Source organism: Streptomyces sp. NPDC001100 (genome assembly GCF_053598575.1).
Window position 1 is genome coordinate 56037 of record NZ_JBSFKO010000001.1, and the last position, 56884, is coordinate 112920.

General features: G+C 70.9%; 50 protein-coding genes and 1 pseudogene (2 of these 51 only partly in view). 27 read left to right on the forward strand and 24 right to left on the reverse strand.

What is annotated here, in order from left to right; all coding sequences use genetic code 11:
* Positions 1-377 carry the 3' end of an MFS transporter gene (locus ACWDEW_RS00255; RefSeq protein WP_450508105.1) on the forward strand. It extends 931 nt beyond the left edge of the window, so the window shows 377 of its 1308 coding nt (coding positions 932-1308); the start codon falls outside the window, past its left edge; its stop codon occupies positions 375-377.
* A 109-nt stretch (positions 378-486) separates the two neighbouring features.
* Here the strand turns inward: ACWDEW_RS00255 and ACWDEW_RS00260 are convergent, their stop codons facing one another.
* The 11 genes from ACWDEW_RS00260 to ACWDEW_RS00310 form a co-directional block, all read right to left on the reverse strand.
* Positions 487-1293, reverse strand: a complete 807-nt coding sequence (locus ACWDEW_RS00260; RefSeq protein ID WP_450508107.1) for an ABC transporter permease — start codon at positions 1291-1293, stop codon at positions 487-489.
* Positions 1293-2096, reverse strand: a complete 804-nt coding sequence (locus tag ACWDEW_RS00265) for an ABC transporter permease (protein WP_450508109.1) — start codon at positions 2094-2096, stop codon at positions 1293-1295. The genes ACWDEW_RS00260 and ACWDEW_RS00265 overlap by 1 nt, the downstream gene beginning before the upstream one ends.
* Before the next feature lies 1 nt (position 2097).
* A complete protein-coding gene (locus ACWDEW_RS00270) occupies positions 2098-3108 on the reverse strand; it encodes an ABC transporter ATP-binding protein (protein WP_450508111.1) in 1011 nt (336 codons plus the stop codon).
* Positions 3109-3142: 34 nt separating this feature from the next.
* Positions 3143-4315: an MFS transporter gene (locus ACWDEW_RS00275; protein WP_450508113.1), complete on the reverse strand. Its 1173-nt coding sequence runs from the start codon at positions 4313-4315 to the stop codon at positions 3143-3145.
* The gene (locus ACWDEW_RS00280) at positions 4312-7188 is read right to left on the reverse strand and encodes a glycoside hydrolase family 2 TIM barrel-domain containing protein (RefSeq protein WP_450508115.1); all 2877 of its coding nucleotides are present in this window, start codon (positions 7186-7188) and stop codon (positions 4312-4314) included. Before ACWDEW_RS00280 ends, ACWDEW_RS00275 begins: the two co-directional genes overlap by 4 nt.
* A gap of 27 nt (positions 7189-7215) precedes the next feature.
* On the reverse strand, positions 7216-8085 hold the full coding sequence (locus ACWDEW_RS00285; RefSeq protein WP_450508117.1) for a carbohydrate ABC transporter permease: 870 nt from the start codon (positions 8083-8085) through the stop codon (positions 7216-7218).
* A complete protein-coding gene (locus ACWDEW_RS00290; RefSeq protein ID WP_450508119.1) occupies positions 8082-9050 on the reverse strand; it encodes a carbohydrate ABC transporter permease in 969 nt (322 codons plus the stop codon). Before ACWDEW_RS00290 ends, ACWDEW_RS00285 begins: the two co-directional genes overlap by 4 nt.
* Before the next feature lie 20 nt (positions 9051-9070).
* On the reverse strand, positions 9071-10336 hold the full coding sequence (locus ACWDEW_RS00295; RefSeq protein WP_450508121.1) for an ABC transporter substrate-binding protein: 1266 nt from the start codon (positions 10334-10336) through the stop codon (positions 9071-9073).
* Positions 10337-10549: 213 nt separating this feature from the next.
* The gene (locus ACWDEW_RS00300; protein WP_450508122.1) at positions 10550-12406 is read right to left on the reverse strand and encodes a glycoside hydrolase; all 1857 of its coding nucleotides are present in this window, start codon (positions 12404-12406) and stop codon (positions 10550-10552) included.
* A gap of 11 nt (positions 12407-12417) precedes the next feature.
* Positions 12418-13665, reverse strand: a complete 1248-nt coding sequence (locus ACWDEW_RS00305; RefSeq protein WP_450508124.1) for an ROK family transcriptional regulator — start codon at positions 13663-13665, stop codon at positions 12418-12420.
* Between the two features lie 161 nt (positions 13666-13826).
* The gene (locus ACWDEW_RS00310) at positions 13827-15071 is read right to left on the reverse strand and encodes an FAD-binding protein (protein WP_450508126.1); all 1245 of its coding nucleotides are present in this window, start codon (positions 15069-15071) and stop codon (positions 13827-13829) included.
* A 148-nt stretch (positions 15072-15219) separates the two neighbouring features.
* Here ACWDEW_RS00310 and ACWDEW_RS00315 point away from each other — a divergent pair, with 148 nt between their 5' ends.
* The 9 genes from ACWDEW_RS00315 (at position 15220) to ACWDEW_RS00355 (ending at position 23949) form a co-directional block, all read left to right on the forward strand.
* Positions 15220-15879, forward strand: coding sequence for a pyridoxamine 5'-phosphate oxidase family protein (locus ACWDEW_RS00315; protein WP_450508127.1), 660 nt, complete (start codon positions 15220-15222; stop codon positions 15877-15879).
* A 303-nt stretch (positions 15880-16182) separates the two neighbouring features.
* Complete coding sequence (locus tag ACWDEW_RS00320) at positions 16183-17502, forward strand: radical SAM protein (protein ID WP_450508129.1); 1320 nt, start codon at positions 16183-16185, stop codon at positions 17500-17502.
* 214 nt (positions 17503-17716) lie between these two features.
* Complete coding sequence (locus tag ACWDEW_RS00325; RefSeq protein ID WP_450508131.1) at positions 17717-19213, forward strand: cellulose binding domain-containing protein; 1497 nt, start codon at positions 17717-17719, stop codon at positions 19211-19213.
* A gap of 86 nt (positions 19214-19299) precedes the next feature.
* A complete protein-coding gene (locus ACWDEW_RS00330) occupies positions 19300-19743 on the forward strand; it encodes a MarR family winged helix-turn-helix transcriptional regulator (RefSeq protein ID WP_450508133.1) in 444 nt (147 codons plus the stop codon).
* Between the two features lie 28 nt (positions 19744-19771).
* Positions 19772-21661 carry an MFS transporter gene (locus ACWDEW_RS00335; protein WP_450508135.1) on the forward strand — a complete coding sequence of 630 codons (1890 nt, stop codon included), beginning with the start codon at positions 19772-19774 and terminating at the stop codon, positions 21659-21661.
* Positions 21652-21774 carry a hypothetical protein gene (locus tag ACWDEW_RS00340; RefSeq protein WP_450508136.1) on the forward strand — a complete coding sequence of 41 codons (123 nt, stop codon included), beginning with the start codon at positions 21652-21654 and terminating at the stop codon, positions 21772-21774. Before ACWDEW_RS00335 ends, ACWDEW_RS00340 begins: the two co-directional genes overlap by 10 nt.
* Positions 21771-22343 (forward strand): YbhB/YbcL family Raf kinase inhibitor-like protein, encoded by a 573-nt coding sequence (locus ACWDEW_RS00345; RefSeq protein WP_450508138.1) that lies wholly within the window; start codon positions 21771-21773, stop codon positions 22341-22343. Before ACWDEW_RS00340 ends, ACWDEW_RS00345 begins: the two co-directional genes overlap by 4 nt.
* Before the next feature lie 139 nt (positions 22344-22482).
* Complete coding sequence (locus ACWDEW_RS00350; RefSeq protein ID WP_450508140.1) at positions 22483-23469, forward strand: L,D-transpeptidase; 987 nt, start codon at positions 22483-22485, stop codon at positions 23467-23469.
* 51 nt (positions 23470-23520) lie between these two features.
* Positions 23521-23949, forward strand: a complete 429-nt coding sequence (locus tag ACWDEW_RS00355; RefSeq protein WP_450508142.1) for a hydrolase — start codon at positions 23521-23523, stop codon at positions 23947-23949.
* A 6-nt stretch (positions 23950-23955) separates the two neighbouring features.
* Here ACWDEW_RS00355 and ACWDEW_RS00360 read toward each other — a convergent pair whose 3' ends face one another.
* Positions 23956-24684: a hypothetical protein gene (locus ACWDEW_RS00360; RefSeq protein ID WP_450508144.1), complete on the reverse strand. Its 729-nt coding sequence runs from the start codon at positions 24682-24684 to the stop codon at positions 23956-23958.
* Positions 24685-25013: 329 nt separating this feature from the next.
* Between ACWDEW_RS00360 and rsgA the strand changes: the two genes are divergently transcribed.
* From rsgA to ACWDEW_RS00375, 3 genes are all read left to right on the forward strand, one after another.
* Positions 25014-26138: a ribosome small subunit-dependent GTPase A gene (rsgA, locus tag ACWDEW_RS00365; RefSeq protein WP_450508146.1), complete on the forward strand. Its 1125-nt coding sequence runs from the start codon at positions 25014-25016 to the stop codon at positions 26136-26138.
* A gap of 85 nt (positions 26139-26223) precedes the next feature.
* Positions 26224-27681 carry a bifunctional transcriptional activator/DNA repair enzyme AdaA gene (locus ACWDEW_RS00370; protein WP_450508721.1) on the forward strand — a complete coding sequence of 486 codons (1458 nt, stop codon included), beginning with the start codon at positions 26224-26226 and terminating at the stop codon, positions 27679-27681.
* A complete protein-coding gene (locus ACWDEW_RS00375; protein ID WP_450508148.1) occupies positions 27678-28163 on the forward strand; it encodes a methylated-DNA--[protein]-cysteine S-methyltransferase in 486 nt (161 codons plus the stop codon). The genes ACWDEW_RS00370 and ACWDEW_RS00375 overlap by 4 nt, the downstream gene beginning before the upstream one ends.
* Here the strand turns inward: ACWDEW_RS00375 and ACWDEW_RS00380 are convergent.
* Positions 28160-28531: a PPOX class F420-dependent oxidoreductase gene (locus ACWDEW_RS00380; protein ID WP_359606307.1), complete on the reverse strand. Its 372-nt coding sequence runs from the start codon at positions 28529-28531 to the stop codon at positions 28160-28162. The genes ACWDEW_RS00375 and ACWDEW_RS00380 overlap by 4 nt on opposite strands.
* A gap of 172 nt (positions 28532-28703) precedes the next feature.
* Between ACWDEW_RS00380 and ACWDEW_RS00385 the strand changes: the two genes are divergently transcribed.
* Entirely contained in the window at positions 28704-29939 is a 1236-nt protein-coding gene (locus tag ACWDEW_RS00385) for an SGNH/GDSL hydrolase family protein (RefSeq protein ID WP_450508149.1), read from the forward strand.
* A gap of 19 nt (positions 29940-29958) precedes the next feature.
* On the opposite strand, the gene ACWDEW_RS00390 is transcribed toward ACWDEW_RS00385, so the two are convergent.
* Positions 29959-30441 carry a DUF456 domain-containing protein gene (locus tag ACWDEW_RS00390; RefSeq protein ID WP_450508151.1) on the reverse strand — a complete coding sequence of 161 codons (483 nt, stop codon included), beginning with the start codon at positions 30439-30441 and terminating at the stop codon, positions 29959-29961.
* 36 nt (positions 30442-30477) lie between these two features.
* Positions 30478-31458: a helix-turn-helix transcriptional regulator gene (locus ACWDEW_RS00395; protein ID WP_450508153.1), complete on the reverse strand. Its 981-nt coding sequence runs from the start codon at positions 31456-31458 to the stop codon at positions 30478-30480.
* A 487-nt stretch (positions 31459-31945) separates the two neighbouring features.
* Here ACWDEW_RS00395 and ACWDEW_RS00400 point away from each other — a divergent pair, with 487 nt between their 5' ends.
* Entirely contained in the window at positions 31946-33598 is a 1653-nt protein-coding gene (locus tag ACWDEW_RS00400; protein ID WP_450508155.1) for a protein phosphatase 2C domain-containing protein, read from the forward strand.
* Positions 33599-33671: 73 nt separating this feature from the next.
* Positions 33672-35414 (forward strand): pyruvate dehydrogenase, encoded by a 1743-nt coding sequence (locus tag ACWDEW_RS00405; RefSeq protein ID WP_450508157.1) that lies wholly within the window; start codon positions 33672-33674, stop codon positions 35412-35414.
* Here ACWDEW_RS00405 and ACWDEW_RS00410 read toward each other — a convergent pair.
* Positions 35411-36508, reverse strand: a complete 1098-nt coding sequence (locus tag ACWDEW_RS00410; RefSeq protein WP_450508158.1) for a helix-turn-helix domain-containing protein — start codon at positions 36506-36508, stop codon at positions 35411-35413. The genes ACWDEW_RS00405 and ACWDEW_RS00410 overlap by 4 nt on opposite strands.
* A gap of 182 nt (positions 36509-36690) precedes the next feature.
* Here ACWDEW_RS00410 and ACWDEW_RS00415 point away from each other — a divergent pair, with 182 nt between their 5' ends.
* Both ACWDEW_RS00415 and ACWDEW_RS00420 read left to right on the forward strand, forming a co-directional pair.
* Positions 36691-37161, forward strand: a complete 471-nt coding sequence (locus tag ACWDEW_RS00415) for a hypothetical protein (protein WP_450508160.1) — start codon at positions 36691-36693, stop codon at positions 37159-37161.
* 456 nt (positions 37162-37617) lie between these two features.
* On the forward strand, positions 37618-38070 hold the full coding sequence (locus ACWDEW_RS00420; protein WP_450508162.1) for an ATP-binding protein: 453 nt from the start codon (positions 37618-37620) through the stop codon (positions 38068-38070).
* 81 nt (positions 38071-38151) lie between these two features.
* Here ACWDEW_RS00420 and ACWDEW_RS00425 read toward each other — a convergent pair whose 3' ends face one another.
* Both ACWDEW_RS00425 and ACWDEW_RS00430 read right to left on the reverse strand, forming a co-directional pair.
* Entirely contained in the window at positions 38152-39183 is a 1032-nt protein-coding gene (locus tag ACWDEW_RS00425; protein WP_450508164.1) for a DUF2637 domain-containing protein, read from the reverse strand.
* 302 nt (positions 39184-39485) lie between these two features.
* Entirely contained in the window at positions 39486-40334 is an 849-nt protein-coding gene (locus ACWDEW_RS00430) for a (2Fe-2S)-binding protein (RefSeq protein WP_450508166.1), read from the reverse strand.
* A gap of 157 nt (positions 40335-40491) precedes the next feature.
* On the opposite strand from ACWDEW_RS00430, the gene ACWDEW_RS00435 reads away from it, so the two are divergent.
* The gene (locus ACWDEW_RS00435; RefSeq protein WP_450508168.1) at positions 40492-41304 is read left to right on the forward strand and encodes a GntR family transcriptional regulator; all 813 of its coding nucleotides are present in this window, start codon (positions 40492-40494) and stop codon (positions 41302-41304) included.
* A gap of 561 nt (positions 41305-41865) precedes the next feature.
* Here the strand turns inward: ACWDEW_RS00435 and ACWDEW_RS00440 are convergent.
* From ACWDEW_RS00440 to ACWDEW_RS00450, 3 genes are all read right to left on the reverse strand, one after another.
* On the reverse strand, positions 41866-42372 hold the full coding sequence (locus ACWDEW_RS00440) for a DUF2231 domain-containing protein (protein WP_450508170.1): 507 nt from the start codon (positions 42370-42372) through the stop codon (positions 41866-41868).
* Positions 42373-42444: 72 nt separating this feature from the next.
* Entirely contained in the window at positions 42445-43212 is a 768-nt protein-coding gene (locus tag ACWDEW_RS00445) for a hypothetical protein (RefSeq protein WP_359606562.1), read from the reverse strand.
* A gap of 317 nt (positions 43213-43529) precedes the next feature.
* Positions 43530-45203, reverse strand: a complete 1674-nt coding sequence (locus ACWDEW_RS00450; protein WP_450508172.1) for a PucR family transcriptional regulator — start codon at positions 45201-45203, stop codon at positions 43530-43532.
* A 311-nt stretch (positions 45204-45514) separates the two neighbouring features.
* On the opposite strand from ACWDEW_RS00450, the gene ACWDEW_RS00455 reads away from it, so the two are divergent.
* The 5 genes from ACWDEW_RS00455 (at position 45515) to ACWDEW_RS00475 (ending at position 52151) form a co-directional block, all read left to right on the forward strand.
* Positions 45515-46405, forward strand: coding sequence for an FAD binding domain-containing protein (locus ACWDEW_RS00455; RefSeq protein ID WP_450508173.1), 891 nt, complete (start codon positions 45515-45517; stop codon positions 46403-46405).
* The gene (locus ACWDEW_RS00460) at positions 46405-46989 is read left to right on the forward strand and encodes a (2Fe-2S)-binding protein (protein ID WP_450508175.1); all 585 of its coding nucleotides are present in this window, start codon (positions 46405-46407) and stop codon (positions 46987-46989) included. The genes ACWDEW_RS00455 and ACWDEW_RS00460 overlap by 1 nt, the downstream gene beginning before the upstream one ends.
* 2 nt (positions 46990-46991) lie before the next feature.
* Positions 46992-49376: a xanthine dehydrogenase family protein molybdopterin-binding subunit gene (locus ACWDEW_RS00465; protein ID WP_450508176.1), complete on the forward strand. Its 2385-nt coding sequence runs from the start codon at positions 46992-46994 to the stop codon at positions 49374-49376.
* A gap of 116 nt (positions 49377-49492) precedes the next feature.
* The gene (locus ACWDEW_RS00470) at positions 49493-50953 is read left to right on the forward strand and encodes an NCS2 family permease (protein WP_450508178.1); all 1461 of its coding nucleotides are present in this window, start codon (positions 49493-49495) and stop codon (positions 50951-50953) included.
* 46 nt (positions 50954-50999) lie between these two features.
* Positions 51000-52151 (forward strand): XdhC family protein, encoded by a 1152-nt coding sequence (locus ACWDEW_RS00475; protein WP_450508180.1) that lies wholly within the window; start codon positions 51000-51002, stop codon positions 52149-52151.
* A gap of 247 nt (positions 52152-52398) precedes the next feature.
* Here the strand turns inward: ACWDEW_RS00475 and ACWDEW_RS00480 are convergent.
* Positions 52399-52703, reverse strand: a pseudogene (locus tag ACWDEW_RS00480) (serine/threonine protein kinase); the annotation flags it as partial.
* A 146-nt stretch (positions 52704-52849) separates the two neighbouring features.
* On the opposite strand from ACWDEW_RS00480, the gene ACWDEW_RS00485 reads away from it, so the two are divergent.
* Positions 52850-53491: a LysE family translocator gene (locus ACWDEW_RS00485; protein WP_450508182.1), complete on the forward strand. Its 642-nt coding sequence runs from the start codon at positions 52850-52852 to the stop codon at positions 53489-53491.
* Positions 53492-53541: 50 nt separating this feature from the next.
* Here the strand turns inward: ACWDEW_RS00485 and ACWDEW_RS00490 are convergent, their stop codons facing one another.
* Positions 53542-53982 (reverse strand): SRPBCC family protein, encoded by a 441-nt coding sequence (locus ACWDEW_RS00490; RefSeq protein WP_450508184.1) that lies wholly within the window; start codon positions 53980-53982, stop codon positions 53542-53544.
* Between the two features lie 114 nt (positions 53983-54096).
* Between ACWDEW_RS00490 and ACWDEW_RS00495 the strand changes: the two genes are divergently transcribed.
* Positions 54097-55110 carry a DUF2278 family protein gene (locus ACWDEW_RS00495; protein WP_450508186.1) on the forward strand — a complete coding sequence of 338 codons (1014 nt, stop codon included), beginning with the start codon at positions 54097-54099 and terminating at the stop codon, positions 55108-55110.
* A gap of 87 nt (positions 55111-55197) precedes the next feature.
* Positions 55198-56412: a cytochrome P450 gene (locus ACWDEW_RS00500; RefSeq protein ID WP_450508188.1), complete on the forward strand. Its 1215-nt coding sequence runs from the start codon at positions 55198-55200 to the stop codon at positions 56410-56412.
* 21 nt (positions 56413-56433) lie between these two features.
* Here the strand turns inward: ACWDEW_RS00500 and ACWDEW_RS00505 are convergent, their stop codons facing one another.
* Positions 56434-56884, reverse strand: partial view of a polysaccharide deacetylase family protein gene (locus ACWDEW_RS00505; RefSeq protein ID WP_450508723.1) — the 3' portion only. 284 nt of this gene lie beyond the right edge of the window; only the last 451 of its 735 coding nucleotides appear in the window; the start codon falls outside the window, past its right edge — the gene reads right to left on this strand; it ends in the stop codon at positions 56434-56436.

Consider the following 56884-nt stretch of genomic DNA (forward strand, 5'->3'; position numbering starts at 1 on the left):
CCCTCATCGCGGCGGCGACCGGCCCGACCTGGGCCCGCCTCGGCACCCTGGGCGCGGCCGAGTTCCTCTCCGCCTTCGGCGTCATGCTCTTCGACGTCAACCTCAACTCGCTCCAGACATCGGTCGTTCCGGACGGGTTGCGGAGCCGGGTGGCCGGGGCGTACAGCACGGTCAACTACGGGGTACGGCCGCTCGGCGCCCTGGTGGGAGGCGGGCTGGCCACGCTGGTCGGCCTCAGGGCGACCCTCGTCGTCGCGGCCGTCGGCGGGGCGCTGTGCGTGCTGTGGCTGCTGCCCTCGCCGATACCGGGGACACGGGTGCTGCGGGAGAGCCCGGACGCCGACGCCGAGATCACGCGTGAGGAATATCGTCGCTGAGTCGTCGCGGGGATGCGCGCCGTCCAACCGCCGTGCGGGGAACCGGGGACGACGAAGACCGGGCCGACCGCGGTCCGCGCCCGTGAGCCGGACGCGGCCGCTGTCGCGGTCACCCGTTCACCCCCGTGTAGTTGCTGAGGCTCCACCGCCACAGCAGCCGCGCTCCGAGATACGTCAGCAGGCCCACGAGGGGTGAGCCCGCCGCCAGCCAGTACGGCACCCCGATGCCGTGGCCGTGCCCGGTCAGTACGGCGGCCGGGAGGAAGGCGACGAACGCGAGCGGAAGGCCGTAGGTGAGGAAGCCGCCCACCGCGCGGGGCAGGACGTTGAGCGGGTAGTTGCCGAAGGTGCCGAGGAGGTCCTCGACCCAGCGGCTCCAGTAGTCCGCGGACGGGAAGCGGAGGGAGGCGGAGGCCACCGTCGTGAAGAGGGCCGCTTCCAGGAGCATGCCGCCGATGAGCGCGGCGATCAGATACGCGACGCGGCCCGCATTCCAGTCCAGGTGGCTGCGGCTGAGCGCGCCCACCATGAGGCCGCCCGCCACCGTGAGGTCGCCGATCGCGTTCGTGGGGAAGTACTCCAGCTGCGCCTGGCGGTGGACCGGCATCGGCCGCACCAGATAGATGTCGATACGGCCCTCCTGGATGTAGCGGCCGAGGCCGTGCATCCGGCCCAGGAACAGCACCATCAGGCCGTGCGCCATCATCCGGGTCGCCGGGATCAGCAGCACGTCCGAGCTGTCCCAGCCGCCCATTCCGGCGAACCGGGTGAGCAGCACCGTCGCGAACACGATCACCGACACCTGCCAGATCGCGCCGATCGCGATCATCAGCAGGAACTCGGTACGGTATTCCAGCTGGGCACGGAAGTTGAGGCGCGTGATGCGCCATGCGATCCGGACGGCTTTCACCCGCATCAACCTCCTTGGGCCACGACTCGGCGGGCGGCACGCCGCCACAGGAACCGGGTGAACAGGGACAGGACCGCCACCCAGGCGGCCTGCAGGGCGAGTTGGGCCCCCGCGTCGGACAGCGGGATCCGGCCCACGTAGATCGACAACGGCACGCTGAGCGTCGCCTGGAACGGCAGGAAGCGGCTCATCGTGATGAACCAGTCCGGGAAGAACCACAGCGGCGCGTACACACCGGACAGCAGGTTCTGCGCGAAGATCAGGATGAGCATCGCGGCCCCGTTGCGGAGCGTCCAGAAGCACAACTGGTCGATGAGGAGCATCACGTAGTGGAGGACGAGCTGGCCCAGCAGCATGCTCAGCGCGAACACCCCCGCCACGGCAGGTGACTTGGGCGGCGCCACCACTCCGGACGCGAGACAGACGACATATCCCGTCAGCGCCCACGCCAGCCCGTACATCTGCTCGCCGAACGCCCGCAGCGCGTAGTAGCGCTGGGGCGGCAGCGGGCGCAGATACCAGTAGATGATCGTGCCGAAGTGTATGTGCTGCAGGACCGTGTCCCGCCCCGCGTACTGGTCCAACTCCCGCAGCCGGGAGGCGAGTACGGCCAGTACGGCGTACGTCACCGCCTGGTCGCCGGTGAGTCCCGCGGTGGTGCCGGTCTGGGAGTACAGGCCGCGCCACAGGGACGCCACCAGCACGATCTGCACCGTCAGCCGGAGCAGGGCGGCGGTGATACGGGGCGGGGCGAGGAGTTCGCCGAGCGGGGTGACACGGGCGGCGCGCCAGGCGTGCAGGGCGGCCATCTCAGGTCTCCTCGGAGCGCGGGCCGGCCTGGACGTACGCGGCCCGCATCACGTCCTCCAACTCCGCCTCGTCCATGGCGACTTCGGTCACCTCGTACCGTTCGATGACCTGCTTCAGCGCCTGGTGGACGGTCGGCCCCTCGGTCCCCTCCGGGCCGAAGACCACCTGTGGTCCGTCCCGCCGCACCACCGCGATGCCCGGCAGCGGTACGACCTCGGCGTGCGTGTCGGTGAGCGTCGCCCGGATCTGCCAGGTCGAGCCGAACTTCCGGCGGATCTCGTCGAGCGTGCCGTCCAGCACCAGCCGGCCGTGGTTGATGAGGACGACCCGCTCGGCGAGCCGGGCCACCTCGGTCATGTCGTGCGTGGTCAGCAGGACCGTACGGCCGCGCTCCTCCACCTGATGGCGCAGGAACTCGCGGACCTGCTCCTTCACCACCACGTCCATCCCGATGGTCGGCTCGTCGAGGAAGACGACCGGCGGATCGTGCAGCAGCGCGGCGGCCAGGTCGCAGCGGACCCGCTGGCCGAGGGAGAGATGGCGCACCCGGGTGTCCCAGAAACTGGACAGTTCGAGGAGGTCGTCGAACTCCCGCAGCCGGGCCGCATGTTGGGCCTTCGGCACCTCGTAGATGTCCCGCAGGATCGCGAACGACTCGCGCACCGGCAGGTCCCACCACAACTGGGTGCGCTGCCCGAACACCGCCCCGATGTTGCGGGCGTTGCGCTCCCGCTCCTGGTACGGCACCACACCCGCGACCCGGGCCTCCCCGGAGGTGGGCGTGAGAATCCCGGTGAGGATCTTGATGGTGGTGGACTTGCCGGCGCCGTTCGGGCCCAGCAGGGCGAGGAGTTCACCCGGGGCGACGTCGAACGAGACGTCGGAGACGGCGTACTTGGGCACGCGGTCCGGATTGACGAGAGAGCGCAGCCCGCCGACGAAACCGGGGCGGCGCACGGTGGTGTGGAAGGTGCGGGACAACCCCCGGACCTCGATGCTGCTCGCGTTCACTCGGTCAGCCTTCGCGTGAGCAGGAACAGGGCCTTCATGATGCGGACCTCCTCGTCAGTCGGATCAGCCGGAGCGTCGCCAGCAGCGACGCGCCCGACAACGCGGTCAACAGCCAGGGCACCGCGTGGATCCCGGAGGCCTCGATCCCGACACCGAGCAGCGGCGGAGCCGCCACCCCGCCGACGTTCGAGGCCGCGATCACCCACGCCCCGGCGCGCTCGGCCTGGGGAAGCGCTCGGGTGAGCCAGGCGAAGCCCGTCGGGAAGACCGGTGCGATGAACAAGCCAACACCGGCGTACGCGACCGGTGCCACTCCTTTAACCAGCGTCAACAGCAGACACACCGTCATCCCGGCCGCGCACACCGTGAGGATGCGCTCGGCGGAGTAGCGCAGGGTGACCGGTACGACGAGGAAGCGGCCCGCCGTCATCATCAGCCAGTAGACGGAGGTCGCCGACGCGGCCACGGTCGCCGTGTATCCGACCGTCTCCAGATGCGTGGGCTCCCAGCCGCCGACGCTCGCCTCGACCGCCACGTTGAGGATGTAGAGCACCAGGAAGCCGACGAGAACCCGGGACAGGCCGAGCCCGCTGCCGTTCGCCGTCGCCGATGACCCGTCAGATGAACGTGTACGTACGCCACTTGCGCCCGCCGGCACCAACACCGCCGCCAGTACCGCGCACGCCCCGAACGCGTACGGGTAGTCGTCCGGACCGAGTAGGGCGACCACCGCCGGGCCGAGTACCGCGCCGATGCCGAAGTGCGCGTTGAGCACGTTCAGCATGGCGGTGGAACGGTCGCCGAAGCCGACGGCGAAGAGCTGGTTGAGGCCGTAGTCGATGCCGCCGAAGCCGAGGCCGCCGAGGAAGGCGGCGGCGAGCGCGAGAGGCCAGTTCGGGGCGAGCGCGAAGCCCGCGCCACCCGCGGCCATCAGGCCGTAACCCCACGCCAACAGTGCCCTGTTGCTGATCCGGGAGTGGATCCCGTTGAAGGCGAGGACTCCGGCGACCCCGCCCGCGAAGTGCAGACTCAGGCCGAGACCGGCGCCGGACGGGGAGAGCCCGAACTCGTGGCGCAGTCCCGGTATCGCGGGGCCGTAGAGGGCCTGGAGCATGCCGATGAGGACGAAGCCGACGCAGGACGCGACCGCGGCCGACCGGCTGAAGATCCGGTCGGCCGCGGCCGATTTCACGACGGTGCCGGTCAACTGGTCTCCGGGGCTCGCGAGAACGCGGCTTCCGAGAACACGAAGGAGAATTCCGCGGGTTCGGCGTCGAGGAAGTACTGCGGGAGCGGACCCGGGCCGCAGGACTGCGAGCCGATGCCGTGCTGGCCGTGGTCGAGGTTCACCCACACCGTGTCGCCGGGCGTGAGATCGGTGCGGTGGGCGGCGGCGTCCAGCTGTTCCGTCGTCCAGCGGCGGGCCGTGAACCAGAACTCCGGGTCGCCGTCGATCCGCAGCCCGCCGATCTCCGCCCAACGGACGTCGGCGCGGGCGCCGTTCTCCTGCGGGCGGACGTAGGGGGTCTGGAGGCCGTCCACCGTGGACTCCCAACGGCCCAGCTGCGAAGCCGACTTGGTGTCCGGATAGCCCTCACCGGGACCGCCGCCGAACCACCTGACCCGGTCCGCGCTCGCGTCGATTCCGAACCGGACGCCCAGGCGGGGAAGCGGGAAGGTCCAGTCGCCCTCCGGCCGCACGGACACGGTCAGCCGCAGCCGCGAACCGTCCGAGGTCCAGCGGTACACCGTGGCGAGCCCGATCTCCCAGGCGGCGGGCGCCACCCGGGTGCGTACGGTCAGTGCGTCCTCGCCCAACTCCACGCCGTCCAGGCGGTGTCGCATCCGGTGCAGTCCGAACGTGCGCCAGAGCTGCCCGTGGCGGATGTCCGTCTGCCAGGACGCGCCGTCGTCGTTGTCGGTGGTCGCCCGCCACACGTCCAGGCGGAGACCGGTGACGTCCACCGCGCCGATCGACTTCAACGCGCCCGTACGGGCGTCGAAGGAGGCCGGGCCGAGAGTGATCCGCCGCTCGCCGGGGACGGGCCCGGCGGTGGCCGAGACGTACGGCAACGGCCGTGCCGTGACCGGGATCTGGCCCCAGCCCACCACATGGCCGGCCGGCGCCCACGCGGTGTCGGCCGCCAGCGACGCCCGTACGGTCCACCGGGATTCGGCGCCGTCGGACTCCACGGGCGGTGCGGGCAGCTTCACGTCGGCCGACTCGCCGGGCGCGAGCGGCGGCACCGTCAGCGGGCCCGACTCGACGGTCTCGCCGTCCACTTGGTAGGACCACTGGAAGGCGAATGCGGACAGGTCGGCGAAGTCGTGCTTGTTGGTGACCCGTACGGAGCCGTCGGAGCCGTCGACGGAGACCGGCTCGATGACCTTCTTGAACTCGATCAGGCCGGGTGAGGGGACACGGTCCGGGAAGAGCAGTCCGTCGCAGACGAAGTTCCCGTCGTGCAGCTCCTCGCCGAAGTCGCCGCCGTACGCGAAGCCGTGGCGCTCGTCCTTGATGCCGTGGTCGATCCACTCCCAGATGAAACCTCCCTGGAGCCGGTCGTACGACTCGAAGAGGCGCTGGTAGTCGGCGAGTCCGCCGGGGCCGTTGCCCATGGCGTGCCCGTACTCGCAGAGGATGAAGGGGAGCCCGCGGCGCTTGTGGGTGCCGCCGTCGAGTTCCCGGCCGATGTGCTCGACCTCGGCGTGGGAGGCGTACATCCGTGAATAGACGTCCGTGTCACGGCAGTTGATGTCGCCCTCGTAGTGGACCAGGCGTGAGCGGTCACGGCCGTGGATCCACTCGGCCATCGCGGTGAGGCCGCGGCCGGTGCCGGCCTCGTTTCCGAGGGACCAGATGACGACGGAGGGGTGGTTCTTGTCGCGCTCCACCATGCGCGCGGCGCGGTCGAGGAGGGCCGGAGTCCAGCGGTCGTCGTCAACGGGGTTGTCGCGCCAGGCCTGTTCGGTGAAACCGTGGGTTTCCAGGTCGCACTCGTCGATGACCCACAGGCCGTACTCGTCGCACAGGTCGAGGAAGGCCGGGTGCGGCGGATAGTGGGAGGTGCGGACGGCGTTGATGTTGTGCCGCTTCATCAGCAGCACGTCCTCGCGCATGGTCTCCAGGTCGAGGGCGCGGCCCTTCTCAGGGTGCCACTCGTGGCGGTTGACGCCCTTGAAGAGGACCGCCTTCCCGTTGACCTTGATCAGACCGTCGGAGAGTTCGACGGTCCGGAAGCCGATGCGCAGTGGGACGCGTTCGCCCTCGGTGGTCAGCAACCCGTCGTAGAGGTACGGGGTTTCGGCCGTCCACGGCCGCACCGACACGGTGACGGACTCGCCGGTGGCGACATCGATGTCCAGGGCGGGCACGGTGATCCGGCCGTCCACGTCGGAGTCGACGCGCAGGGTGCCCGCACCCCCGAGGTGGTCGTAGGAGGCGTGCACGAAGAAGTCGAGGGCGCTGCCCGGCGGGCGGTGCAGCAGGGTGACGTCACGGAAGATGCCCGGCAGCCACCACTGGTCCTGGTCCTCCAGGTACGAGCCCGCCGACCACTGGTGGACACGGACGGCGAGCACGTTGCCGCTCGGCTTGAGCAGGTGTCCGACCGCGAACTCGTGCGGCAGCCGCGAGCCCTTGAACTCGCCGATGTCCGTGCCGTTCAGCCAGACGCGGGCGCAGGACTCCACGCCGTCGAAGCGCAGCACGGCTCCGCCGTCCGAGGGCCACCCGGACGGCAGGTCGAAGACGCGCAGGTGGTCGCCGGTCGGGTTCTCGGTCGGGACGTGCGGCGGGTCGACCGGGAAGGGGTAGAGGTGGTTGGTGTAGATGGGGGAGCCGTGTCCTTGCAGGACCCAGTGGCCGGGGACCGTGACCTCGGCCCAGTCCCCGGCGTCGTAGCCCTCCTCGGCGAACGAGTCGTCCTCGGCGTCGGCCGTCGCCGACACACGGAGGCGCCAACTGCCGTTCAGTGACAGTGACTTCGCGTCCGAGGACGCGTAGCGGGCGCGGGGCGGGAGGGCTCCGCTGCCCGGGGAGACGTCCTCGATGTAGTCGGCGGCGGTGCTGGAAGTCATCGGTCTCCAGGTCGTGAGATGCGGGTGTCAGCCCTTGATGCCGGTCTGCGCGATGCCCTGGACCAGCCAGCGCTGAAGGAAGAGGAACACGAAGACCAGGGGCAGGATGGAAACTGCGGTGGCCATGAAGATGAGATGGAAGTTGACGGTCTGGTTCGTCATGAACGACGACAGGGCGATCTGCACGGTCCAGGAGTCCGGGTCCTGGCCGATGACCAGCGGCCACAGGAAGGCGTTCCAGCCGCTGATGAAGGTGATCGTGGCGATCGCCGCGAAGAAGTTCAGCGAGTTGGGTACGACGATCCGCCAGTACGCGCCCCAGTAACCGAGTCCGTCCACGCGCGCCGCCTCCTCCAACTCCTTGGGGAACCCAAGGAAGTACTGCCGGAAGAGGAAGCAGGTGAAACCACTGAAGAGGCCCGGGATGATGAGGCCCCGGTAGGTGTCGACCCAGCCGAGGGACGAGACGAGGACGAAGCTCGGCACGAAGGTGACGGCCGTCGGCACCATCAGGGTCGCCAGGACGAGGTAGAAGACCTTGTTGGAGTGCTTGTACGGGATGCGAGCCAGGCCGTAGCCGGCCAGCGAGCAGACCAGCAGGGTGCCCACGGTCATGAGGACCGCGACGACCGTGGAGTTCCACAGGGCGCGGCCGAACTGGACGGTCTGGTCGTCGAAGAGTTCGGAGATGTTGCCCCACTGGAAGGAGGGGAGGAGCTTCCAGTTCTCGCCGGTGATCTCCGGGTCCGTGGAGAGGGCGTTGCGGAGGATCAGGTAGAAGGGGATCAGGAAGAGCAGGGCGGCGATGCCGACGGCGAGGTACAGGCCCGTGTTGCCGAGGACGCTCCCACGCTTCTTGCCGCGGTTCTTGCCCAACTGTGGTGCGGTGGAGGTCACTTGGACTCCTCCCCCCTTCCGAAGCCCATGATCCTGCCCTGGGCGAGGGTGACGATGCAGATCAGCAGCGACAGGATGACCGCGCCCGCGCTGCCGGCGCCGTAGTCCTGGTTGGTGCCGAGGGCCGCCTTGTACAGCTCCATGAGCGGTGTCTGGGCCCAAGTGGCCTTGGTGCTGATGATGTTGAAGAACTCGTCGAAGGCCTGGTATGCGGCGACGAGCAGCAGCAGGACCACCGCCGTGGAGGTGGCGCGGAGTTGGGGCAGCGTGATGTACCGGAAGGTCTGCCAGCCGCGCTTGGCGCCGTCGATCTCGGCGGCCTCGTACAGCTCGGCCGGGATGTTCTGGAGCGCCGCCAGGAACAGGATCATGTAGAAGCCGGCCTGGATCCACAGCCGCAGGCTCACGATGACCAGCCAGTACCAGGGCGGGCTGGGGTTCGCCAGATAGGCGATGTTGTCGACGCCGAACCAGCCGAGGACGGTGTTCATCAGGCCGAAGCGGACGCCGCTGAAGATGGACATCTTCCAGATCAGCGCGGCGGCGACGTACGACACGGCGGTCGGCAGGAAGAACACCGACCGGAAGAACGCCCGCATGAACCGCAGTTGGTTGACCAGCAGGGCCAGACCCAGTGACAGCGCCCAGGTGGTCGGCACGATGAACACGGCGAACACCGTGAACGTCAGCAGCGAGTCGGGGAAGTTGCTGTTGGTCAGGATCTGCTTGTAGTTGTCGAAGCCGATGAAATGGCTCGGTGTGACGGTGTAGCGGGCGTCGAAGAAGCTGAGCCAGATGCTCCATCCGATGGGGACGAAGACGAAGATCACCAGGCCGATGAGGAACGGGCCGGTGAAGAGCCAGAAGTTCAGGGTGGCGTTGGACCGCAGGCCCCGCCGCGGCCGGGACTTGGAGGTCTCGGCCGCGGCGGCCTGGGCGACCCCGCGCGTGGTGGTGGTCGACATCTCGGGTTCCGTCCGCCGGCCTATCCGAACAGCTTCTTGAGCTCGACGTTGACCTTCTTGTCGCAGGCGTCGAGCGCGGCTTCCGGGTTGCCGTTCTTGCGGATCGAGTTCGCGATCACGTCGGCGAACGCGGTCTGCATGGTCTGGTCGTAGGCGATGTTGTCGAAGTGGCCGTAGTCCGTGAAGAGCTTGACGCCCTCGGCGGGCAGACCGGACTTGAGCTTGGTGGCTCCTGCGGCGATCGAGGTGCGCGGCGGGATGTGGAAGCCGTAGGAGGTCGCCCAGTCCTCCTGGTACTTCTTCTGGTCGATCCACAGCCACTTGACGTAGGCCTTGGCCGCCTCGACGTTGTCGCCCTTGGCATTGACGAACATCGACCAACCGCCGTTGTAGACCGACTGCTTGCCCTTGCTGCCGATGCTCGGGAAGGGGAAGATCCCCAGGTCGTCGCCGAGTGCCTGCTGCATCGCCGGCATGGACCACATGCCGCCCCACTGGATGGCGCACAGGCCCTGGTTGAGCGAGGACGGGTCCCAGAAGTCGGTCGGCGCGTCGAGCAGCACATGGCCGCTGGTGAACAGCTGACGGAGCTTCTTGAGGCCCTCGACGACCCCGTCCGTGTGGTACGCGATCTGGTTGTTCGCGTCGATCGTGTCGGCGCCCGCCGACCAGATGATCGGGTTCTGGACCGCGGTGAAGTCGTTGCCGAGGTAGGCGCCCTTTACCTTGCTCGTGGTGAGCTTGGCGGCGGCCTCCAGCAACTCGTCGAGCGTGGTGGGGACGTCGACCTTGGCCTTCTCCAGCATCGACTTGCGGTAGTAGAAGAACTGCGGGTCGTCGATCATCCGGATCCCGTAGATCTTCCCGTCCACCGTGTGCGACTTGATGTCGGCCGGGTTGAAGTCGTCCTTGACCGGATCGATGATGTCGCTCAGGTCGGCCACCTGGCCGCTCTTGACCAGCTGCAGCTGCGGGTGGAACTCGAAGACGTCCGGCGCCTGCTTGGTGAGCAGGGACGAGAAGAGCTTGGCCTCGAAGTTGTTGCCGGTGATCCAGTTCGTGGTCACATTGGCCTTGGTGTACGCCTTCGCGTACCGCTTGATGGCCTGTTCCGTGCCCGCCTCGCCGTACGCGTGGAAGTACTGGACGAGGTTCTTGCCCGAACCGGAGCCCCCGCCCCGCCCGTTGTTGCCACCGCACGCGGCCAGCGTGCCGGCCGCGGCCATCCCCGCCGCCGCCCGGAATATCGATCGGCGGGACCAGTTGCTGTTGCTCATTGCCGACATGGTGACGTCCTTGTCTCTCGCGCGGCTGCGGCTTCACGGCTCAGCTGCCCGTGGCTGAAATCGAGGTGCGGTGCGGGACGTTAACCTTCGCCTAAGGCTTCGGCAAGGGGTTGGACGAAGTCTGTTCGAAGCGTTGCGCAACGTTCGGAATACCGGACGTGACGAAGGTGCGGGCCGCCGCGCAGTCGGCCCGCACCAGGTGTCAGGTGGCCATCAGACCTTCGACCAGGCCTCGTTGGACCCGCCGTTGCAGCTGTAGAGGATCACTTTGCTGCCGTCCGCCGTCGCCTGACCGCTCACGTCGAGACACTTCCCGGACGCCTCGCTGAGGATCTGCCCGTTGGCGTTCAACAGCCACCGCTGGCCGGGATCAGCCGTGAAGTCGGCGGTGGTCGTCAGCCCCGAACTCCCCACCGTCAGATAGCCGTTGGCCCCTTTCAGGCCACCCTTCGCGTCGTACGACCAGGTCTGCCCCGCCCCGCCCGAGCAGGTGGCGATCGCGGCCCCGGAGGCGTCCGCCGTCAGGCACTTCCCGGACTGGCTGCCCTGGAGGGCACCGGTGACGGCCGTCGAACTCCCTTGGCCCTTGCGGGGTTTCTGGTCGAGGACGTACGTCGTGATCGAGCGGGCGGCGAGGGTCGTGGAGACCGTGGAGCCGTTCACGTCCGGCTTGGCGACCTTCGCCCAGTTCTCCGTGGCCGAGGTCCGCACGGCTTGCGTCGCCCGCACCGGCGTCCTGCTGTTGAAGTGCAGGCTGAGCGAAGTGTCCGTGGTGTTCTGGTTGTTGACCACGACGACCCACTTGCCGTCCCGCTCGTAGGAGGTCACCTCGACACCGCTCGGCGCGCCCGTCACGTTGTGCGCGACGGAGCCCGGTCGTACGAACTTGCTGTACTGGCCGAGCGCGTAGTACCGCTTGGTGAAGTACAGGGTCTGGTTGCCGTCCGTCGCGTAGTCGGGGTCGTAGTAGATCAGCCCGTCGTTCCAGCCGACGTCGTTGCGCGCGGCCGGGTCGGTGCCGTAGCCGCTGGCGAGGGCCACCCACCACTGGAACGCCGAGTCGTGTGCGCTCGCGAAGTCCTTGTACATGATCCGGGACATCAGCAGGGCGTTGTCGATCGTCGGGTCGTACTCCTGGTTCCAGCCCGTGGTGCCCTTGCCGAAGCAGCAGATCTCGGTGGCCCAGGAGGGCTTGCCGACCGTCCTCGCCGTCTCGTAGACATTGCCCAACTGGCCGTCGTTCGGGTTGTTGTACGTGTGGTGCGCCAGCTCGGACACGTACTGGGCGGTGTCCGGCTGCGCGATCCACCGCGGGACCTCGGTGCTGAAGCTCACCGTGCTGCTCGACTCGTCGGCGATGATGCCGGTCTGCTGCTTCCGGGCCCGCTGCTCGGCGCCCAGCGCCCGCACGATGTCGTCGCGCTGGTCGACGGTGACCTGCATGCCCTCCTGGCCGCAGTCGCCGAAGTTGTTGTTCGGCTCGTTGAAGGGGCTGATGTAGTCGAACTTCGCGCCCTGCTTCGCGAAGTGGGCGGTGACGTCGGCGATGTACTTCGCGTAGTCGCCCTCGTTCTCCGCCTTCAACTGCCCGCCGCAGCTCTGCCCGTTGGTCGTCCACTGCGCGGGCGCGCTGTTGACGAAGCCGATCAGGTCCTGGACGCCGTACTTCGCCGCGTACCTGAGGAACCTCTGCCCGCCCTTGTCCTTGCTCCAGTCGTAGGTGCCGTCGGCGTTCAGGAAGTCCTGGGCGGCACGGGCCGGAGTGGTGACGGCCGTGCCTCCGCCGCCGATGTTGTAGCGGTACGACGAGAGGTCCAACCCCTTCGCGGAGAAGAGGAGTTGGGCCACCCGGGCCTGCACCTCGGGCTTGAAGTACTGGAGGTCGTTGACCCACCAGGCGCCGGACGCGCCGATGTTGTCGATGGTCTGGGCCGCGTGGGGGGAGACTTCCGCCGGTGCGACGCCCTCGGCGTTCGCGGGCGGCGCGGATATCAGGGCCCCGGTGACGGCGAGCGCGGCTGCCGCTGTCGCGAGGATCGATCTCCTGGGGTGGGACTGAGTCACGTGCATCCCTTCCGTCGTCATGAAGGTGGCGCGGTACGGCTCCTTGCCTGGGTGGTGCGGTTCTTTCCGTTCCTCTGCCCCACCGACTGAAGTGCCCCTTCGAGTGCGAACGTTGCCGCTCCCAGGCAGGCCGGGTCGGTGGGGATGGGGGAGAGGACGATCTCGGTGGCGGCGAACGGCCGCCCGAGCGCGTGCCGTTGCACGGCCTCGCGCACTTCGTGCAGCAGCGGATCGCCGAGCTTGCGGGCGACCCAGCTGCTGAGCACGACCACTTCGGGGTTGAGGACGTTGACCAGGTTGGCGATGCCCGCGCCGATGTAACGGGCGGTCTCCCGTACGACCTTGAGAGCCACGGGGTCGTTCGCGGCCACACCGTGGGCCAGCGCGTCGATGGTGGCCGTCTGATCCTCGGGGTGCAGCAGCGGGCTCTGCGGGCTCAACTCCCGCAGGTTCAGCATGATTCCGGGCGCGCCGACATAGGCCTCGACACAGCCGTGGTTGCCGCAGCGGCACAGCCGCCCGTCCAGGACGAGCGTGGTGTGACCCCACTCGCCGGCACTGTTGCTCACCCCCCGGTACAGCCCGCCGCCCAGCGCGAGCCCGGCGCCGACCCCGGTCCCGAGGTTGACCACCACGGCGTCCCCGCGCCCGCGCGCCGCGCCGAACCACATCTCGGCGACCGCGCCGGCCCGCAGTGGATTGTCCAGGTAGAGCGGGTAGGCGATGACCTCGGAGAGCAGGTCGAGCAACGGCACGTCGTGCCAGTCCCAGTTGGGCGCGTACTCCGAGATGCCGGTCTTGCGGTCCACCTGGCCCGGGACGCTCACCCCGACGCCGAGGACCCGGGCCGCCTCGACACCGGCCTGCGCGACCACCGAGCCGACGGCGGCGGCGACATGGCCGACCACCTGCTCCGGACGGCTCTCGCCGGGCCGCATGTCCTCGTCGGCGCGGGCGAGGACGTTCAACGCCAGGTCGAACAGCTCGACATGGACGTAGGTCTCCGCGATGTCGACACCGATCAGCGCGCCCCCCGACGCGTTGACCGCCACGAGACCCCGGGGGCGGCCACCCGCCGAGTCCTCGAACCCGACCTCGGTGATCATCCGCAGGTCCAGCAGCTCACCGACCAGCGTGGCCACCGTGGCCAGGCTCAGCCCGGTCGCGGCGGCCAACTCCTGCCGGGAAGTGGGGGATTCGGCAATGATCTGACGCAGCACCTCGTAGCGGTTCGCGGTACGGATGTCGCGTGATGTGCGCTTCACCGGAGGTGCCCCCACCCTTTGTGCGGTCATGCCGGGGCACGACGGCTCCGGCGCGCGGCAAGGCTATGGGCTGCGGGCGACGTTCGACAAGGGGTTAGGAAAGGGGCTATACAAAGTCGCTGCCCGCCCGGTCGCGGTCGGTCGTCCGATCGGTCGCGCGGTCAGTCGCCGAAGACGTCCCGGACGAAGGCGTTGGTGAATTTGCTCTCCGGATCGAGGCCCTGAACCAGGGCCCTGAATTCGCCGAGCCGCGGATAGCGTCCGCGCAGCACCTGCGCCGGGGTGGTGAACACCTTCCCCCAGTGCGGTCGCGCGTCGAAGGCGTCCAGCGCCTCCTCCAGCCGCCGCACCACCGGGAGCACCGCCGCCGTGTCCTCGATCCAGGTGAAGTGCAGCGCCACCGTGTCCCGCCCGTACGAGGGGCTCAGCCACTGTGCGTCGGCGGCGACCGTCCGCACTTCGCAGATCTGCAGTACACCGGCGACCGTCTCCCGGATCCCGTCGACCGCATACAGTGCGTCGAGTGCGGTCGACCGCGGCAGCAGATACTCCGACTGCAGCTCCGCCCCACTGCTCGGAGTGAACTCCGCCCGGAAGTGCGGCAGTCGCTCGTGCCACGGCCCCGGCACCCCGAGCTGCTCGGTGGTGTTGACCGCGGGCATCCCCGGTACCGGGTGCAGCGCCTCCGTCGCGGGCGCGGCCCACGGGAAGTCGACCGGTGCCTGATCGGTGCGCCGCTTCAGCCACACCTGCCGGAAGCCCGGCTCCCGCCAGTCGGTGAACAGACTCACGCTGTACGCCGAGGCCGCCACCGTCTCGAAGTCCAGCCCGGCGAGGGGGAGTTCGGTGAAGACGTGCTGCTCGACCTCGAAAGCCGGCTCCAGGTCGAGGGTGAGGGAGGTGACGACTCCGAGCGCGCCCAGCGAGGTCACGGCACCGTCGAAGCGGTCGTCGCCGCGTGCGATCGTCACCGTCGCGCCGTCCGCCGTGACGATCTCGACCTCGCGGACGGCCGCCGCGAGCGAGCCGTTGCGGACGCCCGAGCCATGGGTGCCGGTGGCCACCGAACCGGCCACCGAAATGTGCGGCAGCGACGCCATGTTGGGCAGCGCGAGCCCGTGCCCGGCCACCCGGCGGGCCAGCTCCGCGTACCGGACGCCGCCCGACACCCGTACCGTCCGGGCGGTCGTGTCCACGTCGAACTCGGGTGGCAGTGCGGCGATCGACAGCAGGGTGCCGTCAGGGCCCGGCTCGGCGATCTCGTTGAAGGAGTGGCCGCTGCCCAGCACCCGGACCCGCGCGCTCTCGGCCACCAGGGTCCTGAGCGCGTCGAGTGTGTGCGGGCGGTGGAGTTCCTTCGCCGCGTAGGTGATGTTGCCGGCCCAGTTGGTGACCGTCTCCGTCATGCCTGCCGTCCCTCCGCGAGCGTGCGTTTCCCCCGACCCTCTCACCCTGGCGGCGACTGGTGCGGATTTCGTTGTCTTGGGATGGCGTGGGTTACCTTATGGGCAAATCCATCGCTGTTTGCCTACGGTATCGGTAGTGTCCGGCGATATGAGCGACCGCCTGCCTGAAACCGACCTCACCCGCCACCGCCGGCTCCGCGAGCAGGGCAGCCTCGACCGCGCAGACCTGGACGCGATCCTGGACGCCGGGTTCGTCTGCCACCTCGGGGTCGTGATCGAAGGGCGGCCGGTCGTGGTCCCCACGGTGTACGGGAGGGACGGGCGGCGGCTGTATCTGCACGGCTCCGTCGCGAGTCGCAGCCTCGCGGGCGGAAGCCCCGTGTGCGTCACCGTCACGCACGTCGACGGGCTGGTGCTGGCCAGGTCCGTCTTCGAGCACGGGGTGAACTACCGCAGCGCGATGATCCACGGCGTGCCCCGCAAGGTCACCGACCCGGACGAGAAACTGGCCGGCCTGCGCCGCCTCACCGAACACGCGACGCCGGGGCAGTGGTCGTACGCCAGGCAGCCGAACCGCAGGGAACTCGCCGCCACCACGCTGCTCGTCCTCGCACTGGACGAGGCCTCCGTCAAGATCCGCACCGGTGGGCCCGACGACGGGGACGGGCCAGACGTGGAGCTGGGCCTGTGGGCCGGGACGCTCCCGCTGACCTCGACCTGGGGCGCGCCCGTGCCGGACCCCGCCCTGCCGCCGGGCATCCCGGCACCGGACCACATCGCGCGCCGCGAGGGAACGGGGCAGGGGTGACCCGGCAGGCATCTCCAACCCGCCCGTGGTGCTCAGCGGCCCGACTTGCCCCCCATCCCGTCCATCCCCGTGCCCTTAGGGGCGCGGGGCCCTGACATGTGCGGCTCCGCGCCCGCGGGGCGCGCCCGGCCACAACGCACCCGTACTCCGCAGACATCCCGAGCCCCTACCCCCGGCCCGTCCGCCGCGCCGCGACCGACCCGCACCACACCACGCCCCCCGCTCCCACCACCGAATCGCGGGGGGCATACCGTGAGGAGTCGTACGTCCGAGTAGGGCGCACGCGCTGGGAGGAGATACGGGATGGGCAGCCGCACCGCACTGGTCGAGGATCTGATGGAGCGCTTTCCGCATGTGCCGCGGGAAGCCGTCTTCAAGGAGGACCTGCTGCGCGGAGGAGTCGCCTTCGACCCGTCCGCGCTGAGCGACAACGAGGACGGCGAGGTCAAGCCGAAGTCGTACTTCATCTTCTCCTTCGACCACGGCACCCTGCCGGAGCTGGGCGAGGCCGCGCTCAGGCGCCCGCCCGAGGAGATCATCCTCACCGGCGGCCCGTACGACCTGAGGCGGACCGTCGTCTCCGTGCGGGTGAACCCGACGTCGCCGTACCGGGTTGCCTCGGACGAGGACGGTGTGCTCGGGCTCTACCTCGACGGCAAGCGGATCGCGGACGTCGGTGTGCCGCCGATGCCCGAGTACTACAAGCACAAGCTCGCCAACGGGAAGTCCGTCATGGAGGTGGCCCCGACGATCCAGTGGGGCTACCTGATCTACCTGACCGTCTTCCGGGTCTGCCAGTACTTCGGCGCCAAGGAGGAGTGCCAGTACTGCGACATCAACCACAACTGGCGCCAGCACAAGGCCGCCGGTCGACCGTACACCGGGGTCAAGGACGTCGAGGAGGTCCTCGAAGCCCTGGAGATCATCGACCGCTACGACACCGCGAAGGTGTCGACCGCGTACACCCTCACCGGCGGCGCGATCACCAAGACGGTCGCCGGGCGCGACGAGGCCGACTTCTACGGCCACTACGCCAAGGCCATCGAGGAGCGCTTCCCGGGCCGCTGGATCGGCAAGGTCGTGGCGCAGGCGCTGCCGAAGGACGACGTGCAGCGCTTCAAGGACTACGGCGTGCAGATCTACCACCCCAACTACGAGGTGTGGGACGAGTATCTGTTCAAGCTGCACTGCCCGGGCAAGGAGCGCTACGTCGGCCGCGACGAGTGGCACAAGCGCATCCTCGACTCGGCGGACATCTTCGGCGCGCGCAACGTGATCCCCAACTTCGTGGCCGGCGTGGAGATGGCGGAGCCCTTCGGCTTCAAGACGGTCGACGAGGCGATCGCCTCCACCACCGAGGGCCTGCGCTTCTTCATGTCGCACGGCATCACGCCCCGCTTCACCACCTGGTGCCCCGAACCGACCACCCCGCTCGGCAAGGCCAACCCGCAGGGCGCGCCGCTGGAGTACCACATCCGGCTGCTGGAGGCCTATCGCGCCACGATGGAGGACTTCGGCCTCAAGTCCCCGCCCGGATACGGCGAACCGGGCCCCGGCCGCGCCGTCTTCTCCGTCAGCTCCTTCATGGACAGCCTCCCCGCCGAGGAGCCCGCGCCTTTGTAAGGTAACGGTGTGGACAACTCCTGCGACCGGTGAGACGGGAGGGGTTCGGACACGTACAACTGAACAGAGGCGACTGACGGTTACCGTAATTGAATACCCGGCTTGTCAGTTGTGTGGGACGCGTGAAAGGCTCTGGCCCTGTCACGAGGCAGCCCCCCTCCAACTTGCTTACTGTCAGAGCTAGTTGGCCGTCATTCGTGGATGCAGGAGACCCATGCCCGACCTGCCGACTCCTCAGGACGCCGCTGAGGCCGCGCTGTTCACCGAGTGCTGGGACGCCGTGCTGTCCTACGCCGACCTGTGCACGTCCGGCGCCGACTCGGCCACCGAGCTGGCGAGCGAGGCCTTCGCGCTCGGTATACAGGAGGCCCGTTCCGCCGGGTCCGGTCCGATGCGCGGCCCGACCCGCCGGGTCCTGCCGGTGATACCGCTGCTGCTGACCGCCGTACGGACCACGGCCGCGGAGTGGGAGTTCGCCGGGCGGGGGCACCGGCTCGACCCCGATCTGCGGTTGTGGCTCAACTCGGAGAAGGCGGCCCGCTTCCACGGCATGCCCCTGCAGCGCCCGATCGCCCTGCGCGGGCTGCGGGATCTGCAGGAGCCGGACGCGGCACTGCTGTGGCTGGCCGAGGTCGAGGCGCTGCCGCTGACCGTCGTGGCCCGCCGCCTCGGCCTCGACCCGGCCATCGTCTCCGGTGAACTCGCCCAGGTGCGCGGCCTGTTCAGGGACCGTTGCCACCGCAATCACCTCGACTCGCCGATGGCCGCGGAGTGCCGCAGCTATGCCCGGCTGCTGGACGCGGTCACCCGCTCGCCGTCCGCCGACACCCCCGAGGATCTCTCCCGCCACCTCGCCACCTGCGTGCAGTGCGCGGAGGCGGCCGCCTGTCTGCGACTGCAGGGCGGCGGACTGCCGTCGGCCCTCGCGAGCGGGGTGATCGGCTGGGGCGGCCTCGCCTATCTGGAGCGCCGCCGCCGGGCCTCCGAGGTACGGCTCGGTGCCGGGCGCCCCGTGGCCGAACTGGAGGCCGGGGAACCGAAGGAGGGCGCGAGCAAGGCGCGTCTGGTGCGCAACGGACTGCTCGTCGCCGCCGTTCTCCTCTCGTTCGTGGCGCTCGGGGTGTCGATGATGCCGATGGGCGGCTCCGGGCGCGAGAACACCGCCAGCGACGACGCCGACACCCACCCGGTGATCGACCCCGGTTCCACCGTGACCTCCGTCGGCACGCACCCGTCGACCACGCCGTCCGTGTCGGGCCGGCCGACGGCCAGCGGCAGCACGGCGTCGGCCGCGCCCAGCGACAAGAACCCCGACACCGAACCCCAGGGCACCGCCTCGGCCACCGCGAGCGACGACCCCGCGCCGACCACCGGCGCGCCGGCGCAGCCGCCCGCCTCGGCGAGCTGCGACGTCACCTACGACCTGGTCGGCCAGTGGAACGACGGTTTCCAGGCCACGGTCACCGTCACCACCACCAAGGCCCTCGACAACTGGCGGGTCGCCTGGTCCTACCGCGACGGCCAGCAGGTCACGCAGATGTGGGACGCGAGCGTCGCCCAGGACGGCTCCCGGGTCACCGCCACCGCCGCCGACTACAACAAGAACGTCGCCGCGAACGGCAGCCTGACCTTCGGCTTCCTCGGCACCTGGAACAACAGCAAGAACTCCGCACCGTCCGGCTTCACGCTCAACGGGGCGGCCTGCGACTAGTTCTGACGGTTAGTCAGATAGACCGTGCGGCCGGCTGCCGTGGCGCCGCAATGTACTAAGGCAGGTTGATAAACTAGCCTTAGTATGTGAACGACGAAGACCTGGACCCCGAAGCGGTCGCCTCGGCCCTGATGACGAGTATCGGCGTGCTGCTGCGGCGGGTGCGCCAACTGCCGGTCGAGGGCGGGCTCACGATGCCTGAGCGGGCCGCCCTGGCGCAGCTGGACCGCAGCGGCCCCACCACCTCCTCGGCGCTGGCCCGGGACGCGCAGATCACCGCGCAGGCCATGGGGGCGACGCTGGGCGCGCTGCGGACCCAGGGCCTGATCGAGCGCCGCCCGGACCCGGAGGACGGCCGGCGCGTGGTGCTGACGGTGACCGACGCGGGCCGGCAGGCGCTGCGCGACAAGCGCAACGCGCGCGCCGAACTCCTCGCCCGAGCCCTGACCGGCGGCACCTTCACCCCGGCGGAGCTGAAGCAACTCGCCGCAGCCGCACCGCTGTTGGAGCGACTGGCCCAGAACATCTGACGCCGACGGTGCCGGAGGAAGCGACCACATGACGAAACCTCCCAGGACACACACTCCGCGTCGGACGGCCGCCGGGGACCGCTACAAGTGGACGGCGCTGACCAACACCACCGCCGCCGTCTTCATGGCCGCGCTAGACGGCTCCATCGTGCTGATCGCCCTGCCCGCCATCTTTCGTGGCGTGCACCTGGACCCCCTCGCGCCCGGCAACATCGCGTATCTGCTGTGGATGATCATGGGCTACCGGCTGGTCCAGGCTGTCCTGGTGGTCACGGTCGGCCGGCTGGGCGACATGTACGGCCGGGTCCGGATCTACAACGCCGGGTTCGCGGTCTTCACCTTCGCCTCCGTCCTGCTCTCCTTCGACCCCTTCGACGGCGGCCACGGAGCGATGTGGCTGATCGCCTGGCGCGTGCTCCAGGCCGTCGGCGGCTCGATGCTGACCGCGAACTCGGCCGCGATCCTGACCGACGCCTTCCCCGAGGAACAGCGCGGCTTCGCCCTCGGCATCAACCAGGTCGCGGCCCTGGGCGGCATGTTCATCGGCCTCGTAGCCGGCGGTCTGCTGTCGGCCTGGGACTGGCGGGCGGTGTTCTGGGTGAACGTCCCCGTCGGCGTGTTCTTCACGGTGTGGGCCTACCGCACCCTCCGCGAGACCGCCGGGCGCGACGGCGGCCGTATCGACTGGTGGGGCAACCTCACCTTCGGCGTGGGCCTCAGCGCCACCCTGATCGCCGTCACCTTCGGCCTCCAGCCCTACGGCGGCCACACCATGGGCTGGACCAACCCGCTGGCCGACGCGCTGATCGCCGGGGGACTGCTCCTGCTGGCGGCCTTCGTCGTCATCGAGAAACGCGTCTCCGCGCCGATGATCCAGCTCGGCCTGTTCCGCCAACGGGCCTTCACCTTCGGCAACTTGGCGGGCCTGGCCATCTCGATCGGCCGCGGCGGGATGCAGTTCGTGCTGATCATCTGGCTGCAGGGCATCTGGCTCCCGCTGCACGGCTACGACTACGCCGACACACCCCTGTGGGCCGGCATCTTCATGCTGCCGCTGACCGCAGGGTTCCTCGTGGCCGGACCCGTCTCCGGCTACCTCTCCGACCGGCTCGGCTCACGCGGTCTGGCAACCGGCGGCGCGCTGCTGTTCGGCGCGAGCTTCCTGGGCCTGATGTGCCTGCCGATCGACTTCGGATACGGGATCTTCGCGGTGCTGATCACCGTCAACGGGATCGCCAGCGGGATGTTCGCCTCTCCCAACTCCTCCTCGATCATGGGCAGTGTGCCCGCGAGCCTGCGCGGTGTCGCCTCCGGAATGCGCGCCACCTTCCAGAACTCCGGCACCGCCGTCTCCATCGGCGTCTTCTTCTCCCTCATGATCGCCGGACTGGCCCGAAGCCTCCCGCACACGCTCACCGCGGGCCTGGAACAGCAGGGCGTACCGGCCCACATCGCCACCCGGGTCGGCGAACTGCCCCCGGTCTCCTCCCTGTTCGCCGCCCAGCTCGGCGTCAACCCGGTCCAGCACCTGCTCCGGCCCAGCGGCGCCCTGACCCACCTCACCGCCGCACAGCAACACGCCCTCACCGGAAGCGAGTTCTTCCCGACCCTGATATCCGGGCCCTTCCACTCCGGCCTGGTCGTCGTGTTCGCCTTCGGCGCCACCCTCGCGCTCCTCGCGGCGATCGCGTCGCTGCTGCGCGGCGCGAACCCGGCCACGCCCAAGACCCCGGGACCGCGAACGTCCACCACCGAGTCTCCGGCGCCGCGGACATCCGTCACCAAGCCCCCGGCGCCGCGGACATCCGTGACCAAGACCCCAGCACCGCGGACATCCCCAACCGCGACGCCCTCGCCCACCCGCCCGGACAGTCCGGCGACCGGGACAACCACAGGAGAGACACCGCCATGCCACTGACGACGACCGACTCCATGCCCGCTCGCCGGCCCAGCGCCGCGCGCGTCTTCCCCGATCTCGGCGAGACCGCGACCGCCGCGGCGGCCGTAGGAAAGACGGAGGCGTGCCGATGAGCCTGCTCGGCCGACTTCTCAGCAACCGCAGAGCGGGGGAGACCCACACCGCGTGGAACCTGCCCCACCTGCGGGGCCCCGAACTCCTGACCCTCACCAGTCAGGACTTCGCCGACGGCGCCACCATGCCGCTGAACAACTGCGCGAAACACATCGGCGGCGCCGACCGGTCACCCCACCTGGCCTGGACCCCGCCCCCACCCGGCACCGCCCAGCTCCTCCTGGTCGTGGAGGACGTCGACGTCCCCCTGGCCAAGCCGGCCGTGCACTGCCTCGCCCTGATCGACCCGACGGCCGGACACCTGGACCCCGGCGCCCTGTCCGCGCGCCACCCCGGCCCCGGGGTGCGGGTCCTGCGCTCCACCGTCGGACGCGGCTACCACGGCCCCGCCCCCATCAAGGGCCACGGCCCGCACCACTATGTCTTCCAGCTGTACGCCCTCCCGACCACCGTGGACAGCACGCCCGGAGCCACGCCGGTGGACCGGGTACGCCCCCGTGCCCTGCTGCCCGCCGTCCCCGCTCCCGTCCTGGGCCGTGCCCGCCTCACCGGCGTCTTCGAACGCTGACTTCGGTACGGCGAACCCGCATACACAGCGAATCTTGGGACACGTTTTACGTGGCACACGAAACTGAGGCCCCCGGTTTATCCGTCTGACATGGAGTCGGGTCCGTGAGGGCCGAAGCAACGAGAGAGTGGGGCACGTCGTGGGACGGCGCAAGGGCAGCATAGGGATCGCACTGGTCACAGGTGTGGTGCTGGTGGGTGCGAGTGCCTGCGGCGGGGGTGGCAGCGCCAAGGCGGGCGGGGACGACGCGAAGGCGTCGGACAAGCCCAGCGCGAGTGCCTCGCCGTCGCCGACGAAGCCCGCGGGCCCGCCGATGCTGCTGGACACGATCACGCCGCAGACCGGCACCACGGTCGGCGTGGCCATGCCGATCTCGGTGATCTTCACCAACCCGGTGGCGTCCAAGGCGCGCGCCACGGTCGAGAAGCACATGAAGGTGAGCGCCTCGCAGTCGGTGGTCGGCGCCTGGCACTGGATGGGCGACAGGCGCGCCGACTGGCGCCCGAAGACGTACTGGCCCTCCGGCACGACGGTGAAGATCGACGCCGACATGACGGGCGTCAGCAACGGCAACGGCCGCTACGGCGTGCACAATTACACCCACACCTTCAAGATCGGCGACGACGTGCGCGCCGATGTCTCGGTCACCAACCACACCATGAAGGTGACCAAGAACGGCGCGACGGTGCGCACCCTGTCGATCAACGCGGGCAGCGCCCAGTACCCGACGTGGGACGGCACGATGGCCGTCATCGACAAGCAGAAGAAGGTCCACATGACCTCCTGCAGCGTCGGCATCAGCTGCGACAAGGGCAGCCCCAACTACTACGACCTCACCCTGCCCTGGGACATCCACCTCACCCAGTCCGGCACCTACGTCCACTACTCGACCGGCGACCCCAACCCGGGCACCGGCAGCGCCCGCGGCTCCCACGGCTGCGTCCACCTCTCCCTCTCCGACGCCGAATGGTTCTACGGCCAGGTCAAGCAGGGCGACCCCATCACCATCACCGGCTCCCCCCGGGGCAAGGCCCCGGCGGACAACGGCTACGCGGACTTCAACCTGGACTGGAGCCAGTGGCTGGCGGGCAGCGGCTCCGGTGAGGGGACCACCGCGACGCTGTGACGGGGGCGCGGGCCACGGGCCCCCGCGATCCCACTCCTCCAGGACGGGTTCATGGATCAGGTGCTCCGGCGACTGCCGGCCACGTTCTGGACCGTCCCGTACGTGGGCTCCCGTTTTCCGGGGGCCCACGCGGTGACCGATCGTCCGGACCTCGCGTTGGGCGCGAACTGCCAGCTGTTCGCCTTCGAGGTGCTTCGGCACTTCGATCTGGCTCCGCCCGCTCTGCGGTCGAGTGAGCTGTGGGCCGACACGCGGGCCACGGTCCGCGTGCCGGTTGCCCGGCCGCTCGATCTGCTGCTGTTCAACGCGTCCGACGACGCCTACGGCGCCCACGTGGGGGTCTGCGTGGACGAGGGACGAGTACTGCACCTGTGCGCAGAGGCAGGACGCCCGGCCGTCTGGGAGCGGGCGGACTTCGCGGCACGGGAGCGCTACCGGGTCCTGGTCGGCATCAAACGTGTGATCGCGGGACCTCGGTGATCCGCGCTATGTGCGGACGCTCCTGTCCTGCTGTGCCGCTTGGCTCAGGAGGACGGAGTGGGGGCCGGGGACATCCACCCGGGTCCGCTCCCACAGGGAGTTCGCGACGAAGTGCAGGCAGTTGACGGTCACGACGGCCGGAGCGATGATCGCGACCGCCCGAGGGAACATCGGCTGGAGCGACAGGGCCAGGATGACGGCCGTCACTCCGTTCCGCCGGCCGAGGGCCAGCGAGATCCGGTCCACCCGGTCCAGCTTCCGGGCCAGCACCGAACCGACGACGATCTGGGCACCGTAGGCCGCCGCGCCCAGCACCAGACCGTGGACGAGGTCGATGCCGTCGACCAGAAGCAGTCCCAGCGTGAAGGCCGCGGCCACGTAGGCGCCGCGTGTGATGGTGCCGAGGTGGCGCCGGAGCGCCGCAGGACGGAAGAACAGCCCGACGACGGCCGTACCGAGCATCAGCGTGCATCCGGCGGCCACCACGACGAGGACGAGCAGCAGGAGTACGGCGACGATCCGCGCCGCACGGGACCACTGTGACGGGTTCCCGCCCCACCTGCGGCGCAGCAGCAGCCACACCGCCGCGGCGCCGGCCGCCGGCGCGGCGTTCCAGCCCAACTGGGCGGCGTAGTCCGTCAGATCGGCGCCCGAGGTGGCCGCCATGCCCTCTCCCGCGGGGGTGCCGTGCAGGGCGCGCAGGGCGATGGGCGCGGTGTAGGCGGTGAGCGGCACCGTGACGGGGTCGTCGAAGGAGGCCCTGCGGGGACCAAGGAAGACGCGATCCGCACGGACCGTTCCCTGTCCGCTGTCGGTGCGCCGTAATTCGGTGGCTCGGCGGCCGGAAGTCTTCTAGGGTCCGTCGTGTTCGAGCGGCTGTCCCCGGGGCGCCGCAGCCGGCTTGGCTCGTGTTGTGGGAGGTGTGACCGATGGCTGTCTCTGCGATGGGCGTTGCCCGCATCCGGAAGTTCATCAAGTCCACTCCCGTGGCCGCCGGCTGACCACTCCTTACTTTCCGCGCCTGTGTGCGCGGTGCCGGGGCCACCCTTGTGAAGGGTCACCCCTTGTCTTTCTCCTCTCTCCCGGGTTCGTTCTCGTCGTCACCCTCTTCCGTGCATCCGTTGCAGCCGTACGGCTGGGACGCGGGCTGGGAGGCCGAGTTCGCCCCGTTCGCCGGACAGGGTCTGCTGCCCGGCCGTGTTGTGCGGGTCGATCGTGGCCTGTGCGATGTCGTCACGTCGGCCGGTGTCGTCCGTGCCGACACGGAGTTCGTCGTTCCCCGTGACCCGATGAAGGTCGTGTGCACGGGGGACTGGGCCGCCGTCGACCCCGCGGGCGGCGACCCGCGCTATGTGCGGACGTTGCTGCCCCGTCGCACCGCTTTCGTGCGGTCCACCTCCTCCAAGCGGTCCGAGGGGCAGATCCTCGCGGCCAATGTCGACCATGCGATCGTCGCCGTGCCGCTGACCGGGGACCTCGACCTCGGTCGTATCGAACGGTTCCTCGCGCTCGCCTGGGAGTCCGGTGCCCAGCCCCTCGTCGTGCTGACCAAGGCCGACCTCGTGCCGGACGCGGTGACGTTGTCGTATCTCGTCCAGGACGTGGAGACGACGGCGCCGGGTGTGCCGGTGCTGAGTGTCAGTGCCACGACGGGTGCGGGGATCGACGTGCTCGCCGCGGTCGTCGCCGGTGGTACGTCCGTGCTGCTCGGGCAGTCCGGTGCGGGCAAGTCGACGCTCGCGAACGCGTTGCTCGGCGAGGACGTGATGGACGTCCGAGCGACGCGTGACGTGGACGGCAAGGGCCGTCATACGACCACCACCCGCAACCTCCTCGTACTGCCCGGCGGTGGTGTCCTGATCGACACGCCGGGGCTGCGCGGGGTCGGACTGTGGGACGCGGGGACCGGGGTCGGACAGGTGTTCGCCGAGATCGAGGAACTGGCGGGGCGGTGCCGTTTCCAGGACTGCGCCCACATCGCGGAACCGGGGTGCGCGGTGCTCGCCGCCGTCGAGTCGGGCGAGCTGCCCGTTCGCCGGCTCGACAGCTACCGCAAGCTCATGCGCGAGAACCAGTGGATCGTCGCCAAGACCGACGCCCGGCTCAGGACTGAACTGCGCCGCGACTGGAAGCGGAAGGGGGCGGAGGGGAAGGCGGCCATGGAGGCGAAGCGCGGGCGCTGGGCCTAGCCCCGGTCCACTCCGGCGCCACGTCAACGCCGCGTCCGATTTCCGCCAGCCCCGCCCCCGGGGATGGCGGAGACTGGACGGCGTGATGGACGAAGACAGCAGGTACGAGGCCGTACGGAGCCGGGACGCCCGGTTCGACGGCGAGTTCTTCTTCGGCGTCGCGACCACCGGGATCTACTGCCGGCCCAGTTGTCCGGCCGTGACGCCGAAGCGGCGCAACGTGCGGTTCTTCATGACGGCCGCCGCCGCGCAGGGCTCGGGGTTCCGGGCCTGTCGGCGGTGCCGTCCGGACGCCGTGCCGGGGTCGGCCGAGTGGAACGTGCGCGCCGATGTCGTGGGCCGCGCCATGCGGCTGATCGGTGACGGAGTGGTGGACCGCGAGGGCGTCGCCGGGCTCGCCGTACGGCTCGGATACAGCGCACGGCAGGTCCAGCGGCAGCTCACCGCCGAACTCGGCGCCGGGCCCGTCGCCCTCGCCCGGGCCCAGCGGGCGCACACCGCGCGGGTTCTCGTGCAGACCACCGATCTGCCGATCACGGAGATCGCGTTCGCGTCCGGGTTCGCCAGCGTGCGCCAGTTCAACGACACGATCCGCGCCGTGTACGCCTCGACCCCCAGCGAACTGCGCACCAACGCGCCCCAGCCACCGGCCAAGTCACCGGCCAAGTCACCGGCAGGAGAGCCGGACAGCGTGCCTGTCGACGGGGGCGGCCCCGCATCCGAACCGTCCGCCGGAATCCCGCTGCGGCTCGCGCACCGGGGCCCGTACCAGTCCGCCGCCGTCTTCGACCTGCTGCAACGCGAGGCCGTCCCCGGCATCGAGGAAGTCACCGGCAGCCCGGGCCACCGCACCTACCGCCGCACCCTCCGCCTCCCCTACGGCACCGGAATCGTCGCCGTCGACGAACGCCCCGGCACCCTCAAGGGCCGCCTCCACAACGGCGGTTGGCTCGACGCCCGCCTCCACCTCACCGACCATCGCGACCTGACCACCGCCGTACAGCGGCTGCGGCGCCTCTTCGACCTCGACGCCGACCCGTACGCCGTCGACGAGCGGCTCGGCGCCGATCCCCGGCTCGGCCCACTGGTCGCCGCCCGGCCCGGCCTGCGTTCACCGGGCGCCGCCGATCCGGAGGAACTGGCCGTACGGGCGTTGGTGGGGCGGGCCGAGTCCGAGCGGCTGGTGCGGCGCCACGGCAGGACGCTGGACGCCCCGTCCGGCACCCTCACCCACCTCTTCCCCGAACCGTCCGTGCTGGCCGACGCCCTGCCCGGAGATCCCCTGGCCGGTCTCGTCACCGCCCTCGCCGACGGCACCGTACGCCTCGACGTCGGCGCCGACCGCGACGACGCTCAGGCCGCCCTGCTCGCGCTGCCCGGTATGGACGCGGCCACGGTCGCCGTCATCCGCGCCCGCGCCCTCGGTGACCCCGACGTGGCACCGCCCGGCACCGACATCCCGGACGCCTGGCGCCCCTGGCGTTCCTACGCCGTACAACACCTGCAACACCTGTGCACAGCAGGGGAGTTGGAGTCCCGATGACCATCCACTGGACGAGTTTCGAGAGCCCTCTGGGGCAGTTGCTCCTCACCGCCGACGACAGCGGTGCCCTCACCTCGCTCTCCGTCCCCGGCCAGAAGGGCGGCCGTACCGTCCAGCCGGAGTGGCGGCGGGACCCCGGGCCCTTCCGCAGCGCCGGCGAGCAGCTCGCCGCCTACTTCGCCGGTGAACTCAAGGAATTCCAGCTGGAGTTCCACACCTCCGGCACGGAGTTCCGGGAGCGGGTGTGGAGCGCCCTCGACTCCGTTCCGTACGGTGCGACGACGACGTACGGCGAGATCGCCGCGCGGATCGGCGCGTCCCGGGTCGCCGTGCGGGCCGTGGGCGGGGCGATCGGTGCCAACCCGCTCCTGGTCGTCCGCCCCTGTCACCGGGTGATCGGCGCCGACGGATCACTGACGGGCTATGCGGGCGGCCTCGACCGGAAGGTGCACCTGCTGACCTTGGAGCATGTGGTGGACTAGTCGGCCTCCAGGCCCCAGCTGTGGATCCGCCGAGGATGAATCCGGATCACCTCCTCGCTCATGTGCGGCCCCAACTCGTGTGGGCCGACGAGGAGTTCGGCCTCGCCGCGGATGTCGATGCCGCGGACCCGCCACGGGCTGACGCTGACGATGTCGTCCACGACCAGCGCGACCTTCGGGTTCGCCCGCAGGTTGCGCCACTTCTTCGTCGTCCCCATCGCATAACCGCCGACCAGGATCGTCCCGTCGTCCTGCGGGAAGAAGCCGACGGGGTTCGCCTGCGGCTGCCCCTGGGGGTCGACGGTGGCCAGTCGCCCCAGCCGCTGCGACTTGAGGTACGCGCGCTCGGCCTCGGTGAATTCGGTCATGACCGCAGCCAAACACGCCTGCCCGCCCACCGCATCGGCTTCGGGGACCAGGACTTCCGTCCTACTCCGGACAGGCGGATACGGCCGCGGCGACCGGTGATGCTCCGCCGTCCGCCCCGTTCCGCGTGCCACGGTCGCCTCCTCGTGGTCGGCGGGGAGAGGCGGAGCGCTCATGGTCGGGGCCGGACGGATCGGTGTGGCACTGCTGGCAGTGGTGCTGGGGGCGGGAGTCGGGCAGGGCACGGCGGCGGCCGGTGCCCCGGCGCGCGAGCCCCTCGACATCTGGACCGGCAGCTGGGAGGCCGCCCCCTCCGGCACCACCACGGCCCATCCCGGTGCCTCCTTCCGCAACGTCGTGCATCTCAGCGTCGGCGGCGACGCCGTCCGCGTCCGGCTCACCAACCGGCTCGGCACCGCGCCCCTCCGCCTCGACACGGTGACCGTCGCCCTGCGCGGGACCGGTCCAGACGCGGTGCCCGGCTCGATGCGCACCGCGACCTTCGGTGGTGCCCGCGCGGTCACGATCCCGGCGGGCGCGGACCTGGTCACCGACGCCGTCCCGCTCGCCGTACCCGACGAGGCGGACCTGCTCGTCACGGTCCACACGCCCGACGACTCCGGCCCGGCGACCTACCACCGCGCCGCCGGACAGACCAACTACCGCACCCCGACCGGCAATTGGGCGGCCGACAGCGACGGCGCGGCCTACACGACGACCACCACCTCCTGGTACTACGTCACCGGCGTCGACGTCCTCGACGCCCCGGCGGCCGGCAGTGTCGTGGCCTTCGGCGACTCCCTCACCGACGGCAACGGCTCCACCCGCGACGCCAACCACCGCTGGCCCGACCGGCTCGCCGAGCGCCTCGCCGAACTGCCGTCGTACCGCCGCCTCGGCGTCCTCAACGCCGGGATCTCCGGCAACCGCCTGCTGCGCGACGACACCGGGCCGAGCGCCCTGGCCCGCCTCGACGCGGACGCCCTGTCGCGGTCGGGGGTGCGGGTACTGATCGTCATGGAGGGCATCAACGACATCAAGGGCACCCCGAACGCCACCGACCCCGACGCCTTCGAGAGCGCCTACCGCACCCTCGTGACCCGCGCCCACGCCCACGGCATCCGCGTCATCGGCGCGACCCTCACGCCGTACGGCGGCAACAGCGCGTACACGCCGGCCCGGGACGGCGTACGGCAGGCGGTCAACGCCTTCGTCCGGGCCGGGGCCGGCGGGCTCTTCGACGCGGTCGTCGACTTCGACGCCGCCGTCCGCGACCCGGAGCAGCCGCAGCGGATCCGGCCCGCCTACGACTCCGGCGACCACCTGCACTTCAACGACGCCGGCATGCGCGCACTCGCCGACACGGTCGACCTCACCACGCTGGCCCCACTGACCCCGTGGACCCCGTAGACCCCGTAGATCTCAGGGGTCAGCCCCAGATCGTGGCGCCCAACCACGCGCCCGCGATCAGCAGGCACGTGAACAGTTCCGTCAGCACGCTGGAGCCGCCCGAGCGCATCGCCGTACGCAGGGAGGCCATGGCCTCGGCGTGCCGGCCCAGCCGCATGCGCTCGTGGACGTAGACGCCGGCCATGAAGCCGGGGATCGCGCCGAGCACGGGCAGCAACAGGAAGCCCAGCAACGCGCCGGTGCCCGCGTACACGGCCGTCCGGGGGGTCGCGCCGCTCGCCCGGAGGCGGCGGGGCGGCAGCCACCAGCGCACCACCTGGGAGAGGAGGAGCGCGGCCGTGGCGCCCACGAGAACACCCCAGGAGACCGGCTGCGGATCCTTCAGCGCCCACCACAGAACCGCGGCCCACACCAGCCACGACCCCGGAACTCCGGGCACCAGGACTCCGCACAGGCCGAGCAGGATGACGACGCCGACCAGCAGGAGTTCAGCCACTCCCATCTGCCCAGCCTGCGGGATCCCGGGGGAAAACGCAGGTCAGTAACGGGTCACCCAGCCCCGTTCGTAGGCGTGCCAGCCCAGTTGCAGCCGGGTCGTCACCCCGGTCAGCTCCATCAGCCGCTTCACCCGGCGCTGGACCGTCCTGAGGCCCAGATCGAGCTGTTTCGCCACGCTCGCGTCGGTCAGCCCGGCCAGCAGCAGGGACAGCACCTCCAGGTCGGTGCCGTCTGGGCCGTCCGGCTCCTGCTCGGTGGCCCCGGACTCGCCAAGGCGCAGCGGGTGCGCGTCCCGCCAGACCGACTCGAAGAGCCCGCAGAGCAGTTCCAGCAGGCCGCTCGCGTGTACGACCAGCGCGGCGGGTTCGGCGCTGTGCGAGGTGAGCGGCACCAGCGCGAGGCTCCGGTCGGCGACCACCAGTTTGGTCGGCACTCTGTCCACGACTCGCACCTGCTCGTCGCGGCCGAGGGCGGCGGCCAGTTCGGTGCGGCCGTCCGGCAGGTCCAGCACCGCGCGTTCGATGACGACCCGGTAGCGGACCCCGCGTCCGGCGGCCTGCTCCTCCGCGTCGTTCTCCATGCCGGTGACGGCGACCGGATTCCCGGTGACCAGCGCGCACACCTCGTCGCTCGCGCCGAGCTGGAGCTGCAGGAAGCGCCGGGTGACGGCCGCGGCCCCCGTCACCACCTCCACCAGATCGTGTACGGCGGTCTCGGCGGCGGCCGCCCGGTACTCCTCGGCGAGCAGCGCGGCGGCCAGCTCGGCCTTCTCCAGTTCATGGCGCTGCTGGGTGAGCAGGGCACCCAGGGCCACCCCGGGCGGGGCCGCGACCCAGCGGCCCGGGCGGGCCGTCGACTGGGCGGCGAGTCCGTGCAGTTCCAGGCGGCGCAGGGCGCGCTCGGTGTCGTACTCCCCGATGGTCAGCCGGCGCGCGAGATCGGGCACGTCCGCGGCGCCGACGGACACCAGCGCCCGGTACGCCGACTCGTGCGCCTCGTCCAGGCCTATCGCTCCCAGCATCAGGCTGCGCCCCTCCCCGAAGACCCGTCGCGTGCGCCGTGGCGGAAATCGGCCACGGCGCGAACCCGCCTCCGCACATCATCGCCGTACCACCCGTCACTCTGCCAAGGTTGCGCCACCGAGGCACCAACAGCCGCCCATAACACCTGGATTGGGCTTGTTCGGCCTGCGGATTCGCGCCCGGAGTAAGTCATAGGGGAGTCGGGCGCGCATCACAGCGGCCCTTCAGGAAGGCAAGTCACACTCAGGCGCGGACGGCTGGATCCGCGACGGGATTCGGTCACTCGGTCGTCGCCGGGCGGTTCTCCCGTGGGGGGTGGAACCGTCCGGCGGCTCTGTGCCATGCCGTATCTCCTTGATTTCCCTGATCTCCTTGTGGCGTACGGGCGTTCGGTATGTCATCCGACACGCCGTTCGAGGAGGGGCGTGCACCGGATTTTCCTGACGCCCCGTTTTCATCCGGCCCGCGCGGTGGACAATTAGGGGCATGAGCCAGCAGGGGGGAAAGCCGCCCGGTCACGAGGACGACTGGTGGGGCCAGCTGTACGACGACTCCACCGACGACACGGGGCCGACGGCCGCGGCCGACTCCCTGGAGGACCGGTTCGCTTCGGCGGCCGGAACCGTGGGCGAGGGTGCGCGTCAGGTACAGGGGACTGCGGACGAGGGTGTGCGTTCAGTGCCAGGAGCCGTGGACGAGGGCGCGAGCCCGGTGTCGCGGGCTGCGGGCGAGGATGCGTGGCCGGCACCCGGGCCCGTGGGCGAGAGCGCGCGGCCGGCGCCCGGCACGGGGGTTCCGGCACCGCGTGCCGGTGCCACCGGTGCCACTGGCTCCCTCCGGGGCGGTACGGCGGACACCGAGGCGCCGGGCCACCGCCCGGCCCCGGCCCCGGCCCCGGCCCCGGCCACGCGCGACGACAGCTCACCCTCTCCGGCCGGGCGCGGCGTCGGCACGGCCCCGCCCTTCGGCGCAGCGCCGTTCCCGCCGCCACCGCCACCGGTCAGCCCCGCACCGGTCGGCCCCGTACCGCCCACCCCGGAGTCCCTCCGCGGGGACGCACCTCCCGCCGCGCCCGCCTACCCGCCGCCCCCGGCCGCCCTCACCGGGCCGCCCCCCAATCTCCCTGCCCTCGCACCACCACCCCCTCCGCCGCCCACACCCCCGCCCGCCTCCCTCACCCTCGACTACGTGGGCTCGGGGCCTCCCACCTACGACGCCGAGCCCACCGCCCTGCCGCCCGCCGACCCGGACGAGCTCGACGACCTGGTCGCGGACACCGTGCTGGACGGGGCGCGGTACGGGAGCAGCACGCTGCGGGCCGCTTCCGTGCGCGGGGACTCCGCGCGGTTCCGGGGCGAGCCGCGCCGGGACTCGCTGCTGACCGCGCGGTTCGGGGTCGGGGACCAGGCCCTGGTGCTGGTCGCGATGGCGACCGGGGCCCGGGCCACACCGGGGGCGCACCGGGCCGCCGCCGAGGCCTGTCACTGGATCGGACGGGCCGTCGGACGCAGTCACGCGCGGCTCGCCGAGGACATCCGGGCCGCCCGGCGCGGTGATCTCAAGTCGGGCCTGCACCGGCTCACCGACCGCAGTCTCGGCAAACTCCGCGCCAGCGCCGCCGAGCAGGGCATCGACCCGGACGAGTACGCGGCCACCCTGCGCTGTCTCCTCCTCCCCGCCCACCCGGAGTGCCGTACCCGCGTCTTCTTCGGCGTCGGCCCCGGCGGTCTGTTCCGGCTGCGGGACGGCGAGTGGCAGGACATCGAGCCCAGCGTCGGAGACCTGACCGGCGAGGCCGTCGTCGGCTTCGGCTCGCAGCCCGCCGAGACCCCCGAGGGCGACCGGCTCACCATGGACCTCGGCATCCCGACCCCGCCGAGCCCGTACGAACCCGCCCCCGAACCGCCCCGCGAACCCTTCCGCTTCCGTGCCTCGGTCGCCCGCCCCGGCGACACGCTTCTCATGTGCACGGGCGGCCTCGCCGAACCGCTGCGCGGCGAGCCCGAGCTGTCCGCCCATCTGGCGGGCCGGTGGTCCGCCGCCACCCCGCCCGGTCTGGCCGCGTTCCTCGCCGACACCCAAGTGCGGGTCAAGGGTTATGCCGACGACCGCACGGCCGCCGCTGTTTGGGAGGCGTGAGCGCCCGGGCTGTGAATTCATGGAACCCAGAGGGATCCGCAGTACACCGGAAACCGAAGGGCACGCGAGAACCATGGCCAAGCAGAACGTTGCCGAACAGTTCGTCGACATCCTCGTCCGCGCCGGAGTCAAGCGCCTCTACGGCGTCGTCGGCGACAGCCTCAACCCCGTCGTCGACGCGATCCGCCGCAACTCCGCCATCGACTGGATCCATGTACGGCACGAGGAGACCGCCGCCTTCGCCGCCGGCGCGGAGGCCCAGATAACCGGGAAGCTGGCGGCCTGCGCCGGCTCCTGCGGCCCCGGCAACCTGCACCTCATCAACGGCCTCTACGACGCCCACCGCTCCATGGCCCCGGTCCTCGCCCTCGCCTCGCAGATCCCGTCCAGCGAGATCGGCCTCGGCTACTTCCAGGAGACCCACCCGGAGCGGCTCTTCCAGGAGTGCAGCCACTACAGCGAACTGATCTCCAGCCCCAAGCAGATGCCGCGGCTCCTGCAGACCGCCATCCAGCACGCGATAGGCCAGTCCGGCGTCAGCGTCGTCTCCCTCCCCGGCGACATCGCCGCCGAGCCCGCCCCGGAGAAGGCCGTCGAGACCGCCCTCGTCACCTCCCGCCCCTCCGTCCGCCCCGGCGACGCCGAGATCGAGAAGCTCGTCGAGCTGATCGACGAGGCGGACCGGGTCACCCTGTTCTGCGGCAGCGGCACGGCGGGCGCGCACGCCGAGGTGATGGAGTTCGCCGGGAAGATCAAGTCCCCGATCGGCCACGCCCTGCGCGGCAAGGAGTGGATCCAGTACGACAACCCGTACGACGTCGGCATGAGCGGACTGCTCGGCTACGGCGCCGCCTACGAGGCCACCCACGAGTGCGACCTGCTGATCCTCATCGGCACCGACTTCCCGTACAACGCCTTCCTGCCCGACGACGTGAAGATCGCCCAGATCGACGTGCGGCCCGAACACCTGGGCCGGCGCTCGAAGTTGGACCTCGCGGTGTGGGGCGACGCGAAGGAGACGCTGCGCTGTCTCATCCCCCGGGTGAAGCCGAAGGAGGACCGGAAGTTCCTCGACCGGATGCTCAAGAAGCACGCCGACGCGCTGGAGGGGGTCGTCAAGGCGTACACGCGGAAGGTCGCGAAGCAGGTCCCGATCCATCCCGAGTACGTGGCCTCCGTCCTCGACGAACTCGCCGACGAGGACGCCGTGTTCACCGTCGACACGGGCATGTGCAATGTGTGGGCCGCCCGCTACATCACGCCCAACGGCCGCCGCCGCGTGATCGGTTCGTTCTCGCACGGCTCGATGGCGAACGCGCTGCCCATGGCGATCGGCGCGCAGTTCACCGACACCGAGCGGCAGGTCATCTCGATGTCCGGCGACGGCGGATTCTCCATGCTGATGGGCGACTTCCTCACCCTCGTCCAGTACGACCTGCCGGTGAAGGTCGTCCTGTTCAACAACTCCTCTCTGGGAATGGTCGAGTTGGAGATGCTGGTCGCCGGCCTCCCGTCGTACGGCACCACCAACAAGAACCCCGACTTCTCCGCCGTGGCGCGGGCCTGCGGTGCCTACGGTGTGCGGGTCGAGAAGCCCAAGGACCTCCAAGGCGCCCTGAAGGCGGCCCTCAAGCACAAGGGCCCGGCCCTCGTCGATGTCGTCACCGACCCCAACGCGCTGTCCATCCCGCCGAAGATCAGCGCCGAGATGGTGACGGGCTTCGCGCTCTCGGCGTCGAAGATCGTGCTGGACGGGGGAGTTGGGCGCATGCTCCAGATGGCCCGCTCCAACATCCGTAACGTGCGCGGGCTCTAACCGTCGTACGGTGCCCAGCCGTTCGCCGAGTACCAGTAGTGCGGCAGGCCCTTGATGCTCGTCGTGCGGAACGGCCTGCCGTGGTCGTCGATGCGGAGGGTGCCGGTGCGGCCCTGGGACGACCAGCCGAGTTCGAGGTACCAGCGGCAGTCGCAGGTCTGCGTCTGCGCTTTCACCAGCAGCACCTCGGGGTCCTGCGCGGAGACCCGGTACGGCAGGTGCGCCGCGGGGACCGGCGTGCCCAGGTCGCTCCCGGCGACCGGGCGGGCCAGGGGGCGGCGGGCGTCCAGGTCCACCCCGAAGTAGCGGGGGCTGACCTCGCCGCCGCAGCCCTGGTCCATGGCGTAGGCGGTGCCGTGGACGGGGGCGGTCCGCCCCACGACCCGTACGCGCAACGACTCCAGGACGACCGCCGTGCTCGTCCGCCCCTGCACCGAGATCTCGACGTCGGTCTCCCGTCCGTGCACCGCGCGCTGTTTCGCCGCCCAGGTCCCGGCGTCCTCCGGGGCCGGGGGCGGCGGAACCCGCGCGGGTGACTTCTCGACGACGTAGTCGTGGCTGCAATGGATGCCCCATGCCTGGGAGTTGGCGGTCCAGGTGAGGGGCGCGGGGGCTGCGGACGGTGTGGACGGTGCGGTCCTGGGCTTGGCGGTGTCGTGGGTGGAGACCGCCGACAGGCTGCCCCACGCCGCGAGCATCGCGCACACCGCGGCGGCGGTGAGCGTGAGCCGGCGTCGGTACCAGGGGCCCGGCGCCGGCGCGGGGACTTCCTCCGGCACCGGGGCCGGCACCGGAACCGGCCCCGGTGCCGGATTCCCGGCGGGCCGGGGTCGCTGTCTGGCCGCCACCGCCAGGATCCAGTACCGGTGCAGCCGCAGCCGCTCCTCCGGTGTCGCCCCGCACAGGCCTGCGAACCGCTCCACGGGGGCGAAGTCGAGGGGGACCGCCTCGCCGACGCAGTAGCGGTGCAGGGTCGAGGCGTTCATGTTCAGGCGGCGGGCCAACTGACTGTAGCTGCGGTCCGTGCGGTCCTTCAGCCGTCGCAGCAGCGCCGCGAACTCCTCGACATCCCTGTCGTCGCCCTCGCCCGACACCGTTCCCCCGTGCGGTCGCGTCCCGGGACGGCATCCCAGGCACTCCGCATAGGAGGAGGTCAGCGGGGGTGGGACGGTTCCACCGTCGCGGGTTCGGTGTCAGTCGTTGCGGTCGCCCGGGCCGGGCGCCGAAGCTCTGAGCGACCACACAGCACGGCACCGAACCGAAACGGGGAACCCACGTGAACAGCAAGAAGACGACGCGCCGCACCGCCCTCGCCGTCGGCCTCGCCCTCGCCCTCGGGCTGGGCGTGGCGGCCCAGGCCTCCGCCGGCGGCCCGCGCACCGTCAGCGGCTCACCGTCCGACAACATCACCCGCATCGCCGACTTCTACGGCGCCTACATCGACGCCGAGAGCGACCTCGACAACGGCGGCGGCAAGCTCGCCCGGCAGCTGCGCGCGTACTACCTCACGCCCGCCTACCTCAAGAAGCTGACGGCCTGGGAGGACAGGAACCACGCCGACGGCGTCCTCCAGGCGCAGAACACGCCCCTCAGCTGGAAGGTCACCGACAACGGCACCACCGACCACACCGAGGCCACCATCACCCTGACCTGGGGCGCCGGCGACACCACCGAACTGGTCGTCGACATGACTCGTACGACCCACAGGATCTTCCACATCGGAACGAAGGGAATCGATGGCAAGTAGTCCTCGCCAAGGGGCCGTTGGCGGTTCCTGAGCGGCTGATTCCGGCCAGATTCGTGAAGCGTGAGCCGTCGGGGGACCAACCGCCCCACGCCTTCGCGGACTACGGCCGGATCGGCAGCCCGGCATCGGCAGTCGGTGCGATCGCCGGTGGTCAGGACGGTACGAGGTGTCTGGTCCCGGCGTCGGAGACCACGACTTGGCGGAGGAGAACGTCCCGACCGGCCCGCCCGGGCCGCATGCTCCGTACCGTGGCTGTTCGACCGTGCGGACGCCGCTGCCCCCGATTCCTCCGCACCGCCGGATCCGGCCCAACCATGGCCGAACACCTGGTCGTTGACGATTCGACATGACTGGCCCGTTCCGCACGAGGGCATGGATCCCCGTGAACATGTTCGAGCAGGAGGGAAACCGGCGCAGGCGGGGGTCATGAAGAGGCAAGCACGAGGGGGCGGTCCCATGGCGGTCGGGGCCTCTTCGGCGAAAACGGTGGAGGAAACGGCCGACAGCGCCATGGAACCGGCGCAGTCGCCTCAACTGAGGCGCAGACTCGGACGCGCCGACCTGCGGGCGGTGCCCGAAGCACGCAGGGCGTTGCGTGAACTGTTACGGCACTGGGGGAGGCCGGGACGATCGGAGATAGCGGAACTGCTCACGAGTGAACTCGTCACCAACGCGCTGATCCACACCGACCACGACGCCGTGCTGACGGCGACGGTCGGGCCGCGTGGACTGCGCGTGGAGGTACGGGACTTCGTGGCCCGCAGGCCAAGACTGCGCGCACCGATCGCCGACGACGGTACGCACGGGCGGGGCCTGGTCCTGGTGCAGTCCCTCGCGGACGCCTGGGGAGTCTCGTCCCACGAGGTGGGCAAGTCCGTCTGGTTCGAACTCGATCCGGACGCGGCATGAGCAACGGGACGGGGGCGGCGTCCAGTTGGATGCCGCCCCCGTCCCGTTGTCGCCCGGTCCCGGACCTCGTGGTCCCGGATCTCAGCCGAACTGCTGCTCCAGGTCCTTGAGTTTGCGCTCAAGGGAGTCGAGCCGCGGCAGGGCCATGGTGTCGTCCTCCGCGGTGAGGTCGACGGTTATCGGGTCAGATGCCCCGCGGACTGGCTGGAGTGAGGGACGCGTGCGAACCGGCAGCGGCTCTCCGGTCGATAGAGCAGGCTCCGCGGAGGGCTGCGAGGAGCCGCGCTCCAGGGCCTGCGGCTCCGGCGACCGGCGGCCGATGAGGCCGCGCTGGCCCCGGCTTATGGCCTTGAGCTGGGCTCGCTCGATCCGCTGCTGGTCGCGGCGGCGCAGTCGGGTCTCTTCCTTCTTCGCCTTGTCCTCGCGCACCTCGTCGACCGCCTCGTCCAGGCTGCGCACGTTCTCCAGGAGCATCAGCGACCAGGCGCTGTAGGTCTCGCGGGGGGCCCGCAGCCAGCGGACGATACGGATCTGCGGCAGCGGACGCGGCACGAGACCCTGCTCGCGCAGCGCGGCACGACGGGTCTGCTTCAGTGCGCGGTCGAACAGGACCGCGGCCGACAGCGACATGCCGGAGAAGAACTGCGGAGCGCCCGCGTGGTCGACACCCCTGGGCGCGTGCACCCAGTTGAACCAGGCGGCCGCGGCCGCGAACGTCCATACGAGTATCCGGGAACCGAGGGCCGCGTCGCCGTGGCTGGCCTCGCGGACCGCGAGGACGGAACAGAACATGGCCGCGCCGTCGAGGCCGAACGGGACGAGGTACTCCCAGCCGTCGGTGAGGCCGAGGTTCTCCTGGCCGAAGCCGACCAGTCCGTGGAAGGAGAGTGCCGCGGCGACCGCCGCACAGCAGAACAGAAGGACGTAGGAGGCGATGCCGTATATGGCCTCCTTGCGCCTGCGGCGCTCCTCCGTGCGCTCCCACGAGTCGTCTTTCGCGTGCTCCCCGCCGGACCGCTTGCTCCGCGCGAGCACCGCAACCGCCGCCAGCATGCCCAGGAGCAGTACGGCGCCGGGAAGCAGCCAGTTAAGCGATATGTCGGTCAGTCTCATCTGGGGTCCCTTGCATTGGGATAGGGCGTAACGCCCGCCATAGTGGCCCAATCCCAACGGCCCTCAGGCGTTTTCGGGGCAAGAGGCCGCCAAGGAGGTGCAAGGGGATGCCCAGGGCGGCTTTCTGCTCGAACTGCCGCTTGAGGGGCGGGAGTTGAGTTCGAATAAGACTACCCGTACGGGTGGTTCCACGGAAAGTTCCTGCGACAAGTGAGGAAGTTGTGAAGCAGTTGTAACCGGGCGGGCGTCTCGTTCGCGGTGATCCTAGCGGGCCCGGAAACGGGCCCCGCACTGAGGGTCCCTCAACTGGCGGCGGCCACCAGCAGTTTGGTGACCCGCTCCGCCTCGCAGGTGCGCGGGCAGGTCGGGCAGGTGTCCAGCGCGTCCAGCGTGTAGTACATGCAGCAGCTCACCCGGTCCCGGGTGCGCAGCGGCTCCCCGTCGGGGCCGGTCAGTTCGCGGAACCCGGCCGTCCCGACGTAGGGCTTGGTCGTGCCCGGCAGCAGTGCCTCCAACTCCCGTACGGCGCGCGGCTGTTCGCCGAAGAGGTCGGCGACGTACCAGAGGCTCTCGACGATCTCGTCGGTCGCCATGCCCCACAGCGCGCGGCCCCGCCGTCGCATCCGCGGCCCGAATCCGGCGAGTACGGGCTCCATGTGCTTGGCGACCGCGGCCCGCACCTCCGCGCGCAGCGCCTCCTCGTCGGGGACCACCCTGGCTCCGGGCAGCGCCGCCGCCGGATCGCCGGGCAGGCAGGCGAACGAGTCGGTGCGCACGACCAGGTGGCCCATGTCGAGGCCCTCGGCGGTGCGGTCGTATGTGACGTGGGTCACGGGGAGGCGGGGGACGCGGCGGTGCAGGAACCACGGGACCGTGAACAGGAGGCAGACCGGCCAGGCGTACCGGTGCAGGCCGAAGCTGGCTATCACGTCCGGGCGCCCCTGCCGGCCGTGGTCGCGCAGGACCTGGGCGTCGTCCCGGGCCAGGAACGCGTCCAGGCCCGCACCGCCTTCGGCGAGCGCGGCGGCCGGGGCCCAGCCGCCGCCGGTCGGAAGCGGCTGCCCCGGGGTGAGTTCGGTGATCGCGAGCCCGGGGATGACCTCGGTGAGGCGGGCGTACGCGTCCGCTGTGGCCGAAGAAGTCAGGGGCATGCCGGGACCACCGATTCGCCGTTGGTTTAAAGGTAAGGCTTACCTTACCCAACCGGGATCGGATTTGAACTAGTCCGATCTGCGCCTAAGGTGCTTGACGGGCGAGTAACAAGCAGCCGTAATGACCCCAAGTACTGACACGTCCGGAGGAGGACCCGTGAAGCAGGGCGCGCAGGGCTCCGCCGGGACCGGCATACCGGACCCGCGTACCCGAGGAACCCGGGTGCCGCCCCAGCCACGCGCCGCCGACGTGGACCGCGACCGGGACCGGGACCTCGCGGACGGCCCGGACGCCGTGCGCGGCGAGCACACGCACAGCGAGACGCCGTTCCCGCGACCCCGGCAGGCACTCCAGCGGCCCTCCGTGCGCGGGCAGATACTCGACGCCCTGCGCACCGCGCTCGTCGGCGGCGAACTGACCCCCGGCGAGGTCTACTCCGCGCCCGCGCTCGGCGACCGGTTCGGCGTCTCCGCCACGCCCGTGCGCGAGGCCATGCAGCAGCTCGCCACCGAGGGTGCCGTCGAGGTCGTACCGAACCGGGGTTTCCGCGTCGTCGAGCGGGGCGCCCGCGAACTCGCCGAGCTGGCCGAGATCCGCGCCCTGATCGAGGTCCCCGTGATGCTGCGGCTCGCCCGGACGGTGCCCACCGCCCGCTGGGCCGAGCTGCGCCCGCTGGCCGAGGGGACGGTGCGCGCCGCGTCCTCCGGGTGCCGGGCGACCTACGCGGAGTCCGACCGGGCCTTCCACCGCGCGGTCCTCGCCCTCTCCGGCAACGAACAGCTCGTCCACCTCGCCGAGGACCTGCACCGCCGCACCCAGTGGCCACTGGCCGGCGGCCCGGTCACGCGCGGACGAGCCGACCTGGTCGCGGACGCGGCCGAACACCTGGCACTCCTCGACGCGTTGGCCGCGGAGGAGTGGGACACGGCGCAGTCACTCGTACGGGAACACTTCGCCGGAGCTTCCTGAGCGGCGGCTGGTTCTGAGCGGCGACGGGTTCGAGCGGCGATGGGTGCAGAGCGGCGGCCGGTTCTGAGCGACTACGGGTTCTGAGCGGCCGCCGGTTCTGGGTGGCCAGGGGTCCTTGCGGCCACGGGTCCTCGGCGGCCGCCGGTTTTGAGCTGCGACGGTTTTTTTGAGCGCCGGTCGGCCCTGAGCGCCGGTCGGCCCTGAGCGCCGGTCGGCCCTGAGCGGCGGCCTGTCCTGGGCGGCTACGGGTTGAGCGGCGGCCGGTTCTGAGTGGCGGCTGGTCCTGGGCGGCGGCCGGTCTTGGACGGCCACGGGTTCTGGGCGGCCGCCAGTCCTGAGCGGTCACGGGTCCTCGCGGCCACGGGTTCTGAGAGGTCGCTGGTTCTGAGTGGCCACGGGTACTGAGCTGCCACGGGTTCTGAGCGGCGGCCGGGCCTGGGCGGCTACGGGTTCTGAGCGGCCACGGATCCTCTGCCGCAACAGGCCGGAGCGGCCACGGATCCTCGGCCGCCACAAGCCCTGGGCGGACACGGATCCTCGGCCGCCACGGGCCCCGAGCGGCTACCGGTCCTCGCCGCTGGTGGCGGTCTTCGAGAAGCCGTTCTGCCAGGCGGCCTTCGCTCCGGAGTCGCCGATGCGGTAGACGTCGACAACGGCGCCGGCGGCCACCGCGACCGACAGCACGGCGGCGGCCACCCGGATCACCGGACCGACGGGTGCGGAGCGGGGAGCGGCTTCCGGTGCGGGCTTGCGGCCCACGGTCCACCACACCGCCGCCGCCAGCAGGAACACACCGCCGGCCCACGGCAGCAGCCCGTCGCCGAGTTCGGCGTGCCGGCGCACCAGGGAACTGCTGCCGACGTGCCGCTCCAGCCACTCCCCGGCCTGGGTGGTCAGGGGCACGCTCAACAGCGCGACGAGCGCCAGCAGCGGAAGCGCCACGCCGAGCCGCCGCGCAGCCTGTGGCCAGACCGCGCAGACGACCAGTGCCAGTGCGCTGAGCGGCACGAGGACGACGACGAAGTGGACGAGCAGGACATGTGCGGGCAGGCCGTTGATGAGGCTCATCGGGGGCGCTCCTCCTGTGATCGGGCGCGTCAGACTCGCACAGAAAGCTCTCAGGTTCCTCTGAGTTGCCGCTCAGGCCGTCGCCGCCCCCGGCGCAGGCACCGCCAACTGCCGTGCCAGCCACGTCGGTACACCGCCGAGCAGCCGGAACAGCCGCCGCGCCTCCTCGCGCAGCCGGGACGCCTCCGGCTCGACCTCGGCGTCCGCGAGCGACGCGAGGGCCGGGGCCGTACCGACGAGGTAGCCCAACTCCTCCCGGATCCGCAGCGATTCGGCGAAGCCGTGCCGGGCCTCCGCCAACTCCCCGTCCCGCAGGGCGAGTCCGGCGAGATGGCGCCAGGTGAACGACAGCAGCAGCGGGTCGGCGTGGTCGGCGGCGCCCGCGTGCGCCCGTCGGTACGCGGCCCGCGCGGCCTGCGGCGAACGCGCCAGGTTCTCCGCGAGCAGCCCCCGCCGGAAGTCCAGCAGCGCCCGCCCACCGCCGCCCGGCGGGATCAGCGCCGCCGCCCGCCCGAGCGCGGCCCGCGCCTCGTCGGCCCGGTCGCGGACCCCGTGCAGGGTGGCCGCGTAGGCGAGGTATCCGCGCTCACAGGCCGCCGCGCCCCGCTCGTCGTCGCTGTGGGCCAGCGCCTCGGCCGTCCGCAGCGCGTCGTCGGCCTCTTCCCAGCCCTGTTCGGTGTAGAGGCACCGCTCCACGAACAGGGCGGTCCGCTGGAGGGCCGTCGCCGCGGTGTCGGGCCGCAGCAGCGCCGCCGCGTCGACCCAGCAGGCCCGCGAGCGCAGCCGCCACACCGCGGTCTGGAGGGGATCGTCACCAGCGGTCGTTCCGTTCCCAGACATGGCGGAATGCGCCACGTTGCCCTCCCCAGGGTCCTGTCCTTCGGATCAGCTCGTGGTCGCGGGGCGTGGCACGCACATCTGCGGCGTTGTCGTCGGTCGCCGACGCTCCGCGTCGACGCCCTCCTCCGCCTTGCAGCTGCACGCACCACGCCCCGCTCACAGGCGTCGCCGAGCACCGTCTCCCGACACCGACCTGATCCGAAGGACAGGCCCAGCACACCATTGAGCTGTTGAGTGGTGGCCGCATCTCAGCACGGATCAGGCGGCCCGGCCAAGAGGGTGGGTGAAAGAATTCACAAAGTCGTGGGATCCCCGGGTCAGCTCATCCGCAGTGCCAGGAAGAAATCCAGCTTGTCCTCAAGGCGCGAGAGGTCCCGACTCGTCAACTGCTCGATCCTGCCGACCCGGTAGCGCAGCGTGTTGACGTGCAGGTGCAGCCGGGTCGCACAGCGCGTCCACGATCCGTCGCACTCCAGGAACGCCTCCAGCGTCGGGATCAGTTCCGCGCGGTGCCTGCGGTCGTAGTCGCGCAGCGGGTCGAGGAGGCGCGCGGTGAACGCCCGCCGCACGTCGTCCGGCACGAAGGGGAGGAGCAGGACGTGCGAGGCCAGTTCCTGGTGGCCCGCCGCGCACACCCGCCCGGGCCGCGCCGCCGCCACCCGCCGCGCGTGCCGCGCCTCCTCCAGCGCCCCGCGCAGCCCCTCCGCCGAGTGCACGGCCGCGCTCACCCCGAGCGTCACCCGCCCGTCGTCGTCGAGCCCGGCCGACAGCGGATCCCGTACGGCCGCCAGGAGCAGGTCCGCGTGGAGCCCGGACTCGGAGCCGTCGTGCTCGACCGACACCGCGGGCAGCGGTACGAGTGCGATCGCCTCGTCGCCCGTGTGGGCCACGGCGATCCGGTCGGAGGGCTCGGGCCCCGTCGTCAGCGGGTCGACGAGGATCTCCTCCAGGAGGGACTGGGCGACCGGTCCCGCCTCGATGTCGCCGCCCTCCCACTCGACCCGGGCCACCACCACCTGCCAGTGCGGGGCCGCGCCGAGACCTGGCAGCAGGACGGGCGCGGCGACCCGCAGCCGCGCGGCGATCTCGGCCGGCGCGGCACCCGTCTGGACCAGCTCCAGGACCTCCTGCGCGAGCCGTCTGCGAACCGTGCGCGCCGCGTCCCGCCGGTCCCGCTCGACCGCGATCAGCTGGGTGACGCCCTGCAGCAGGTCCAGCCGCTCGTCCGGCCAGTCACCGGCGTCCGCCTCGACGGCCAGCAGCCAGTCCGACAGCACCGTCTCGCGCACGTCCCGCGAGCCCTGCGGGGAGCGCCCGCTGCTGCGGATCGGGAACAGGGAGTACGTCGCCGCCCCCAGCGCCAGCCGGTGCGGTCCCCGGCGGCCGGTGCGGGCGGCGGCCAGGTGCTCGGCGGCCAGCTTGGCGCACACGTCCGCGGGCAGCGCGGCCCCCGACACCTTCGAGCCCGCGATCAGCCGCCCGGTCGGCGACAGCACCCACGCCCGCAGATCGAGGTCGGAGCCCAGCAGGTCCAGGACCACGTCCGGGCCGCCGCCCGCCGGGCCCGAGGTCATCATCCGGCGGTGCCGGTCCACCACGGCCGCCAGATCACCGGCCCGCTCGCCCGACACCTGCCGTACGACGTGCTCGGTGATCGTCGCGAACGCCACCGACTCGTTGACCGCGAACAGCGGCAGCCGGTGCTTGGCGCAGGCGGTCACGAGGTCGTCCGGGATGTCGCCGAGCTCGGCCTCGCCTGCGGCCAGCGCGGCCACCCCGGCGGACACCAGGAGCCGTACGAACGGCTCGGAGTCGGAGGCGCTCCGGCGCCAGGCCAGACCGGTCAGGACCAGCTCGCCGCCGGACAGATAGCGGCTGGGGTCGCGCAGGTCGGTGGTCATCACCCCGCGTACCGTGCGGTCCAGCTCGTCCGCCCCGCCGAGCAGCCGCAGCCCCAGCGCATCGGTGTCCAGAAGTGCGCGCAGCCGCATCGCCGTCGCCGCCGTTCTTTGTCTAGAAAACTACGATGAACCAAGAGGTGCTGTGGGTGCGGGGCCGTGCGGGGCTGTTTCCCACGTTTCCACAGGGAATCGGAGGGGTTACTGATGGCCTCCGTTCATACGAATCTACAAGATGCCCGCGCTGGCCAGCCAACTCCTTCATGGTTTCCGTGACTGACCCCGGGGAGCACGGCCCTGTGTACTGACCCCACGCTGCATAAACAGCGCATGAACGAGCCGGGCCCGCCGCACACGAACTGGCTTGATCCGTACGACCCACGAGACGAAGAAGAGAGCCGGTCATGGACTTCCTTCGCCCCGCAAGCTGGGAGGAGGCGCTCGCCGCTAAGGCCGAGCACCCCACCGCAGTACCGATCGCGGGCGGCACCGATGTGATGGTCGAGATCAACTTCGACCACCGCCGGCCCGAGTACCTGCTCGACCTCAACCGCATCGGTGATCTCTACGAGTGGGAGGTCGGCGCCGACAGCGTGCGGCTCGGGGCCTCGGTCCCGTACACCCGGATCATGGAGCACCTGCGCGCCGAGCTGCCGGGCCTCTCCCTCGCCTCGCACACGGTCGCCTCCCCGCAGATCCGCAACCGCGGCGGCGTCGGCGGCAACCTCGGCACCGCCTCCCCGGCCGGCGACGCCCACCCCGCGCTCCTCGCGGCCGGCGCCGAGGTCGAGGCCGAGTCGGTGCGCGGCACCCGGCTCATCCCGATCGACGAGTTCTACACCGGCGTGAAGCGCAACGCGCTCGCGCCCGACGAACTGATCCGCGCCGTCCACATCAAGAAGGCGGACGGCCCGCAGCAGTACTCGAAGGTCGGTACACGGAACGCCATGGTGATCGCCGTGTGCGCCTTCGGCCTCGCCCTGCACCCCGCCACCCGCACGGTCCGCACCGGCATCGGTTCGGCCGCGCCGACACCCGTCCGGGCGAAGGCGGCCGAGGAATTCCTGAACGCCGCGCTCGACGAGGGCGGCTTCTGGGACAACGGCCGGATCATCACCCCGTCGGTCGCCAAGCAGTTCGCGGACCTGTGCTCCGCCGCCTGCAACCCCATCGACGACGTCCGGGGCACCGCGAGCTACCGTCGCCACGCGGTCGGCATCATGGCCCGCCGGACTCTGACCTGGACCTGGGAGTCCTACCGCGGCACCGCCGCCCGCACGGAGGGAGTCGCCTGATGCGCGTCAATTTCACGGTCAACGGCCGCCCGCAGGAAGCGGACGACGTGTGGGAGGGCGAGTCCCTGCTGTACGTGCTGCGGGAGCGGATGGGCCTGCCGGGCTCCAAGAACGCGTGCGAGCAGGGCGAGTGCGGTTCCTGCACGGTCCGGCTGGACGGCGTTCCGGTGTGTTCGTGTCTGGTCGCCGCCGGGCAGGTCGAGGGCCGCGAGGTCGTCACCGTCGAGGGGCTCGCGGACTACGCCAAGCAGCGTGCCGAGCAAGGGAGTTGCGGAACAGCCGCCTGCGGTACGTCAGTTGACGAGGCCAAGAGCCGGCAGGCGAAACCGCTCGACTCCCAGACCGGCGAGGGCACCGAACTCGCCCCCATCCAGCAGGCGTTCATCGACGCCGGCGCCGTCCAGTGCGGCTTCTGCACCCCCGGTCTCCTCGTCGCCGCCGACGAGATGCTGGAGCACAACCCGAACCCGACCGACGCGGACATCCGCGAGGCGCTCTCGGGCAACCTGTGCCGCTGCACCGGCTACGAGAAGATCATGGACGCGGTCCGCCTGGCGGCCGCCCGGCAGGGAGAGGCGGTCTGACGATGGGCACCACCGGCACTCCCACGAACCTCACCCAGCGCTCCAAGACCAAGGGCGGCATCGGCGAGTCCACGCTCCGCCCGGACGGCACCCTCAAGGTCACCGGCGAGTTCGCGTACTCGTCCGACATGTGGCACGAGGACATGCTCTGGGGCCAGATCCTGCGCTCCACGGTCGCCCACGCCGAGATCGTCTCCATCGACACCGTCGAGGCGCTGAAGACCCCCGGCGTCTACGCCGTCATGACCTACGACGACCTCCCGACCGACGTGAAGAACTACGGTCTGGAGATCCAGGACACCCCCGTCCTCGCGCACGGCAAGGTCCGCCACCACGGCGAGCCGGTCGCGATCGTCGCCGCCGACCACCCGGAGACCGCGCGCCGCGCAGCCGCGAAGATCAAGGTCGAGTACCGCGAACTCCCGGTCATCACCGACGAGTTGTCCGCGACCGCGCCGGACGCGATCCTCGTCCACGAGAACCGCGACGACCACCACATCGGCCACGTCCCGCACCCGAACATCGTCCACCGCCAGCCGATCGTCCGGGGAGACGTGGAGGCGGCCCGTGAGCGCGCCGACTTCATCGTCGAGGGCGAGTACACCTTCGGCATGCAGGACCAGGCGTTCCTGGGCCCCGAGTCCGGGCTCGCGGTCCCCGCCGAGGACGGCGGTGTCGACCTCTACATCGCCACCCAGTGGCTCCACTCCGACCTGCGCCAGATCGCGCCCGTGCTCGGCCTGCCCGAGGACAAGGTCCGGATGACGCTGTCCGGGGTCGGCGGCGCGTTCGGCGGCCGCGAGGACCTGTCGATGCAGATCCACGCCTGCCTGCTGGCCCTGCGCACCGGCAAGCCGGTGAAGATCGTCTACAACCGCTTCGAGTCCTTCTTCGGGCACGTCCACCGCCACCCCGCCAAGCTCCACTACGAGCACGGCGCCACGAAGGACGGCAAGCTCACGCACCTGAAGGCGCGGATCGTGCTGGACGGCGGCGCCTACGCGTCCGCCTCCCCGGCGGTCGTAGGAAACGCCTCCTCGCTCGGCGCCGGCCCCTACGTCGTCGACAACGTCGACATCGAGGCCATCGCCCTCTACACCAACAACCCGCCCTGTGGCGCGATGCGCGGCTTCGGAGCGGTCCAGGCGTGCTTCGCCTACGAGGCCCAGATGGACAAGCTCGCCGACAAGGTGGGCATGGACCGGGTCGCGTTCCGTCAGCTCAACGCGATGGAACAGGGGACGGTGATGCCGACCGGCCAGGTCGTCGACTCACCCGCCCCGGTCGCCGAACTCCTGCGCCGCGTCAAGGCGATGCCCATGCCGCCCGAGCAGCAGTGGCTCGCGGCCGGAGAGGCCGCCGACGTACGGCAGTTGCCGGGCGGTCTGTCCAACACCACGCACGGCGAAGGCGTCGTACGAGGTGTCGGCTACGCGGTCGGCATCAAGAACGTCGGCTTCTCCGAGGGCTTCGACGACTACTCAACGGCCAAGGTGCGCCTGGAAGTTGTGGGCGGTGAGCCGGTCGCCGTCGTGCACACCGCGATGGCGGAGGTCGGCCAGGGCGGGGTCACCGTCCACGCGCAGATCGCCCGTACCGAGCTGGGCGTCACCCAGGTGACCATCAACCCGGCGGACACACAGGTGGGTTCGGCGGGTTCGACCTCCGCGTCCCGGCAGACGTACGTCACCGGTGGCGCCGTGAAGAACTCCTGCGAGCTGGTCCGCGAGAAGGTCCTGGAGATGGGCCGCCGCAAGCTCGGCACCTACCACCCGGCCTGGGCCACCGCCGAACTCCTCCTGGAGGGCGGCAAGGTGGTGACCGACGCCGGTGAGGTCCTCGCCGATCTGGTCGACGTCCTCGAAGGCGAGGCCGTGGAGATCGAGGCCGAGTGGCGGCACCGGCCGACCGAGGCCTTCGACCTCCGTACCGGACAGGGCTTCGGGCACGTCCAGTACACCTTCGCCGCGCACCGTGCCGTCGTCGAGGTCGACACCGAACTCGGCCTGGTCAAGGTGATCGAGCTGGCCTGCGCGCAGGACGTCGGCAAGGCGCTCAACCCGCTGTCCGTGATCGGCCAGATCCAGGGCGGTACGACCCAGGGTCTCGGCATCGCGGTCATGGAGGAGATCATCGTCGACCCGAAGACCGCCAAGGTCAGGAACCCGTCCTTCACGGACTACCTGATCCCCACCATCCTCGACACACCGACCATTCCGGTCGATGTGCTCGAACTCGCCGACGAGCACGCCCCGTACGGGCTGCGCGGCATCGGCGAGGCACCCACCCTGTCGTCGACTCCCGCCGTACTGGCGGCGATTCGGAACGCGACCGGGCTGGAACTGAACAGGACACCGGTACGCCCGGAGCACCTCACCGGTATGTGACCCCTCCGGGTCCCCAGTTGTTCGTCTCGGGCCGTCCCCCGGGTCGTCCATCCCAAATCCCGCGCGCCGCCGAAGGCCGCGAGCGGGTGCCCCTGTGAACCTTGGGAGATGGCCCCATGACCCAGCAGTCAGTGGAACCCAGGACCGCCGCCGAAGACGCGGGCGAAGGAACCCGCGTCCCGGCCGGCCGGTCCTGGCTCGACCGCTACTTCCACATATCCCGGCGGGGATCGACCGTCGCGCGCGAGGTGCGCGGCGGAGTCACCACCTTCATGGCGATGGCGTACATCCTGCTGCTCAACCCCCTGATCCTGTCCGGCAAGGACGTCTCGGGGGACACGCTCGGCCAGAAAGGGCTGATCACCGCGACCGCGTTCGCGGCGGCCCTCACCACGCTCCTGATGGGCTTCGTCGGCAAGGTGCCCCTCGCCCTCGCCGCCGGACTCTCCGTCTCCGGGGTGCTCTCCTCACAGGTCGCCCCGCAGATGACCTGGCCGCAGGCGATGGGCATGTGCGTGGTCTACGGCGTGGTCATCATGCTCCTGGTCGTGACCGGGCTGCGTGAGCTGATCATGAACGCGATCCCGCTCGCGCTGAAACACGGCATCACGATGGGCATCGGCCTGTTCATCGCCCTCATCGGCTTCTACAAATCGGGCTTCGTGCACCAGGGCAGGGCAACGCCCGTGACCCTCGGCCCGGCGGGCGAACTCGCGGGCTGGCCCGTCCTGTTGTTCGCCGGCACGCTCCTCCTCATCTTCATGCTCCAGGCCCGCAACCTGCCCGGCGCCATCCTCGTCGGCATCATCACCGGCACGGTCGTCGCCGCGATCCTGAACGCCGCCGGGGTCATCGACCCCAAGCAGTGGGCGAGCGGCGCCGCCCCCGAACTCCACGGCAGCGCGGTGTCGATGCCCGACTTCTCGCTCTTCGGCCATGTGGAGTTCGGCGGTTGGGGCAAGGTCGGCGCGATGACGGTCGGCATGATCGTGTTCACGCTCGTGCTGGCCGGCTTCTTCGACGCGATGGCGACCATCATCGGCGTCGGCACGGAAGCAAAGCTGGCCGACGACAAGGGCCGGATGCCGGGCCTGTCCAAGGCCCTGTTCATCGACGGCGCCGGCGGCGCGATCGGCGGTGTCGCGGGCGGCTCCGGCCAGACCGTCTTCATCGAATCGGCCACGGGAGTCGGAGAAGGCGCGCGAACGGGCCTCGCCTCGGTCGTCACCGGAATGTTCTTCGCCGCCTGCCTGTTCTTCACCCCGCTCACCGCGATCGTCCCGCAGGAGGTCGCGTCCGCGGCCCTGGTCGTCATCGGCTCGATGATGCTGATGAACGCCCGGCACGTGGACTGGGCCGACCGTGCCACCGCGATTCCCGTGTTCCTGACGGTGGTTGTGATGCCGTTCACGTACAGCATCACGGCGGGCGTCTCCGCGGGCGTCATCTCGTACGTCGCCATCAAGACCGCCCAGGGCAAGGCCCGCGAGATCGGCGCCTTCATGTGGGGGCTGACCGTCATCTTCCTCGTGTACTTCGCCCTGCACCCGATCGAGGGCTGGCTCGGCGTTCACTAGCCGACACCCCAACTCCCCTTCCTCGCAACCCCGTTAGGAGACCGAGATGCTGGACATCGCCGAAGAGCTGCACCGGTGGGTCGAGCAGGGCCGCGACTTCGCCGTCGCCACCGTGGTGGCCGTCGGCGGCAGCGCACCCCGCCAGCCGGGTGCCGCCCTCGCGGTGGACGCCGACGGCACGGCGATCGGCTCGGTCTCCGGGGGGTGCGTGGAAGGCGCGGTCTACGACCTGTGCCAACAGGCCCTCGCCGACGGTGAAACCGTCGTGGAGCGCTTCGGCTACAGCGACGAGGACGCCTTCGCGGTGGGCCTCACCTGCGGCGGAGTCATCGACATCCTCGTCACACCGGTACGGGCGGAAGACCCCGCCCGTCCGGTGATCGCCGCCGCCCTCGCGACCGCGACGAGCGGTGGGGCGGCGGCACTGGCCCGGATCGTCTCGGGCCCGACTCACCTGCGGGGCCGCGCACTTGTCGTCCACCCCGACGGCTCCTACGACGGCGGCTTCGGCGCCCACCCCGAACTGGACCGCACGGTCGCCGCCGAGGCCGGTGCCCACCTGGACGCGGGCCGCACCGGCACCGTCGAGATCGGCGAGCAGGGCTCCCGCTGCGGGGCTCCGCTCACCGTCCTGGTCGAGTCCTCGGTGCCGCCGCCCCGGATGATCGTGTTCGGCGCGATCGACTTCGCCTCCGCCCTGGTCCGTATCGGCAAGTTCCTCGGCTACCGGGTGACGGTGTGCGACGCCCGACCCGTCTTCGCCACCAGGACCCGTTTCCCCGAGGCCGACGAGATCGTCGTCGAGTGGCCCCACAAGTACCTCGACCGCACGGACACCGACGCCCGTACGGTCCTGTGCGTCCTCACCCACGACGCCAAGTTCGACGTACCGCTGCTCCAGCTCGCCCTGCACCTCCCGGTGGCGTACGTCGGCGCGATGGGCTCCCGCCGCACCCACCTCGACCGCAACGAGCGGCTGCGCGAAGTCGGCGTCACCGAACTGGAGTTGGCGCGCCTGAGGTCTCCGATCGGCCTCGACCTGGGGGCCCGGACGCCGGAGGAGACGGCCCTGTCGATCGCCTCCGAGATCGTCGCCAACAGGCGGGGCGGCAGCGGCGTTTCCCTCACCGGCGCGCACACCCCGATCCACCACGACGCGACCTCGCTGCCCGCCCGGCGGATCGGTTCGGTGGCCTGAACTCCCGCTGTCAGCGCGGCAGAACGGGCCGGTCCGTTCGTACGGAGAACGCCGTGTCGCCCGCCACCGCGACCAGGGCGTCCTTGACGAGCAGGGTGTACGGGGACGGTGTCGTCCGTGGAGTCACCGGGGTTCTGGAGCGCCGAAGTGCGCCGGCGGGCCGTACCGGTGCGTGCGTTCACGGCCGGCAGCCGGCCGAACCGGTTGGCGAAGCAGAGGGTGTCGGACTTCGTCGAGAGCACCGGTCGACGACCCCGGCGAGCGTACGGCCCGGCACGTACAGCGTCGCCATCCACGGGACCTCGGCTCGGAGTCGGCGTCCACGACGGGCGCGGTGAACGCGTCGCTCACCCGGCGGACGGCGGCGATCTCCTGCCGGAACCGGGCCCGGAACTCCTCGTCCTGCGCGTACCACGCGTGCACGACCCTGACCGCGACCTGCCGGCCCGAGGCGGACCGCCCGAGGTGCACGACGCCCATCCCGCCGCTGCCGAGCCGGTCTCCCAGCACATGGCCGCCAATGGACTCCGCATCCCCGCGGTGAAGCGCCATCGGCCGGTCACCCTTCCCGATCGCCGTGCCCGCGAAGGCCGTTCAGGACCATCACACCGGAGCGTGCGCACCACTCACCGGACACTGCCGTCGGGCGAGCGGGAAATGGGTTGCGAGCCCGGGGTGCCCCCGCCTTCCATGGGCCCATGGTGTCCACCGACCGACTGCTCGCCTTCGCGGCCCTGTCCTTCCTGCTGATCATCGTCCCCGGCCCCAGTGTGCTGTTCGTGATCGGCCGGGCGCTCGCGCACGGCCGCCGCGCCGCGCTGACCACGGTGCTGGGCAACACGCTCGGCGCCTACCTCCTCGTCGTGGCGGTCGCCCTCGGCGTCGGCTCGCTGGTGGAACGCTCGGTCCTCGTCTTCACGAGCCTGAAGCTCGCGGGCGCCGCCTACCTCGTCTACCTGGGGATCAAGGCCTGGCGTCAACGCGGTTCGCTGCGGGCCGCGTTCACCGGCGAGGAGACACCCCCGCACAGCGGCCTGCGCACCCTCTGGGAGGGCTTCGCCGTCGGGGTCGCCAACCCCAAGACGATCGTGTTCTTCGCCGCCGTACTGCCCCAGTTCGTGGACCGCGAAAGCGGCCGTGTGACGGCCCAGATGCTGCTGCTCGGCCTCGTCTTCAACCTCATCGCCGTGCTCTCCGACAGCGTGTGGGGCCTGGTCGCCGCGACCGCCCGCGACTGGTTCGCCCGCTCACCCCGCCGCCTCTCCGCGGTCGGCGGCGCGGGCGGCCTCACGATGATCGGCCTGGGCGTGACGGTGGCGGTGACGGGCCGCAAGGACTGACCCCGCCACGACGGACTCCGGCACGACGGACTCTGCTACGACCGACTCCGCTACGGCCGCCTCAGCAGCCTGTTCACCGCCCGCCCGAACATCGACCGCGCCGCCCACCGCAGCGGCCCGTCGAACAGCCGCGGCAGGAACCGCACCCGCAGCTCCTCCTGCCAGACCACGCGGCTGCGGCCCCCCGGCCCCGGCCGCACCTCGATCTCCGCCCAGCCCAGCACCACCCGCCCGCGCTTCTCCAGCCGTACGAGACCCGGCTCGTCGTCCGTCGGCGGATGCCACACGGTGACCTCCATCCGGTCGTCGAAGGCGAGCGGGCCGAGTCCGGAGCGGGCCACGAACACCGTGCCCTCACCGGTCGGCGGCGGAGTGACCACGGTGACCCGGGTCAGCGGGACCACATCGCCGTGGCGCGGCCACTCCGTCAACCGGCGCCACGCCTCCTCCAGAGGGAGCGGTGCCGTGCGTTCGAGGCGGAAGTTGACCATGCAGGGATCGTAGAGAACGCGTCGCCGTCGGCGGTACTTTCGTCGGGGGGCTCACACCCTTGGCCGAGCGGTTCATAGGCACGCAGACGTACACCACAGGGGGAGTCGGTCGTCATGCCACTGAAGGCCTACGGCGTACTGATCACACGCGCGGTGGACACCCGGCGCGAGGGCGCCGCCGGTACACCGCACTACCAGATCCACCTCACGGACGACGCGGGCACGCATTACCGCGCCGCCGTCAACGTCCTGTCCCAGGAGCAGCCCTCCGAGCTGCTCTACCTCGTCGGTGAGGACTTCCAGCACCCGGTCACGGCCCGCCTGGCGGGGCTGCCGAGCGGCTGGAACACCCTGCTGCCCGGACCCGGCGGCCCGAACCTCGACTTCGTGCGCGGCAACCTCTTCGACCCGGCCCAACTGCGCACGCTCCCGCCGGACACGAGCGGTCCCGACAACGACCTCGCCGACCTCCTCGACCACTACGTACGACGCGCGGTCGACGACCCGGACGCCCGGCTGTACGTCTTCGGTGAGCGCTTCGGCCCCGAACCGACCGTCAAGGACAAGGTGTTCGGCTTCCTGCCCGGCAACGGCGTCCACGACATCCATATGAACCAGGGCAACAGCCGCCGCTTCAGCGGCGACGACGGCGTCTGGCAGGACGGCGGCATCCTGATCCACTTCCCGGCGCAGTCGCGCTGGGTGGCCATCTTCCTCGCCTTCCAGAGCCAGTCCTGGCACACGGACGACACCACCGGCCACACCCTGGAGGGCACCGACCCCTCGCGCAACGAGCCCGGCGGCCAGCCCGTCCGGGTCGTGGCGGCCCTGGTCAACCCCCGTGGCCCGGCACCCGAGTTGGAGAGCGTCACGCTCCTCAACGCCTCGCCCGACCCCGTCGACCTGACCGGCTGGCACGTCCGGGACCGGCTGGGCAACTCCTGCGCGGTACCGGCCCCCGGCCCCCTCGCGGCCGGCGCCCCGCTCCTCGTCCCGCTCACGGACGGCGTCCAACTCGGCAACCAGGGCGGCGAGATCACCCTCCTCGACGCGGCAGGGCTCAAGGTCCACGGCGTCTCGTACACGGCGGACCAGGCCGCGCGGGAGGGCTGGACCGTGGTGTTCTGACGCTGCCCGGACGCTCCCTTCCGCACCGCGTGCGCGTACGGCACCATGAGCCCGACCCGCACCGCACCACCGGCCGGAGGGTGTCCCGTGGACCGCGAACTGCACGGCAGACTCGACGAGTTGCAGCGCGACCCGTACCCGCTCTACACCCGGGCCCGGGAGACCGAGGGCCTCACCCACGTCGCCGAACTCGACGCCTGGCTCGTCGCCCGGGACGCCGACGTCCGCGAAGTCCTGCGCCGCCCCGAGGACTTCTCCTCGGCGGTCGCGCTCCGGCCCGACATACTGCCGTCGCCCGCCGCGCTCGCCGTCCTGGGCGGCGGCTTCGGCGGGCGCCCGGTCGTCGTCACCGCGGACGGCGCGCAGCACCAGCGACAGCGCGCGCCCATCGTCCGCGGCCTCTCCCCGGACCGCGTCACGGCCGTCCTGCCCTACGCCGCCGAGCGCGCCGCGGCCCTCGTCGACACGTTCGCCGAGGACGGCCACGTGGAGCTGATGTCGGCGTACGCCCGCAGGCTCCCCGGCGAGGTGATCGGCCGGATCGTCGGCCTCGGCCCCGAAGACGTGCCCGGAGTCGTCCACGGCGGGCACCGCGCCGAGGAGTTGCTGTTCCGTCCCCTGGAGGAGGACGAGCAGGTCGCCGCGGCCCAGGACGTCGTCGCGATGCAGCACACCCTCGACCGGTACGTACGGGAGCGCTACGACCAGCCCCGCGAGGACCTCTGCTCGGAGCTGGTCGCCTCCGTCGCCGAGGGGCCGCTCACCCTGGATCACCGGCACCAACTCGTCGCCGATCTGCAGAACTTGCTGATCGCCGGACACCTCACCACCACCGCGCTCATCGGCACCACCGTCCTGCATCTGCTGTGCCACCCGCGCCAGTGGGAGCTGCTGTGCGCCGAGCCCGAGCGCATCCCCGCGGCGATCGAGGAGGCGGCCCGCTACGACACCGCGCTGCAGGGCTTCCGCAGGATCACCACCCGGTCCGTCGCCCTCGCCGGTACCGAACTCCCCGCCGGGGCAACGCTGTTCATCGCCTTCGGCGCGGCCAACCGGGACGAGCGGCGCCACCCGCGCGCCGACACCTTCGACATCACCCGCTCTCCGGTCGCCCGTCATCTGGCCTTCGGCCTCGGCGTGCACGGCTGCCCGGGCTCCCAGCTCGCCCGGGAGCAACTCCGGCTCACCCTGGAGGAGTTGACCCGCCGGCTGCCCGGACTGCGGCTCGCGGCGGACCGTCCCGTCACCATGCGGCCCACGATGATCCACCGTTCCCCGTACGCCCTGCACCTGACCTGGTGAGAAGAGCGGGCCCCGGGCGACTCAGGGCCGGTACACCTTCCCCGGCTCCGCCTTCCCGGGCGCCAGCAGCTGCGGCACGGTCACGAACACATACCCACGTGCCTTCAGCGCGTCGATGATCCCGGGAACGGCGGGCACGGTGCCCCGGTACAGGTCGTGCAGCAGGATGATCCCGTCCCGGGTGGCCTGGGCGAGGACCCGCTTGGTGATGAGCGCGGAGTCGGTGGTCGCGTAGTCCTTGGCGGTCACGCTCCACAGGACCTCCGCGAGGCCCAGCTCACGGCAGATCTTGTGCACGGTGTCGTCGGTGCGGCCCTGCGGCGGACGCATCAGCGTCGGCTTCTTCCCGGTGATCCGCTCTATCGCGTCGTCCGTGCGTTCCAGCTCGCCGCGTATCTGCGCGGGAGTTATCCGGGTCAGGATCTTGTGGTCCCAGGTGTGGCTGGCCACCTCGTGCCCTTCGGCGGCCATG

Excerpts from the sequence above, each read along its gene's own strand:
- ACWDEW_RS00260 (WP_450508107.1), bottom strand. The coding sequence starts at position 1,293 with ATGCGGGTGAAAGCCGTCCGGATCGCATGGCGCATCACGCGCCTCAAC.
- ACWDEW_RS00265 (WP_450508109.1), bottom strand. The coding sequence starts at position 2,096 with ATGGCCGCCCTGCACGCCTGGCGCGCCGCCCGTGTCACCCCGCTCGGC.
- ACWDEW_RS00280 (WP_450508115.1), bottom strand. The coding sequence starts at position 7,188 with ATGACTTCCAGCACCGCCGCCGACTACATCGAGGACGTCTCCCCGGGC.
- ACWDEW_RS00290 (WP_450508119.1), bottom strand. The coding sequence starts at position 9,050 with ATGTCGACCACCACCACGCGCGGGGTCGCCCAGGCCGCCGCGGCCGAG.
- ACWDEW_RS00295 (WP_450508121.1), bottom strand. The coding sequence starts at position 10,336 with ATGTCGGCAATGAGCAACAGCAACTGGTCCCGCCGATCGATATTCCGG.
- ACWDEW_RS00300 (WP_450508122.1), bottom strand. The coding sequence starts at position 12,406 with ATGCACGTGACTCAGTCCCACCCCAGGAGATCGATCCTCGCGACAGCG.
- ACWDEW_RS00310 (WP_450508126.1), bottom strand. The coding sequence starts at position 15,071 with ATGACGGAGACGGTCACCAACTGGGCCGGCAACATCACCTACGCGGCG.
- ACWDEW_RS00315 (WP_450508127.1), top strand. The coding sequence starts at position 15,220 with ATGAGCGACCGCCTGCCTGAAACCGACCTCACCCGCCACCGCCGGCTC.
- ACWDEW_RS00320 (WP_450508129.1), top strand. The coding sequence starts at position 16,183 with ATGGGCAGCCGCACCGCACTGGTCGAGGATCTGATGGAGCGCTTTCCG.
- ACWDEW_RS00325 (WP_450508131.1), top strand. The coding sequence starts at position 17,717 with ATGCCCGACCTGCCGACTCCTCAGGACGCCGCTGAGGCCGCGCTGTTC.
- ACWDEW_RS00335 (WP_450508135.1), top strand. The coding sequence starts at position 19,772 with ATGACGAAACCTCCCAGGACACACACTCCGCGTCGGACGGCCGCCGGG.
- ACWDEW_RS00340 (WP_450508136.1), top strand. The coding sequence starts at position 21,652 with ATGCCACTGACGACGACCGACTCCATGCCCGCTCGCCGGCCCAGCGCC.
- ACWDEW_RS00345 (WP_450508138.1), top strand. The coding sequence starts at position 21,771 with ATGAGCCTGCTCGGCCGACTTCTCAGCAACCGCAGAGCGGGGGAGACC.
- ACWDEW_RS00355 (WP_450508142.1), top strand. The coding sequence starts at position 23,521 with ATGGATCAGGTGCTCCGGCGACTGCCGGCCACGTTCTGGACCGTCCCG.
- ACWDEW_RS00370 (WP_450508721.1), top strand. The coding sequence starts at position 26,224 with ATGGACGAAGACAGCAGGTACGAGGCCGTACGGAGCCGGGACGCCCGG.
- ACWDEW_RS00375 (WP_450508148.1), top strand. The coding sequence starts at position 27,678 with ATGACCATCCACTGGACGAGTTTCGAGAGCCCTCTGGGGCAGTTGCTC.
- ACWDEW_RS00380 (WP_359606307.1), bottom strand. The coding sequence starts at position 28,531 with ATGACCGAATTCACCGAGGCCGAGCGCGCGTACCTCAAGTCGCAGCGG.
- ACWDEW_RS00385 (WP_450508149.1), top strand. The coding sequence starts at position 28,704 with ATGGTCGGGGCCGGACGGATCGGTGTGGCACTGCTGGCAGTGGTGCTG.
- ACWDEW_RS00390 (WP_450508151.1), bottom strand. The coding sequence starts at position 30,441 with ATGGGAGTGGCTGAACTCCTGCTGGTCGGCGTCGTCATCCTGCTCGGC.
- ACWDEW_RS00395 (WP_450508153.1), bottom strand. The coding sequence starts at position 31,458 with ATGCTGGGAGCGATAGGCCTGGACGAGGCGCACGAGTCGGCGTACCGG.
- ACWDEW_RS00400 (WP_450508155.1), top strand. The coding sequence starts at position 31,946 with ATGAGCCAGCAGGGGGGAAAGCCGCCCGGTCACGAGGACGACTGGTGG.
- ACWDEW_RS00405 (WP_450508157.1), top strand. The coding sequence starts at position 33,672 with ATGGCCAAGCAGAACGTTGCCGAACAGTTCGTCGACATCCTCGTCCGC.
- ACWDEW_RS00420 (WP_450508162.1), top strand. The coding sequence starts at position 37,618 with ATGGCGGTCGGGGCCTCTTCGGCGAAAACGGTGGAGGAAACGGCCGAC.
- ACWDEW_RS00425 (WP_450508164.1), bottom strand. The coding sequence starts at position 39,183 with ATGAGACTGACCGACATATCGCTTAACTGGCTGCTTCCCGGCGCCGTA.
- ACWDEW_RS00430 (WP_450508166.1), bottom strand. The coding sequence starts at position 40,334 with ATGCCCCTGACTTCTTCGGCCACAGCGGACGCGTACGCCCGCCTCACC.
- ACWDEW_RS00440 (WP_450508170.1), bottom strand. The coding sequence starts at position 42,372 with ATGAGCCTCATCAACGGCCTGCCCGCACATGTCCTGCTCGTCCACTTC.
- ACWDEW_RS00445 (WP_359606562.1), bottom strand. The coding sequence starts at position 43,212 with ATGTCTGGGAACGGAACGACCGCTGGTGACGATCCCCTCCAGACCGCG.
- ACWDEW_RS00450 (WP_450508172.1), bottom strand. The coding sequence starts at position 45,203 with ATGCGGCTGCGCGCACTTCTGGACACCGATGCGCTGGGGCTGCGGCTG.
- ACWDEW_RS00455 (WP_450508173.1), top strand. The coding sequence starts at position 45,515 with ATGGACTTCCTTCGCCCCGCAAGCTGGGAGGAGGCGCTCGCCGCTAAG.
- ACWDEW_RS00460 (WP_450508175.1), top strand. The coding sequence starts at position 46,405 with ATGCGCGTCAATTTCACGGTCAACGGCCGCCCGCAGGAAGCGGACGAC.
- ACWDEW_RS00465 (WP_450508176.1), top strand. The coding sequence starts at position 46,992 with ATGGGCACCACCGGCACTCCCACGAACCTCACCCAGCGCTCCAAGACC.
- ACWDEW_RS00470 (WP_450508178.1), top strand. The coding sequence starts at position 49,493 with ATGACCCAGCAGTCAGTGGAACCCAGGACCGCCGCCGAAGACGCGGGC.
- ACWDEW_RS00475 (WP_450508180.1), top strand. The coding sequence starts at position 51,000 with ATGCTGGACATCGCCGAAGAGCTGCACCGGTGGGTCGAGCAGGGCCGC.
- ACWDEW_RS00485 (WP_450508182.1), top strand. The coding sequence starts at position 52,850 with ATGGTGTCCACCGACCGACTGCTCGCCTTCGCGGCCCTGTCCTTCCTG.
- ACWDEW_RS00490 (WP_450508184.1), bottom strand. The coding sequence starts at position 53,982 with ATGGTCAACTTCCGCCTCGAACGCACGGCACCGCTCCCTCTGGAGGAG.
- ACWDEW_RS00495 (WP_450508186.1), top strand. The coding sequence starts at position 54,097 with ATGCCACTGAAGGCCTACGGCGTACTGATCACACGCGCGGTGGACACC.